This is a genomic window from Williamsia sp. 1138 (assembly GCF_002095435.2).
GTDB lineage: Bacteria > Actinomycetota > Actinomycetes > Mycobacteriales > Mycobacteriaceae > Williamsia.
In genome coordinates, this window is sequence record NZ_MJEJ02000049.1 from 170,703 (window position 1) to 228,185 (window position 57,483).

Below are 57,483 nucleotides of genomic sequence, written 5' to 3' on the forward strand. Positions count from 1 at the left end.
TTTCCGGCCAGTCGCTGTTTGTCGATGAACGTGTTGAATCCGCCTTCGGTGTCGTCCTGGATGGACGCCATCGAACCCGAGCGGTCGAGTAATATCGCGAGAAGCGTGCGGTCGGGATCGGTCATGAGGTGCTCCCTTCGTGCATGGCCAGCCACAATGGCTGCTGCCGAAGGTAGCGCCCGGTACCGACACGTCCTTCGGCTCAGCCGGATCGCAAGGGTCGCCCGATTCTGGGATTCGCACCCGCACGGGACATAATCCGATCTGAAAAAGATTGGGTAGAGGTGACTGGAATGTCTTCCACGGATTATGTGCACGAGAACCCGACGTCGCGAGCGCGCTGGGCAATCGGGGTCGGCGACCTGACGCAGGCGGCGGTGTTCGCCGCCCTGATAGCAGCGCTGGGACTGCCGGGCACGATCACCATCGGGCCGAGCGGGGTACCGATCACCCTGCAAACTCTCGGAGTGATGCTTGCCGGAGCCATCCTCGGGTGGCGTAAGGGCGGGCTCGCGGTGATCATTTTCTCGCTGCTGGCCATCGCCGGGCTCCCCATACTGGCCGGCGGGCGCACCGGACTGGTATCTCTGACGTCCCCCACCGCCGGCTTCTTCATCGGCTGGCTTCCGGCTGTCGTCGTGATCGGGATCCTGACGGCGACGATGATGCCGCGGTACCGGGTGCTGCCGGGCATCGTGATCAACATCGTCGGCGGCATGGGGGTCATCTACCTGTTCGGGACGATCGGTCTGTTGCTGCGCACCGACCTGAGTTGGTGGGGAGCGTTGTCGACCAACGGCATCTACGTGGCGGGGGACGTGGCGAAGGCGGTGATCACCGCATTGGTGGCACGCCAGGTCCACCGCGGTTACCCCGGATTGATCAGACCGCTGCGGATACGCCGCAACACCGGTGGTGCATGACTGCCGAGCGTTCACAGTCCGGGGTGGTCTTCGAGAATGTGGGCCACGCCTTCGGGGACAGAACTGTCGTTCGGGACGTGTCCCTGACCCTGACCGAGCGCAGGATCGGCATCGTCGGCTCCAACGGCAGCGGCAAGTCGACGCTGGCGCGGATGGTGAACGGTCTGGTGATTCCGGACCGAGGGTCGGTGTGGGTCAACGGTGTTCCGACCCGGCGCCGGGCACGCGAGGTCCGCAAGATGGTCGGCTTCGTGTTCACCGATCCCGACCGTCAGATCATCATGCCGACCGTCGCCGAGGACGTGGATCTGTCGCTCTCCCGCAGCGAACTGTCTCGCGAGGAACGGGAGCATCGAGTTGCACAGACGCTGAAACGGTTCGGCCTGCACGAGCACGCCGATCGTCCCGCTCATCGCTTGTCGGGCGGGCAGAAGCAACTGCTCGCCCTGGCTTCGGTACTGGTCACCGACCCTGCGGTGATCGTCGCCGACGAACCCACCACTTTGCTCGACCTGCGGAACACGAGCATGTTGCGCAACACCTTCGCGACGATCGACGAGCAACTGATCGTGGTATCCCATGACCTCGAGCTGCTGAGCGATTTCGACCGGGTCATCGTCATCGATGACGGCGCCGTCCACTGCGACGGTCCACCGGGGGTCGCCATCGCCGCCTACCGCGAGTTGATGTCGTGAGTGTCCTGGGGATCTACCGGCCCGGCCGATCCCTCGTTCACCGACTGCCCGCAGGCGTGAAACTCCTGCTACTCGCCGTGACCATCCTCGTGATGGCTCTCCTGGTCACCGGCCCGTTGCGCCTGGCCGTAGCCGCTCTCGCCGTGGCCGGCGTCTACGTACTGGCCGCGATCGGCCCGCGGGTGGCCCTGGAACAGCTGCGACCGCTGGTCTGGGTGGTCGGATTCGTCTTCGTGTTCCAGATCGTCTTCACGGACTGGGCCAGGGCCGTCGTCGTGTGTGGCGTACTCGTGTTGTCGGTTGCCCTTGCCGCCGTGGTGACCCTGACCACGAAGACGACTGCCATGCTCGCTGCACTGACCACAATGCTGAGCCCGCTGTCCCGTATCGGCATGAGGCCGAGTCAGATCGCGCTCGCCATGGCACTGGCCATCCGCGCGATTCCGCTGATGGTCGAGATCATCGCGCTGGTCGACGAGGCCCGCCGCGCGCGTGGACTGCGATTCTCACCTCGTGTCGTGGTGGCTCCCGCGGTGATCGCCACCCTGCACGCCGCGGACGGATTCGCCGAGTCGCTCACCGCGCGCGGGCTCGACTGATCCGGTCTCAGCCGACCGATCGATCACTGTCGCTCCAGTACTGCTTGCGCAGTGACTTCTTGTCCGGCTTACCCAGCGCGGTGAGCGGTAGGGACTCGGCGATGATGATCTGTTTCGGCGACTGCACCGACCCTTTGCGGTCCTTTACCGCGCTCTGGATCTCGGAGATCATCGTCGCGATCGAACCCTCGTCGGTGGGTGCGTCCGACCGCAGCACCACGATCGCCGTCACGGCTTCGCCCCACTTCTCGTCGGGCACCCCGATGACACCGACCTGGGCCACCGAAGGATGTTCGGCGACAACGTCCTCGACCTCCCGGGGGAAGACGTTGAAACCGCCGGTGACGATCATGTCCTTGGTCCGGTCGACGATGAACCAGTAGCCGTCCTCGTCCTCGCGTGCGACGTCACCGGTGCGCAGCCAGCCGTCTTTGAACGTCTCGGCGGTGGCCTCGGGCAGACCCCAGTACCCACCGGCCAGCAAGGGCCCGGCGACACAGATCTCGCCGGGCTCACCCACTGGCACCGGTGTGCCGTCGTCACCGATGAGCGCGGTACGCAAGAATGCCGACGGCCGTCCGCAGCTCGACAACCGCTTGGCATCGTGAGCGCCCTTGGGCAGATAGCTGATCACCATCGGCGCCTCGGACTGGCCGTAATACTGCGCAAAAATCGGCCCGAACCGCTCGATCGCTTCGGCCAGCCGCACGGGATTGATCGCAGACGCCCCGTAGTAGACGGTCTCGAGAGACGAGAGATCGCGAGTACGGGAATCGGGATGGTCCATCAGCGCGTACAGCATCGACGGCACCAGCATCGTCGCGGTGATCTTCTGTTCCTCGATGGTGCGCAGGACCTCCGCCGGGTCGAACTTGGACAGCACCACCATCGAGCCGCCCTTCATCAGGGTTGGCACGAAAAACGCTGCTCCGGCGTGGGAAAGCGGGGTGCACATGAGGAAGCGGGGGTGCTCGGGCCACTCCCACTCCGACAGCTGGATCTGGGTCATGGTCGACATCGCTCGAGCGGTACCGATGACGCCCTTGGGCTTTCCGGTGGTACCGCCGGTATAAGTGATCGACACGACGTGGTCGGGCGGGAGGTCCGCTGCCACCAGCGGCTTCGACTCATACCTGTTCGCCTCAGCGATGACATCGCGACCCACGTCGGCCAGTTCCGCAGGCACCGGCCCCAATGTGAGCACCTGCTTGAGACTGTCGACCCGTTCGAGCAGTGCCACTGCCCGCTCCACGAACATGGGGACGGGATCGATGACCAGTGTGCTGATCTCTGCGTCGGAGAGCACGTACGCGTGGTCGTCGAGCGAGCCCATCGGGTGCAAGGCGCTACGGCGCCAGCCCTGGGTCTGTCCCGCGCCGATCACCAGCAGGACTTCGGGCCGGTTCAGCGCGAGCAATCCGACCGCGCTTCCGGAACCGGCACCAAGCGACTCGAATGCCTGGATGTAACGACTGATCTGCTCGGCCATCTGGCCACCGGTGAGTGTGGTGTCACCGAGAAAGAGCACCGGGTCGTTGTGGTGCCGTTTGAGCGAGGCAACCATCAGGTGTCCGAGGTGGGTACCGCCGCGCAGATGATCGAATTCAGTGGTTGTGTCCGCAGAAACAGTCATGAGGTCAGACTAGAACGTGTTACAGATTTGCGGAAGCCTTCGAGCTCAACGCCCCTATACGAGCCGATGCGGCGGTGTTTGCGACGGTCGACCACGCCCTTGCTGCCTACCTCGAGTCCAAACGCACAGCAATTCAGTCCCCTGATCCGGTCGCCGACCTTCGCGCCGGCTGGGATGCGCACACGGGCTTTGCCCTCGCAAACCCCAACTCGTATCGGCTCATGTTCGGCCCGGGCCTGAAGAAGGAACCATTGGCTGTTCGCGAATCCCATGAATTGCCGGCATCAGTGGTCGACCGAGTGGCCCGAGTCGGGCGCCTTCGCGTCCCCAAGCAGGTTGCCGTCCGCACGATCATGTCGGCGAACACCGGCGTCGCGCTGGCCCTGATCACCCGGCCCGCCATGTACCCCGACGCCGCGATCTCCGCCGAGGTCCGCGACATCACATTCAGCGGAATCCTCACACCCCAGGAAACAACGGCCTCCGACAACGCCTGGCCAAGCGCACTCGCGACGATATCCGCCACCGTCGAAGCCGATCCGCCGAGCGACCTCACCGCAGCCGAACTCGGGCTGTCAATCGAATGGTTGCGCCGCCTCGCACCCAGGCTCTGATCCGTTTCGTCCACAGTTCGAAGGAGTATCAACATATCCGACAACAACATTCGAGAAGCACTCGTCACCGGCGGCTCCGGAGGTATCGGCCGCGTCGTCGCCGAACGCCTGGCCCGCGACGGCATGGCGGTTGCCGTGCACCACGCAGGTGGCGCGATCATCAACTTCTCCACGTCCGTCACAAAACTCGCGTTTCCGGGATATGCGCCCTATGCCGCGAGCAAAGGTGCAGTCGATGCCATCACCCTCGTCCTTGCCCGTGAACTTCGTGGCCGCGACATCACCGTCAATGCGGTGGCACCTGGTCCGACCGCGACCTCTCTATTCCTCGACGGTAAGGACTCCGACACCATCGCGACCCTGGAGAAGGCAACGCCTTTGGAACGTCTCGGACAGCCAGAGGACATCGCCGAATCTGTTGCGTTTCTGGCCGGCCCTGCCCGGTGGGCGAATGGACAGGTCATCTACGTCAACGGTGGCGCAATCTGATCGTTGTTCGGCTTTCCGGTTGACCCGGCCTCCTCCGACGCCGAAGCTGATGAGATGCAGTTCCGCCGCACCACCCGCGAGGATCTCCCACTCATCCAGACCTGGCTAGAGAATCTGCACGTCGCGAGGTTCTGGTTCCACGACACCTCGGACGAGGCCATCGAGCGCGATTTCGCCGGCAGCTTCGACGGAACGGAGGCGTCGGAAGACTTCATCGTCATACACCAGCCGGATCCGATCGGCTTCATCCAGCGATACCGGTTTTCCGACTATCCCGACGATCAGGCCGAAATGGAGACGCTCGTAGAAGTACCCGAAGGCACCCTGTCGATCGACTACTTCATCGGCGAGACGCGTTTCACGGGACACGGACTCGGTACCGCGATGATCAAAGAGATGGTGGACAAGTGCTGGGACGACTTCCCCTCATCCACCACTGTCATCGTCCCCGTCGCGGTGGCGAACCCAGCCTCGTGGCGTGCTCTTCTCGCCGCCGGCTTCACCCAGATCGCGACCGGTTACCTGAAGCCGGACAATCCGATCGATGACGGGCAGCATCACGTCTTCCGCATCGACCGGCCATCGGGACGCTGACCTGGCACGTCTAAACGGACATTTACCTGTGGCAGGCAACCCATTCGAAACACTCGACCCACACCGCTTTTCATCGTCACTGCGACGAAACAAATCGGTTACCGGCTATTCGTAGAGTTCGCAGGTCAGGGCTTGCAGGACAAGTGCAGGACCCACGCCTGAAGGGTAATGAGATAAATGAGTGGTAACAACATCCGACTCGCCGCCATCACCGCTGTCGAGGCGTACATCCCGCCACCCGTAAGCTTCGACATCACGGAGGCGCCGGGCGACGTGTTCGGCGAAAACGTCTTCAACAAGTCCGTGATGATGAAGCGGCTGCCGAAGAACGTCTTCAAATCGGTCATCACGACGATCGAGAAGGGCAGCAAGCTCGATCCCGCCGTCGCCGACGCTGTAGCGTCCGCGATGAAGGATTGGGCCCTGGAGAAGGGTGCCACCCACTACGCTCACGTCTTCTACCCTCTGACCGGCCTCACCGCCGAGAAGCACGACAGCTTCCTCGAACCGGCCAGTGACGGATCGACCATGGCCGAGTTCCAGGGTAAAACCCTGATCCAGGGCGAGCCCGACGCATCGAGTTTCCCCAATGGCGGCCTCCGCAACACTTTCGAGGCCCGCGGTTACACGGGCTGGGACGTGACCAGCCCCGCGTACATACTCGAGAACCCGAACGGCAACACCCTGTGCATCCCGACCGTCTTCGTCTCGATGACCGGCGAAGCACTCGACCACAAGACCCCGATGTTGCGCTCGCAGCAGGCGATGGGCAAGCACGCCGAGCGTGTTCTGAAATTGTTCGGCCACGACAACCCCGGCCACATCGTCGCGTTCTGTGGACCGGAGCAGGAGTACTTCTTGGTCGATCGCCATTTCTTCCTCGCGCGTCCCGACCTGCTCAACGCCGGACGCACCCTGTTCGGCACCAAACCGCCGAAGGGCCAAGAGTTCGACGACCACTACTTCGGTGCCGTCCCCGAGCGTGTGCTCGGGTTCATGATGGACACCGAGCGCGAGCTGTTCAAACTCGGTATTCCCGCGAAGACCCGCCACAACGAGGTCGCGCCAGGACAATTCGAGATCGCGCCGATGTTCGAGCGCGGCAACATCGCGGCCGACCACCAGCAACTCCTGATGACCACCTTCAAGACGGTCGCCAAGAAGCACGGCATGGAATGCCTCTTCCACGAAAAGCCTTTCGAAGGTGTCAACGGTTCCGGTAAGCACGTGAACTTCTCGTTCGGTAACGACAAGTTCGGCAGTTTGCTCGTCCCGGGTGACACCCCGCACGAGAATGCTCAGTTCTTGGTCTTCTGTGCCGCCGTCATCCGCGCAGTGCACCTGCATGCAGGTCTTCTGCGCGTCTCGGTCGCCTCCGCCACGAACGATCATCGGCTCGGCGCCAACGAGGCCCCGCCGGCCATCGTCTCGATCTTCCTCGGAGAGCAGCTCGCAGATGTCTTCGATCAGATCGCGAAAGGCGCTGCAACCTCGTCGAAGGGCAAGGGCACCATGATCATCGGTGTCGACACACTGCCGGTCCTGCCAACCGATCCCGGTGACCGCAACCGGACGAGCTCGTTCGCGTTCACCGGCAACCGCTTCGAGTTCCGCGCACCGGGTTCGATGCAGACCGTCAGCGAGCCGATGGTCGTCCTGAACACGATCATGGCCGACTCGCTGGACTACTGCGCCACTGTTCTCGAGCAAGCGGTCAAGGAGGGCGTCGAGTTCGACACCGCCGTGCAGCACCTTCTCACCGACATCATCACCGAGCACGGCGCGGTCGTGTTCAACGGCGACGGCTACTCCGACACCTGGCCCATCGAGGCCGAGTCCCGGGGCCTGCCCAACCTGAAGACGACGGTGGACGCCCTACCCGAACTCATCACCGAGAAATCGATCGAGCTGTTCTCCAAGTACGGTGTCTTCAACGATCGAGAGATGCACAGCCGCTACGAGATCGGTCTGGAACAGTACTACCTGACCATCGCCGTGGAGGCCAAGCTGACCCTGGAGATCGGGTCGACCCTCGTGATGCCGGCCGCAGTGCGCTATCAGACGGAGATCGCCACCAATGTCACAGCACTGAAGAGTGCCGGACTCGAGCCCGACACCACCCTGCTTGCGATGGTGAGCGAGCCGATGTCGGCGTTGACGAAGGCGTTGGCGACTCTGAAGTCCGCGCTCGGCGAGCACGTCGAAGGAGCCGCGGAGGAAGCACTTTTCGCCCGCGATACCCTCCTACCGGCCATGGCTGCCGTTCGAACTGCAGCAGACGAGCTCGAAGCAATTGTGGCCGACGACCTCTGGCCGCTCCCGACCTACCAGGAGATGCTGTACATCCTGTAGCCACCACCGATGACGATGAATGCCGCCAACGCCCTGCGCTGGCGGCATTCGCCGTTCACCACCCACCCATCTCAACCCGCCGGGGTCAGACAGCGGAATCCGGGCGCTGCCGGTAGGTCTCGAGCAACCGCACCGCCGTCTCCGCATCGTCGACCACAACGACCTCTCGGCCTCCACCGGCCCGATCGACGAGGATGCCTTCGCCCGAGCGCAGGATAAAACCCCTGGCTCCCTTGAGCTCGCCGCGAAATCCCAGCCGATAGCCGTAACCGCCGAAATCTCTCAATGCGCTGACCGTCACGACGCGTGCCGCGACGACATCGGAGACCGAAATGTGGACGCGAGGCCATCGCACCACACTCGTGATACGCAGTCCATCGGAGTCGACGGTGACCCGTATGCCCCGAAACACGAGGAAGACCCCGGCGATGAAGGCCGCCAGGCCAAACATCCACCACTGGGTGGTCAGCACTGCTACCAGCAAGACCCCGAGGGCGCAGATCACCGTCATGGCCAGAAAGAGCCCACCGGAAAGCACTGATCTCGTCCATACCACGCGTTCTGTGGCACCGATCGGCAATGGCGTGGCAAGCGAGGGTTGCGGCGACTGCGCGGCCACAGACCACCGGCGTGTCGCGAGATACGCCGCCACTGCGATCACCACGGCAAGTCCCGCCGCGATCGCAGCCCACCACCCCGGGAATCGAGAGTCCGGCGCATCGAGTCCGCGCTGCACCCCCACCGCGGCCAGGAGCAAGACGTACAGAAATGTGCTGATGCCCGCGGTCCCGGCGACCAGGTACGCGCCCGTGGCCGGCTCGTCCGTCATCCGGATCAGCACCACCGCCAACGCTATGAAGAGTGCGCCGATCGCGGGCACCGCACACAGGACCGCTGTACGCGAGGTGAATCCGTCGGCTTCGCCTCCTGCACCCCAGTGTGTGGCAAGCGGATCAGGCAGTTGCTGCCACCACGCGACGAACAACAACAACCCGGCGAACGTTGCCAGCAGAGGCACCGCGGCCGCGAGCACCACAAGGTGTGCGGTGGGCCGTTCGGATCGTTCCGGGGACTTTCGCATGTCAATATCCTTCCCGAATCATCGTCGCCAGGTCCTTGCCGTCGAGGCCGAGCTTGCGCGCCACCTTGTGTACCGCTGCGATCGCCGCCCTCAGGTCCGCCTCCTCCGGCACGACGGTGTTGGTGACCACAGCGCCACGGCCGCGACGCAACTCCACCAACCCTTGATCACGCAGTTCCTGGTAGCCGTGCAACACGGTGTGGACGTTCACACCGAGGGAGGCCGCCAATTCCCGTGCGCCCGGAAGCCTCTCCCCCGCAACGATTTCGCCGCGGACAATCGACCCACGGACCGCTGCGGCAAGTTGCTCGAACAACGGTTGCGGTAGCAGCGGATCAACTCGTATCAGCACGCCCTCTACGATATAGTTCTACTTGCTGTAGAACAAATATATCAATGTGCAGACTGCCGGGTCAGATCCCGAATGCATCCTCGAGACACGAAACAAGAACTCGTACCGCAGGATTCGATGACGAGGCCCACACGAGCAGCAACAGCGCCCGGTGCGTCACGTCGTCCAGTGGCAGCGCCACCAGAGTTTCCGAGAAGTCCGTGGACATCGACTCGCTCAGGACCGCGACACCCAGGCCGCGGGATGCGAGGTCCGCGACGGCCTCGGCGGACGTGGCCTGGAGCCCGATCGACGGAGTCACGTCAGCGGCGGAGCATGCCTCGTCGAGGGTCGCCCTGATGCCGGTACCGCGGGGCATCGTAATGATGGACTCGCCGTCGAGGTCAGCCACGCGAATCGACGACCTTGCCGACCACACGTGCCCGTGCGGCACCAGGACGCTCAACCCCTCGGCAAGGATGGTCAGCGACTCGAGGCCGACTGGCGCCGAGCCGGTGGCGCCGATCAGCGCGACATCGAGCGAACCGGCGCGGACCTGATCGACCATGTGATCGGACGAATCTTCCTGCAGTGACAGCGTGACACCGGAATGGCGGCGGTGGAACTTCTCCAGGCCTTCGAACAGCGGGGTGATCGTGCATCCGATGACCATGCCGACGGTCAGCCGGCCTCTGATCAGCCCGGCAACGTCGTCGACGGCATGGCCCAGGCAGGCCGCTGCGTCCAGCGCCGCACGAGCGGGACCGAGCGCAGCCTCTCCCGCCGCGGTCAACCGCGCCACCCGACTCGACCGGTCGAACAGCTCGCAGCCGAGTTCGCGCTCGAGCTGCCGAATCTGCGCGCTCACTCCGGATTGGCTGATACGCACCCGCTCTGCCGCGCGGGTGAAGTTTGCCTCTTCGGCGACGGCGATGAAGTACTCGAGCTGCCGGAGTTCCATAAGCAATGATTCTAGTATCTACGACAACAATCTGTTGGACTTCTGGAGGCGGCCGCGGAATGGTTGGGTTCACCCATTCAGACAGCGACAGGAGACACGATGAACAACCGCGAAACCGCCCAGCACCCCGAAGACCTGACCCGGCTGTTCGTCGAGCGCTCGAACGCGGGCGATGCAGAGGGAGTCGCCCTTCTCTACGCCGAAGACGCGGTCATGGCGTATCCCCCGGGGAAGCAGACTGTCGGCCGCGCGGCGATTGCGCAGCTCTGGGCGGAGGTGTTGGCGCACAAGCCACGGTTCGAGGCGGAACAACCGTTGCCGACGCTGATCAGCGGCGACCTCGCCTTGACCTCCACGCCACCCAGGGATGGCGCCGGCGCTCGCGCCCAGGTCGTCCGTCGCCAACCAGACGGAACATGGCTGAGGGTTCTTGATCAACCCGAGTTCGTGACGCCCGAGTAGACAGCAAGGTCCGCCGCCCCGGATGGGACGGCGGACCGTTTGCGATGGACGCAGAAGTGCTAGCTCGGGAAACTCTGCTTCGATTCACCCTTGACCGCGGCGTCGAGCAACGGCACCAGGTTTTCGATGATGTACATCTGGCTGAGCGGGGTGAGGAAGTAGATCGCACCGGACAGGGTCGCATCGGTGAACACAGCGCGCTTTTCTTTGACCGCGTTCAGGTTTGCCACTGTGCCGAACTTCATCAGTTCGTCGAAACCCTCCTGGGTCTCGGTTGCGAACAGGGCCACGTCGGCGTCGATGAGATCGGTGTTCTCGGCCGAGATCAGCGCTTGGCTGTCGGGTTCCGGTACGAACTTCTCGAGCCCCGGCTTCATGACGAACCCGAGGTCGGTGAAGAAGTCGGTGTTGAGGCCGGCCGGATAGGTGTAGAGCGAGCCGTCGTAGGGCGCGCCCTGGGTGAACGTCGACGTCTTGCCCTCGAAGTCCGGGTGCTCCTTGCGCGCCTGTGCGTAGGCGTTCTCCACATCGGTGACGGCCTTGTCGCCCGCGGCGGATCGACCGACCGCGTCGGCGATCAGCCGCGTCTGCGCCTGCCAGTTGGAGAAGTACGATGCCGCGCCCTTGACGCTCCCGACAGTGGGCGCGATCTGTTCGAGCTTGTCGTAATCCTCTTGCGTCATACCGGCATTCGTGCCGATGATCAGGTCGGGATCCAAGCCGGCGATCTTTTCGTACTCGAACCCGTCGGAGACCGAGAGGACCTCGGGCTTGTCGTCACCGAGGAGGTCATGCGCCCACGGCCACGTGGCGTCAGGCTGCTCTCCGTACCATTCGGTGACGGCGACCGGCTGGACCCCGAGCTGAAGCAGGATGTCCTGCTCGGTGTAACCGACGCTGACGACGCGCTTGGGCTCGGACTCGATTGTGGTGGAGCCGAACTCGTGTTCCACGGTGACCGGGAAAGAGTCGGTCGGGCCCGACGCCCCCGAACTCGACGTAGCGGACGAATCGGCGTCGTCAGACGAACACGCCGCCAACAACCCTGCCGACAGCGTCAGCGCGACAACCGCACTGAGCAATCGACCTCGCCGAGTACCGCGCCCGTAACGATTTCGGGACCTGATCATCTTCTCTCCTCTATTTGTGATGCCTTGAGCGCAGGGGCGTGGTGCCGCCCGATGGGGTAAACGACGGGACTGCCCGCGACCGGGTCCAAGCCGACCTGGACATCCATCCCGAACACTTGCGATATCACCTGCGGCGTGACGACGTCAGTGGGCGTTCCGACGGCGACTATCTCGCCCTGGCGCATCGCCACCAGCGTGTCCGCGTAGCGGGCAGCAAGATTGAGATCGTGCAACACCACCACGACGGTGGTGCCGATACTCCGATTCAGGTCGGTGACCAGATCGAGCACCTCGACCTGATGACTCATGTCGAGGAATGTCGTGGGCTCATCGAGCAGCAGGATGTCGGTTTCCTGGGCCAACGTCATCGCGATCCAGACCCGTTGGCGCTGCCCACCGGAGATCTCGTCGACATGCCGGTCCGCGAGGTCCAGTGTGCCCGTCGCAACGAGCGCCGCGGTGACCGCTTCCTCGTCGCGTGCCGTCCAGGTCCGGAACCAGCCCTGGTGCGGATACCGCCCTCTGGCAACAAGATCGGCGACCTTGATCTGGTCGGGCGCGATCGGCGATTGGGGAAGCAATCCGAGGATGGTCGCGACCTCTTTGGTGGGCATACTGTGCACGGCCTTGCCGTCGAGCACCACCTGTCCGAGGCGCGGTGAATGCAACCGAGCCATGGTCCGCAACAGGGTCGACTTCCCGCAGGCGTTCGCGCCGACAATTGCGGTGATCTGTCCCGGTCCGATCGCCAGCGCCAGATCTTTCACGACGTCCCCGGCGCCGTAAGAAATCGTCAACTCTTCGACCCTCAGATCGTGGTCTCTGGTCACCGGAAGTCCTTTCGGGTCACGGCAGTCAATTGGCACCGCCGATCCGGTTCATCCGGATCAACAGCCAGATCAGATACGGCGCGCCGATGATGCCGGTGATCACACCGACGGGCAACGACTGCGACAAGAGATGCTGACCGACCATGTCCGAGATGACCACCAGCAGGGCGCCCACCAACGCCGAAGAGATCAGTCCGCCGCCACTCTTGCCGGTCAGCAGACCGGCGACAGGGCCGGCCATCAGCGCCACGAAGGCGATCGGACCCGCAGCAGCGGTCGCCACCGATGCGAGGAGCACCGACGCCACCACCAGACTCAGACGTGCGGTCTCGACCCGAAGGCCCAGTTCGCGGGCGGACTCGTCGCCGAGTTGTAGCGGTCGGATCCAGCGCGACAGGAGCAGGGTGACGGGAATCAACACCACCAGGCACCAGCCGAGAACGTGCACCTGGGACTCCGATGCATCGCTGAGAGATCCGGTGAGCCACCTCAACGCGACGGAGGCCTCATAGAGTTTCGCCCGAGTGAGAAAATACGCGGTGAGACTGTCCCCCACCGCGGCGACTCCGATGCCGATCAGGATCATCCGGTACCCGGTCACGCCTTGGCTCCAGGCGAGTCCGTATACGAGAGCCGCAGCTCCGAGGCCGCCGACAAGTGCCCACACTGACAACACGAATCCGCTTGCCCCGAACACGAGAATGGCGACGACCGCGCTCGCGCTCGCGCCGTAGGTGACACCGATGATGTCCGGGCTCGCAAGGGGATTGCGTACGAGCTGCTGCAGGATCGTTCCCGCCATACCGAAGGCGAGACCGACCATCACGGCCATGGCCGCGCGGGGTAACCGCAGCTCTCCGACGATGAAAGGTGCCGGCGGGTCTGCACTCAGCCCCAACGCGACCCGCGCCACGTCCGGAAGGGGTATCCACAGATCGCCCAGCGACAGTGACAGGCAGAACGCCGCGGCGAGCAGGACCAGCAGAACCGCCACGGTGCCGTACTCGCGACGTCGTCCCCGGCGGCGAACGAGTCGGACCTCGCGCAACTGACCCTCGCCGAGTTCGACCAACCCGCCCAGGGCCGCGGATGTCCGCGCTTTGTCGGTGGTTGTCACAGTTGCGCCATCCGACTGCGGCGCACCAGGAATATGAACACCGGGGCGCCGACCAGGGCCGTGATGATTCCCACCTCGATCTCACCGGGCCGCGCGATGACACGACCGATGGTGTCCGCAGCGAGGATCAAGATCGCCCCGAGCACAGCGGAATAGGGCAGGATCCATCGATGATCGGCTCCGACGAAGATCCTGGCGACGTGCGGCACAGTCAGTCCCACGAAGCTGATCGGGCCTGCCACTGCGGTCGCCCCGCCACAAAGCAGCACGATGACGAGCGCACCCAGACCCCGAGCGGCGCCGACCCGCTGGCCCAGTCCTCGGGCGACGTCGTCACCGAGGGCCAGGGCATTGAGGAAGCGACCCATCGCCATCGCGAGAATCAACCCGACCACCAAGAAGGGCAGCACCGCGAGCAGCGAGGACATGTCGCGGCCACTCAACGAGCCGACGACCCAGAAGCGGTAGTTGTCGAAGGTCTTGGGGTCGAGCAACAGCAACGCTGTCACCACCGAGGTGAAGGCGGCCGACAATGCGGCACCGGCCAGCGCCAACTTCACCGGCGTGACCCCTTCCCGACCGGACGCCCCGATCGCGTACACGGCGAGCGAAGCCACCGCTGCGCCGAACAGAGCGAACCAGACGTACTGCCCCGCGGCGACCGCACCGAGGTATCCGATCCCGAGCACCACGAACAGGGAGGCACCGCCGTCGACGCCGAGCAGGCCGGGATCTGCAAGTGGATTGCGGGTCAGGCCTTGCATCACTGCGCCACCCGCCCCGAGCGAGACGCCGACCATCAAGCCGATGAGCGTCCGTGGCACCCGCTGATCTCGGACGACGAGGTGATCATTGTTGGTGGGGTCCATGTCGGTGAACGCGTGCCAGACCTCACTGAGAGGTACGGCACGCGAACCCAACGCGATGCTTGCCAGCATGACGATCGCCAGCACCAGTACCAAGATCACGAGGATTGCGGTGTTGCGGCCTATGCGCGCAGAGGGCGGCGCATCGGATGCGCGCGGCGACAACGCGGACAGAACGGACACAAGTGCGCAGCCTAACCTAACTAGCGGCCACGAGGTGCACAGTCCCGATCAAACCGTCGCTCCGGTCAGGCCGATGCCACGATGGCCCCCGCCTGAACGGTGAACCATTGCCGCCAACGATCAGCAGTCCACCCGCGATCGCGAACCAGCATCAGCCAGATCCGCCTCGACGTCAGCGTCCACATACCGTCGACGACATCGTCTGCCGGTTCACTCCCGAGAATGAGCGATGTCGCCCACCGCACTTCTGCCCATCGCGTGTTCTCCCGGACCGCCAACCTCGCGGCCGCCTCCACATCGGTGACGGCGGCCTGGTCGAGGACGTTCTGGATCACGGCGGACCGCTCGTGCGCGGAACAGAGCCAGCGCGCGCCTGCATCGATCCGAATGCGCGTGTCCCCCACCCCCATCTGCTGGTATTCGGGCATGTCCCGCACAGGTATCGCCCTGCCGTCCGACAGCGCATTGTCGATACACGCGTCGAGTAACGACAACTTGGAATCGAACTGCTGATAGACCGTTTGGCGGGTCAGCCCGGAGGCCTCGGCGACCTTCGCCATCGTGGTCGCCGTCCAGCCCTCGTCGATGAACATGCGCTGCGCGGTGTCCACGACGGTTTGCCGGTTTGCCTGTGCTCGGGCTGTCCGCAGTTCGGATGAATACGGGCGGGACATCGCATCACCCTATCCACATTTGGACTTACACGGTGTAAGTTCAAATCTACCGCCGACAGAAAGTGACCGCCATGACCACCACCGACAGGGCCCTACGTATCCCGACCTCCCTCGGCACTCTCCATGTTCGAGTGGTCGGCAGCGGACCCCCAGCCGTTCTGTGGCACAGCATGTTCGTCGACTCGACGAGCTGGGACCGTGTTGCCGGCGAATTGGCCCACCACCGCACCCTGTATCTGGTCGACGCACCATCGGCGGGACGCAGCGACGCACTCGCCCGGGCCACCGACATCGCCGGTTGCGCCGCCGCGGCCACCGATCTGCTCGCCGCCCTCGACGTACCGAGCGTGGACTGGGTCGGCAATGCCTGGGGTGGCCACGTGGGAATGCGGCTCGCGGCAACACCGGACACCGCGATCCGAAGTCTGGTCGCCATCAGCGCGCCGACACATCCCATCGACTCCGGACTGCGCCGCAAGGTTCGAACCCTGGTCCCGCTGTATCGCCTGTTCGGCCCCCGGGGTCTACCTCGCAGGGCGATCGAAGACACCTTGTTCACCGATCACACTCGAGCCAACGATCCGGAAGCGCTTGGTCTGCTGACAGATTCCATGCGCCGGACGTCGAGTGCCGCCATGGTCCGGGCCATCGAGACCGCCATCCTCAATCGAACCGACCTCACGTGGGCGGCGCAGCAGATCACCTGCCCCACGCTCTTCGTGACCACCGACGACCGCGGAGAGTGGACACCGGACCAAGCGCGGGCCGTCGCCGAACGGATGGTCGACGCCCGCGAGGTGACGATCGCGGGCGCGCGGGTCATCCCGGCCATCGAGCAGCCGGTCGAGACCGCCGCGGCCATCACCGCATTCTGGACTGCGCCGGGAGTCCGGACCGACACGGTGTGACCCGTCGTCGACGGCGTCGGCCGTGGCGGTAGCGTTGGTGTTCATGTTGAGCAGCACCATCGAAATCGAGGCCGGTCACGGTGTCGCGGAAGCGTATGTAACCCGCCCGGATGACAGCGCTCGTCCCGGTGTCCTGTTCTACATGGATGCGTTGGGTTTGCGACCGCGCCTGTTCGAGATGGCCGACCGGATCGCCGGGTGGGGATTCGTCGTCATGGTCCCCAATGCGTTCTACAGGCACGGCAGCGCTGAGGAATTGGCCCCACAGGGCGACCTGAGCGACCCCGAGTACCGCGAGCAGTTCATGGGCGGGGCGATGGACCGGATCCGTTCACTCGGATCTGGTCTCGCGACTGCGGATGTCCACCAGTACGTGGATCGTCTCCTCGAACTCCCCGACGTGACCGGCAACGGTATCGGTGTCACCGGCTATTGCATGGGCGCCGGCCTGGCACTGCGCACTGCAGGTTCGCGACCGGATGATGTGAAGGCAGCAGCAGGGTTTCACGGCGGCAATCTGGTCACCGACTCCCCCGACAGCCCGCACGTCGTCGCGACACGCGCCCGCGCTCGCCTCTATCTGGGGCACGCCGACAACGACCGGTCGATGCCGCCGGACAAGATCGAGATCCTCGAGCAGACATTCGACACCGCAGGACTGCTGTACACCTCCGAGGTGTATCCCGGAGCGCCGCATGGGTACACCATGGCCGACACCGCGAGCTATCGGCCCGACGCCGCCGAACGACATTTCGAAACGCTGGAAGGACTGTTCCGCGAGAGCCTGACACCGTGAGAAAACGGATCGCCACGCGCGGAGGTCGCTGACCACTTAGGATTTCGTTTGATCGCGGTCGACCGCGATGTCCGCAAACGATCCCCCGGTGGTGCCAGTGACTGCGTCAGCCCCTACTGTCCCGTCGCGGGGTATCGTCGCGATCCTCCTGATGGTGGTGCCGCTCAGCCAGATTCCGCTCGACATCTATACACCCGCTCTGCCCGACATGGTCGTCGACCTGGATTCGTCGAACGCCATGATGCAGAACACCGTCACCGCGTACATGCTCGGCATGAGCCTCGCCCTCATACCCGTCGGTGTCATCGCGGACGCGTTCGGGCGCAAGAAGGTGCTGCTCAGCTGCCTGGCGATCGTCGTCGTGACGAGTCTCGGATGCGCGCTCGCGGGCAGTGTCCCGGTTCTCCTCGGACTCAGATTCTTGCAGGGTATCGGTGCGTGCGCATGCATGGTGCTTTCGTATGCCGTTGCCGCCGACTGCTTTCGGGGCGGTCGATTGACGTCGATATCCGGTCTGCTCGGCGCCGCGTGGGGTCTGGCTCCTGTTCTCGCGCCCGCCCTCGGCGGGGTTCTGGTGCAGTACATGTCGTGGCGTGCGATCTTCGGGCTGATCGCGGCACTCGCCGGGGTAGTCGGACTGGTGGTCGCTGTGGCGCTGCCTGAGACGCTTGCCATCGAGAACCGCACCCGCATCGACCCGAAAGCGACCGGGTCCGTTCTGGCCGGAGCGCTGCGTAACCGGGTCTTTGTCAGCCTCATCGTGGTGTTCGGGCTGATGGCCGCCGCCCAACTGGTCTTCGGCGTTGTCGGGCCCTTCCTTTATCAGGAGCAATTGAACTTCTCCCCGGCCGCGTACGGACTCGTCGCACTGATCGTCGGTGGCGCAAACCTGGCCGGCGAGCTCGCGTGCAGTGCCCTGGCGACCCGAGTCACCCCACGACGTCTCGCACTCAGCGCGTGGGCGGTGTTCATCGCGGGTGCGCTGGTCCTGGTTGTCTCGGCGGCGACGATCGGACCGAGTACGTGGGCGATCACCCTCGGTGCCTGCCTCGCACTCGCCGGGTGTGGTGTCCTGTGCCCGCAGATGTACGGCCTCGGTCTCGGCCTGTTCTCGCGGAACCTGGGGCTGATCGGCGGAATCGTCAGCGCGGGGTGCTATCTCATCGTCAGTGTCGCGATGGCCACGGCGGGCTTTCTGCCGGAGAACTCGCAGGCACCCCTGGGTTGGCTGTACGTCTGCCTGGGCCTCGGGGCAGGCGTCCTGTTGATGTGGACCGTGTCCGCCCGAAGGTTGGCTGCGGCGGCAGCGTGAAACGTGGGCAGAATGGTTCGCATGCCCACACTCCTGCACATCGACTCATCCGCCGACTCGACATCGTCGACCTCGCGTGACCTCACCGGCCTGTTCGCTCAGACATGGCTGGCCGCCGGCACCGATCGCTCGGTGGTCTACCGCGACCTGCATCGCGATCCTGTGCCTCACCTGTCCGATGCGGGTCTGCACTACGCGCCCCGGCTCCGGACACCCGCCGAGACGCCCAGCCCCGAGGCCGAGGCCCGGCAGCACGAACTCATCGCCGAGGTCGCCGCCGCCGACGTGCTGGTGATCGGAGCACCCATGTACAACTGGTCGATCCCCTCATCCCTCAAGGCGTGGATCGATCACCTCCACGTACTCGGAACGACGGCACCATTCGACACCCCGGACCAGCCGTTCGCGGGCAAGCCGGTGGTCATCGTCTCGTCGCGGGGCCTCACCTACGGGCCGGGTGCGAAAGACGAGGGACTCGACCATACGGTCCCGCCCTTGGTTCAGGTCTTCGGAAAAGCGTTGGGTATGACGGTCGAGGTCGTCACCGCCGATCTCACCCTGGTGGGGCGAATCGCTCCCCTCGCCCCGTTCACCGAGCAGGCCGCCGCCGGTGCCGAGATGACCCGAGCACGTGTGATCGAGCTGGCTCGCTCAGTGAAGTAGTTCGCGGACGGCATCGAGCGTGTCCGCCTCAGCCGGGGTCTTATCGGGCCGATACCTCAGGACCCGTGCGAAGCGCAGCGCCACCTTGCCCGGGTAGCGAGTGCTGACCTGCGCTCCGTCCAGTTCGATCTCGACGACGAGCGACGGGTTCAGGTACACGGTGTGATCATCTCGGTTGCGCTCGTGCTTCGGGAATTCCTCGGTCTGCCAGCGGAGCAGCTCGTCGGTGAGGCCCTTGAAGGTCTTGCCCACCATGATCGGTTCGCCACCGTCGGGGTCGCGGGCACCGAGATGGAGGTTGGACAGATACCCGGTGCGTCTGCCATAGCCCCATTCAGCGCCGAGCACGATCAGATCAAGTGTGTGCTCGGGTTTGACCTTCTGCCAGGCCTTTCCGCGCCGGCCGGCCGCGTAGACCGAGTCGAGTGCCTTGATCATGATCCCCTCGTGTCCGCCTGCCAAGGCGTCATCGAGGTGCATCTCCGTCGCTGCCAGATCCGGCCGCAGCAACGAGGGAATGCGGTGGTCAGGCGCCACCCGGTCCAGCGCCACCAGCCGTTGCGAGAGCGGCTCGTCGAGCAAGTCGACACCGTCGAAGTGAATGCAGTCGAAGAAGTACGGCTGCAGGAGGAGCTCACGCTCCGAGCTCGCGCCGAAGCGACTCATCGTCTCCTGAAAAGGGCGAGGCTTGCCTGAATCGGTCAACGCCAGGGTCTCGCCGTCCAAGACAACGGAATCGCACGGCAGCGCTCGGACGAGCTGGACCAACTCGGGAACGCGTTCGGTGATGTCATTCAGCGTCCTTGTGTAGATGGAGACATCGTCGCCATTGCGGTGCACCTGGATTCGCGCGCCGTCGAGTTTGAACTCGACGCTGACATCCCCTCCGAGCGCGGCGTGGGCGTCGGCGAGTGACGTCGCCGGCGACGCCAGCATCGGACGGACCGGGCGTCCGACTTCGAGCCGGAAGTCCGCCAAGGCGTCGGCTCCGCCGACGATCGCGGCGGAGGCCGTGGCCGGGAGCCGCCCGGACAACATGAAAGCGCGACGGACCACGTCGAGGGGCAGACCGGCGGCCTTGGCTATCGCATCCGTCATCACACCTTCGAGCGCACCATGCCGGATCTCGCCGGTGAGCAACCGGATCAAGAATTCCTGCTCGTCGACGGTGGCCTTCGACATCAGGTCTGCCAGCAACTGTTTGCGCCGCGCCATCGACCCCGCACCCGACGTTTCTGCCAGTGCTGAAAGGATCTGGTCGACCTCGGCGATCGTCCATGCCGGTTCGGCGGCAGCGATGGCCTTGGCACCGGCCAGGGTTCGCCATCCGATCCCGAGTCGACCCTGCAACGTCTCCCCCGCGAGCCACGCCACGACCGGCTCTATATCGGCCGGTTTGGCACCACGGATGAGATCGGCGATGGCTTCTGTCTTCGACTTTCGCGAACGCGTCGCCCCGACGGCCGAACTCGTGATCACGACATCTGCAAGGAGCACCCGTTCACGGTATCGGCCGGGACCGACACCGAGACGATTCCGCCACAATCTCCGCACAAACGGACATCATCGGGCGGTCGTCGTTGCGCGGCACCTAGGGTGGAAACATGGACACCATCGCGGACACGATCGTCGACATCATCCACGCCTCAGGCGTCAAACGGGTCTACGGCCTGCCTGGCGACTCACTCAACGGATTCACGGATGCCCTTCGGCGGGCGGGCACCGTCACGTGGGAACACGTCCGGCACGAGGAGGCCGCGGCGTTCGCAGCGGCAGCCGACGCCGCGCTGACCGGAGAGCTGGCCGTCTGTGCGGGTAGTTGCGGTCCGGGCAACCTGCACCTCATCAACGGCCTGTTCGATGCCAACCGCAGTCGGGTGCCGGTCCTGGCCATCGCCGCGCAGATACCGGCGTCCGAGATCGGGAGCACCTACTTCCAGGAAACCCACCCCGAACACCTTTTTGACGAATGCAGCGTCTACAACGAACTCGTCAGTGTGCCAGAGCAATTACCGCGAGTTCTTGAGATCGCGATGCGCACCGCCATCGAGAAGCGCGGCGTCGCCGTCGTGGTCATACCCGGCGAGATCTTCTTGCAGAAGAGTTCAGGCCGGCGCCCCTCGGCACCGATCCGGCGCATACCCCGCATCACCCGGCCGACGGACGAAGGGCTTCGCGAAGCGGCTGCCGTTCTCAACTCGGCGGAGAAGGTGACCATCCTGGCCGGCGCCGGGGTCGAGGATGCCCACGCGCAGCTGCTGGCCGTCGCCGACACGCTGCAGGCACCGGTTGTCCATGCGTTGCGGGGCAAGGAGTTCATCGAATACGACAATCCCTTCGACGTGGGAATGACGGGCCTACTCGGATTCTCATCGGGCTACCGAGCCATGGAGAAGTGCGACACCCTCCTGATGCTGGGCACGGACTTCCCGTACCAGCAGTTCCTCCCCAGCAAGGCGAAGATTATCCAGGTCGACATCCGGGGCGAGCAGCTCGGGCGGCGTACGCCGATCGACGTCGGGTTGGTCGGCAGCGTCAAGGACACCATCGATGCGTTGCTGCCGCTGCTGACGAGACACTCGGATTCGAGTCATCTGCATAGCTCGGTGGCGCACTATCGCAAGGCCCGGACCGAGCTTGACGGCCTCGCCACCAACGACGGCAACAAACGGCCGATCCATCCCCAATACCTCGCCCGGCTTGTCGACGAAAATGCTTCGGACGACGCTATTTTCATCCCTGACGTGGGTTCACCCGTCGTCTGGGCCGCCCGATACCTGACGATGAACGGACGCCGACGGCTGATCGGGTCGTTCGCACACGGCACGATGGCAAACGCGGTGCCGCACGCCATCGGCGCGCAGACCGCGTTCCCCGATCGGCAGGTCGTCGCGTTCTCCGGTGACGGTGGACTGGCCATGCTGCTCGGCGAGCTGCTGACGATCCGACAGAACAAGTTGCCCGTCAAGATCGTGGTGTTCAACAACTCGTCGCTGAACTTCGTCGAACTCGAGATGAAAGCCGCAGGCATCGTCAACTTCGGCACCGAATTGGACAACCCCGACTTCTCGAAGGTCGCGCAGGCGCTGGGCATCCATGCCGTCCGGGTCGAAGAGCCCGACCAGCTCGAGTCCGCGATCAAGGACGTCCTGGGCCACGACGGTCCGGCCCTCATCGACGTCGTCACCGCTCGTCAGGAGCTGTCGATCCCGCCGACGGTGACCGCCGCTCAGGCAAAGGGATTCACGCTCTACGCATTGCGGACGATCATGTCGGGACGCGGCGACGAACTGATGGATCTGGCCGACACCAACGTCTTTCGCCGACTCTTTGACTGAGCCCCGAAAACCCACAAGTCGCAGCGGGTTCAACCCTGCCAGGGCGGCGCCACACCCCAGCCCCACCGGGGCACCGGGGCGTGCGGGACGGGTGTCGCCCCGGGTTGTGAGTTCTCCATCGCCAGGCGGGTGCCCCACTCGAGATAGCTCACGAAAGCGGCCCGGAATTCCGCGTCGTCCGGCAGCCCGACCTCGTCTGCCGCATCGATCAACAGGGTCACCCACCGCCGGCGCTGTTGCGGCGTGATGGACTTGTCGATGTGGTGGCCGAGCATGTTCTCGTAGCCGCCCCGGTGATCGGTGTAGTCCGTCGGGCCACCGAAGACCTCGCCGAGCCACATCGCGACATGCTGGGCGTGATGCGGATCCATCCCGGCGAACAGAGGTCCGAGCAGATCGTCGGCGGGGACGATCTCGTAGAACCGTACGAACAGTTTTTCCAGAGCCGCCTCACCGCCGGCCCATTCGTAGAGTGTGGGTGGTGCGCTGGTGCCCGCTCCCGCACCGACGACGCTCGTCGGCTCGTAGTGCGACATCTCCTCGATCACGTCGACATACGTCCGGATCTCGGAGAAGAATTCCCGAAACTCAGGGCTCGATCGAAATCCGTCGATGTGACCCTCGAGGGAGTCCCAGCGAATCCTCAAGATGTATCGGTCGGACTCCTCCACGCCACGTGACAGCTCGAAGTCGACACAGTGTGATGAGCTGGCAAGCCACTCCTGGGCGCGGTGGTACGCGTCTTCGAAAGCTGTTGCGGCGGAATCGGGAATGCGATATCGGATGTACTCGACAATCATGGGCAGCGCCTCCTGCACCGAGGATACTGTCCCGAGTCAGTGAGCGGACGCGGATGAGGTGGTCACGTCGACCCCGCTGACCCGGCCCTGCGGCCGCCAGCCCGGCGGGCCGAAGATGAAGCCGAGCTTGTCCTTCAGCGATCGTGATCTGCGGACGTCTGCAGCGATCGCCACATATTCGCGCGTCTCGAGTCGCCAGATGTTGAACGTGTCGACGGGCTTTGTCAGGCCATAGGTCGGGCGCTGCAGCTCCTTCTGGAATGATCCGAAGATTCGATCCCAGATGATCAGGATCCCGCCGTAGTTCTTGTCGAGATAGTCCTGGTCGCGGCCGTGGTGGACCCGGTGATGCGACGGTGTGTTGAAGACGAACTCGAAGGGCCGAGGGAGACGCCCGATGCGTTCGGTGTGAATCCAGAACTGGTAGACGAGGCTGAGCGAGAACGCGAAGAACACCATCCACGGCGGAACTCCGAGCAGCGGCAACGGTAGCCACATGAGGATCTCGCCGCTGTTGTTCCACTTCTGCCGCAGAGCAGTGGAGAAGTTGAAGTATTCGCTGGAGTGATGGGCCTGATGGGTTGCCCAGATCAATCGGACCCGGTGTGCTGTGCGGTGATAGACGTAGAACAACACATCCACCCCGACCAAGGCGATGACCCAGGTGTACCACCGGTCGGCAGGCAACTGCCAGGGCGCCACATAGGCGAACAGCGCTGCGTAGCCGAGCAACGCAAGGCCTTTCCACACCGCCATCGTGGCGATGGAGACCAGTCCCATGGAGATACTGGCCCGGGCATCCGCAGCGCGATAGGCACCCGGCCGTGGTCGCACGGGGTCGCCACCCGGGTCTGCGTTCTCCCGGTGTTCGAGAACCCTGGCGGCCACCGACTCGATGACGAAAAGCAGGACGAAGAAAGGAATGGCCAGCGCGACGGGATCCCGCAGAGGCTGCGGCAATGCGTCGAAAAGCGCCACGACACCGTCCACGCCAACTCCTTCTCGCAGGTCAGCCCCGACCCGCCTTGACTACGTTACACCGTGATCACTTCTGTAACCCAGCGTTGGTACGAGAGCGTACCACCATCGGCCGCCACGCCTTGGCACCATGGACGACGTGAACATTCGCCTGGTTGCCACAGACCTCGACGGGACCCTCCTCAACTCCGCCCGCGCGGTCAGTCCCCGATCGGCTGCTTCCATGGCCGCGGCCGCCGACGCAGGGATCATCGTGGTCTGGGCGACCGCCCGAGCGAAACATTCGGTGCACGCCCTGGCCACCACCTGCGGGTTCCGCGGGATCGCTGTCGCCGCCAACGGCGCGGTTCTCATCGACCTTGCCGACGGCACGCCCAATATCGTTGACATACAAGCACTCACGGCCGACGTCGCCCGGGCCGCGACCGAACGAGTGCGCGAACTCGTCCCCGGCACGGTGTTCGCCACCGTCGGCCCGACGAGGTTCGTCGCCGACCACGGGTATGCCGCCCTGTGTGTGTTCACCGATCACCATCGCGACCCGGCGACGATGGAGCGTTCCGATGCGGCATCGCTCGACGACGAGCCAATCGTGAAGATCGTCGCCAGGCATCCCGACATCGCGAGCGAGGTCCTGTTCCGCCGCGTTCAGGCGGCGGGCATGCCGGAGGTGACGCCGACCCACTCGGGCGCGCCCTATCTCGAGATGGCGGCGCTCGGCGTCTCCAAGGCAACTGCTCTGGCCCGACTGTGTGCTCGCTGGGACATAGACCGCTCCGAGGTCGCGGCGTGCGGCGACGCAATCAACGACCTGCCGATGCTCTCCTGGGCTGGGCAGGCCCTGTGTCCGGCCAACGCCAGTGTCGACGCACTCGCCGTCGCCGACCACGTCTTGCCCAGCAACGACGACGACGGTGTCGCCACGTACCTCGAGTCACTGATCGCAGCCACCGCCGAGGTGGAGCGGCCGGCGGGTCACACCCGATAGTTCCGGGCACCGATCATCGGACATCGGGACCGCCGGATCTCTTAGCGTGATGCGCATGGAACGTTGGAACCGTGCAATGGACGCCATCGAGGACAATCTCGACGGCTCGATCGACGTGCCAGAGCTCGCCCGCCTGGCACTGACGTCGGAGTATCACTTCAGACGGGTGTTCTCAGCGCTCGCCGGTATGTCGTTGTCGGACTACATCCGCAGGCGGCGGCTGACCGTGGCGGCCGCAGCTGTGATCGCCGGCGAGGAACACCTCATCGACATCGCCACCCGTTACGACTACACCTCGGCCGACGCCTTCACCCGGGCCTTCAAGCGCATGCACGGTGTCGGCCCGGCCGAAGCACGACGACCGGGCGCGCGTCTGCGCTCGCAGCCCCGCCTTTCATTTCACCTCACCATCGAAGGGAGCAACGACATGCACTACCGCCTTGTCCAGAAGGACGCCTTCCGCCTGGTCGGCTCGCGAATCCGGGTGCCGCTGGTGTTCACCGGCCCCAACCCGGCGATCATCGACTTCGAGCGCAACTTCCCCGCCGATGTCGATCACCTCCTCGCCGAGCTGAGCGATCAGGACCCCGCCGGAACACTCGCCGTGTGCACTGACTTCGATGAAACACGGGCCGAGGGCACGGAAATCGACTACTACCACGCGGTGGCCACCTCGCGGCCTGTCCCTGAGGGCCTCGACTCCCTCCAGGTCGCCGCCGGACTGTGGGTGGTCTTCGAATCGTCAGGCCCTCTGCCGGAGTCGCTTCAGCAGCTCTGGCCGGCGGCGTACTCGGAGTGGCTTCCGGCCAACCCTTTTCGACTCGTCGAAGGCCCGGAGATCGTTCGTGTCCAGTTGTCGGACGACAACCAGACCGGTGTCGGCGAACTGTGGTTGCCGATCGAGCCGGCTGACGACCGCAGTCCGGCGGCGATCAGCTGAGGAACGCGCGGCCACCGAGCGCGGCGGCGAGTTCGGTTGCCTCGCCGACCCCGACGTCGACCACGTAGTAGGCCTTCTCCCCCGATGCCGTGGTCGCCGTGACGGTCGCCAGGCCGAGCCTGCGCTGAAAGATCGACTGCTGCACGGACGCCCCGCTGACCCCGCGCAGCTGAACGGCGTCGAACCGGCGGAGGAAGTATCCTCGCCGACTGAACAGGTAACCGTCTTCGATCCGATGCCCCAGGCCGCTATAGTTGCCGAGCGCCGCCGGGATCATAAGCACAGCTGCCAGGACCGGGATCGCCAGCAGGGCGATCGGCAAGTGCCAGAACCACACTGCGGCCCCGAGCCCCGCTGCCCCGAGCACCACCGCAGACTCGTAGTGGAACAGGATGCGCCGCAGGGCCGCCGCGGGATGCCGGTGCAGCCAGCCTGTTCGGAGCCTGTCCGCGGAGAGTACGGTCTCGCCCAGCAGTGTGTTCGCCAGGGACACCGGAATGTCGCGGGTGGTCGTCGGCACCAGCACCCCCGATTCCTTGTTCTGCTGATCGGCGCTGACGCCGGTGAGAATGGGCAGCAACCGCGCACCGCGCAACACCCTGGTGGTCAGGGCCTCCGCTATGGTCACGCCCCGCAGCCGGGATTGATCGACGGTGAAGGAACGAGTTGTGAACAGACCCCGCGTCGCGACGAACCGACCGCGCTGCTCATGCACAAGGGTGTAGCTCCACCAGGATTCGACGAACACCGCTGCCGCGCCGACGATGCCGACCAGGACGAAGCAACCGACCGTGGTGAGCAGCCACAGCCCCCAGGAGACGCGGTCCAGATACTCGGAGAAGTACCACCCGACGTACGTATCGGGGCTGCGGCCGAGAAACTGCATGCCCTGATAGACGAACCCGAAGATCGCTGTGGGTGCAACCACCGACCACACTCCGACGATCGCATAGAGCATCCAGGCCCATCGGATCCGGAGTACCGCGGGCGGCGACAACACCTCCAGCCCACTCTGGGGTAGGTCTCGTGAGTCCTCGACCGACCCGGTGTCGCGATGGCTTCCGGCTGCGGCAAGCAGTTCGGCCCGCAGCGAAGCGGCAACCGGCTTGCGCACCGCATCGAGCTGCAGACCCGAGTCACCGGCCCCCACCTGCTGTCCGGTGCCGATGGTCACGATCGCCAGGGAAAAGAGCCGCAGAATCGGTTTCGCGGTGATGTCGACCGTCCTGATCCGGTGCAGCGGGACCCTACGGACGCGTCGGACGAACAGCCCTGAGGTGATCTGCAGTTCGGTTCCGGTGATCCGGTACCGAAACCTGACGTATTGCAGGATGTAGAAGCACGGTACGGCGATGGCCACCACCGTCAATGCGACGAGAGTTCCCGACACCGACGAATCCCGCTGTCCCAGAAAGACCCATGCAAAAGCCACCGGACCGACCATGACCAGCATCCGGGTCAGCGCGGCGCCGATCATCCGGCTGTCGAGCCGCTGCCACGGAACGCCTGAGGGCAGGTTGTCCAGGGAAACGAGCGACCCCGCGGAGGGATCGTCGCTCACGTCGCGTCCCCGACTGTGCTCTCCGTCGCCACGGTCAGTTCGGCCACGAGGTCGTCGGCAACCGCCTGGTCCAGGCCTTGGATGACGATCTCGCCGTGTGCTGATGCCGTGGTGACCGAGACCTGCGCCAAACCCAGCATTTGGTGCAGCGGATTTCGTTTGGCTTCGACGGACTGGATGCGTGAGAGCGGCGCCACCTTCCACTCTCGGGACAACCATCCGGTCTTCGCATACACGGCGGTACCACTGGCTTCCCACCGATGGACCCGATAACGCAGGAACGGCATGGTCACCGTCCACCCGAGCAGAGTCAGACCGGCGATCGCGGCGGCGATCAGAAAACCCGAGCGGACACCCGACCAGATGATGGCCGGAGCGACCAGCGCGGCCACCGTGATCGTCAACACGAACAGACACTCGAGGAGCCAATACCAGCGTGACCGCGGGTCGATCCGATTTCGTGGTGGCCTGGGTTCTGTGGCGCGCAACGCAGAATCAGCAGACGTCAAAGGAACACTGTCCTCTCGGTGTCGAAGTCGATGAACGCTTCGAGGTCGCCCCAACCCGCTCGAGTGTGTGCGGGCACACCGAACCCGTCGGAGCGTAGTTCGCCCGTGCAGACGGCAGAGAAGCGATGAAGCCCGAACCCGGTCTGGTCCGGATCGCCCCACCGCAGTAACTCGATCGAGTCAAGCGTTCCAGAGGCGGCGACATGAATGGTCACGTCGTGGATCGTGCCGTCGACCTCCACCGCGGCCATCGCGCTGTCCTCGTCCACTGCAGTCCAGTTGACCCCGGGCGACAACGCGGCGGCCGGTGTCAGAATCAACTCACTGGCCAGTCTGCCCGCGGCACTGCGCGACACATCATCACCTGTTGCAGTGACAACAGGGATCAGACCCCCTAGACGCCAACGCATTTCACCACTCCATCACTGTAGCGATCGAACCCACGAACGGGCAGCGGGCCGAATCGAGCAACGGCGGCCCAGACATATCCACGGCGGGCGGCGATGATCTGCCTCGCCTCGAAAGCTCTCCACGCGCCGATTCTGATCTGTCCGCTCATGGTCACGATCACTGACGTTCGCAGCGCAGCACCCACGTCGATCGAGCGCAACAGCCACCGTGCCACCGGTTCAGGCAGTCCCGAGACCATGTCCACGGAGAAGTTGGCGAGCGTGGTCGTGTCGGTGGCCAGATCAGTCCAGACGTCCGCCACCCGCCTCGCTGACCGTGGTGCCGCGGTGTTGAGGTCGGCAGCGGCGTGGGGCATGTGGCCCAGCATAGGTGCTGAGCTACAGGAAATTCAGGACGTCGTCGCCCCACGCCTCACGCAGATCTCGGTCGAGATCGTCGATCACCGAGTCCTGACGATCGATCACGAGGGTCGCTCGTTGTTCGCGCTCGTAGGGGAACCATTCCGGATCCCCGGGCAGGCCGCGTGGATGTCCGTCGACCGCAAAGGAAACCCAGCGGTTCTGTACCCGCGCCGACAGTGCCTTGCCCACCTTCAATCCACCGAGCTTGAACGTGATGTCCTTGCGACCCATCACGAGATTGCCCCACACGTAGGGCAATTCGGTCGCATGAGTCGCTCCGACGCGGAGCGCACGCAACATCGGTGTCGCCCAATCGAATCGGTAGAGGTATACCGGCGCCACCGCGCTGTGGGCCTCGGCCAGCCAGATCGTCGGCATGCGGAAGCCGATGTCCCGGGCGACGGCGAGGCCGGCCGCCTTGAGCTTCATACCCGAATAGGCCGAGCCGATCTCGGCTTCGCTGGGAAGTCTGAGTTCTGGCTGTTCCGCGACGATCTCGGTGAACATGGCTCTGATGGCATCCGGCGTGATGGGCATCAACGGCGACTTCATCCACTTGAACAGTGCGGCCTCGTCCTTGTTCGTCCCGATGATGAGCGGCACCGGGTGCGACTGTCCGGCCCTGAATGCTGCCAGCGGGTAGTCGGGAAGCAGGTCGCGATCGACGGTAGGCGCGAACGCGAGCGTTCCGGGGGCCGTGGCCGGGACGTCGCTGAACAACGCCAGACCCGCAGCGACGATCTTGTCGACGGGTAGATCCTGAAGAGCCCCGACGTCGCCTTCATCGATGCCGAGGATTCCCAGGAATGTAGTGGCCACCCGTTTGGCACGCGCACTGTCATACACCGAAGTCGCGGGTGCACTCTGGGCTATCGCGCGAGCGAACAGGCCGCGTGCTGCGGGAACGGTCAGCATGGTCGTGACAATCGACCCACCGGCCGACTCACCGAACAAGGTCACACGGTCAGGATCCCCTCCAAACCTTGCGATGTTGTCCCGGACCCACTCCAGAGCCAGGATGAGGTCGCGTAGCGCCAGGTTCGTGTCGAAACGGTGTTCGCCGGTGCTGAACCCCGACAGGTCGAGGAATCCCAACGCGCCGAGCCGGTAGTTGACGGTGACCACGATGACGTCGCCGTCGGACACCAGCGCCCGGGGATCGTACAGCGGCTGGCTGGACGACCCGAAAATGTACGCGCCGCCGTGAACCCACACCATCACCGGTCTGGCGTCCCCGGCCACCACGCCGGACGCCGCCGATACGTTGAGGCTCAGGCAGTCCTCGTCCTGCACGATGCCGTCCCCGAGCCTGATCACCGGGTTGCTCGGCTGCGGTGCGACCGGACCGAAGTCGCCGGCGTCAGCCACCTCGGTCCAGGGTTCGGGGGGCACAGGGGCGCGCCACCGCAGCTCCCCCACCGGCGCCGCTGCATAGCGAATCCCCCGCCACGACTTCGTGATCCCGTCGTCGAGGCCGCGGACCGGTCCGTTGGTGGTCTCCACCACGCCGCCATCGTCTGCCATCTCGAAGTTCTCCTGCCGCCGAAGTGCGCTCTGTTGCCACACTAACGAAAGTCGCCGGGAATGCTGTGAGACGACCAATGCGTTGATCAGGACTGTGTGCCGTCGGCGGGCGGCACAATCCACCTGCGAAAGGCTATCGACAATGAGCGACAAGGTCTGGTTCATCACCGGGACTTCCCGTGGATTCGGCCGAGAATGGACGATCGCAGCCCTCGAACGCGGAGACAAGGTGGCGGCGACCGCGCGCGACACCGCCTCACTGGCCGACCTCGTCGACCAGTACGGCGATTCGATCTTGCCGATCGAACTCGATGTGACCGACCGCGACGCGGATTTCGCGGCGGTGGCACGTGCGAATGAGTACTTCGGCCGCCTCGACATCGTGGTCAACAACGCCGGGTATGGCCAGTTCGGCTTCATCGAAGAACTCAGTGAACAGGAGGCCCGCGACCAGATCGAGACCAACGTGTTCGGTGCCCTGTGGATCACTCAGGCGGCACTACCGTTTCTGCGGGCGCAGCGCAGCGGACACATCATCCAGGTCTCGTCGATCGGCGGGATCAGCGCATTCCAGAACGTCGGCATCTACCACGCCTCGAAGTGGGCCCTCGAGGGCTTCTCACAAGCGTTGTCCTTGGAGGTCGAGTCGTTCGGGGTTCACGTCACCCTGATCGAACCCGGCGGCTTCGACACCGACTGGGGTGGCTCGTCTGCCAAGCACGCGACGCCACTCGACGACTACGCAGACGCGCACCAGGCGGCAGCGGAAGCTCGCAAGAAGCGCACGTCCGCGCCGGGCGATCCGCAGGCGTCGGCGCGCGCGATCCTCAAGGTCGTGGACGCCGAGAAACCGCCGCTGCGGGTGTTCTTCGGTGCTGCGCCGCTCGATATCGCGAAGGCCGATTACGCGAGCCGGTTGCAGACGTGGGAACAGTGGCAGCCGGTCGCTGTCGAAGCACAGGGCTGACCGAGCCGAACCCCGCGCGCTGACGCACAATGATCGGCGTGGCTAGTGATGATCGCGGACCGGCAGCGAACTCGGCCGGTCCTGGGCTGTCGATCGGCCCGGGGCCGACCACCCGGCTGACATCGTCGAGAACCTCGGTGTCGCCGCGGGCACTGCAGTTCCTCTCCAAGGAGTCGGGCAGCGCCGGACTGTTGCTGACCGCGACCGTCCTGGCCTTGGTGTGGGCGAATGTGCCTGGCGCCGGGTATGACTCGTTCTGGCACACCGATGTGGTGCTCCAGATCGGCTCGTGGTCGACGGCACTGGATTTCCAGCACATCGTCAACGACGCGGCGATGGCCATCTTCTTCCTGGTGGTCGGCTTGGAGATCAGCCGCGAGGTCACGGTCGGTGAGCTCACCGATCGCCGCACCGTGATCATCCCCGTGCTCGGTGCCATCGGCGGTCTGGTCCTGCCCGCCCTGATTTACCTGGCCTTCCAGCCCACGGGCCCCGCCGCGGCGGGCTGGGGTATCCCGATCTCCACCGACACCGCCTTTCTGCTCGGCATCTTGGCGCTGTTCGGGCCACGGTGCCCCGATCAGATCCGGTTGTTCCTGCTGACCCTTGCGATCGTCGACGACATCGGCGCGATCACCGTCATGGCAATTTTCTACACCGACGACGTGTCACTGCCGGCCCTCGGTGTGGTCGCCGCACTGGTCGCGATTCTGGTGTTCATGCGCTGGGCGCGTATGTGGAAACTGCGGCCCTACATCCTGGTGGGCATCGCGTTGTGGTGCGCGGTCTTCGAATCGGGACTCCATCCCACGCTGGCCGGCGTCATTCTGGGCGTGATCATCCCGACCGCAGCGGTCGAACCCGAACAGCGCGAACGAGTTCGTGCCTATGGCCGCCTCGCCATACAGCGTGCGGACGCCACCCGGGCGAGGTTGGCGTCGGCAGCGGTGCGGGCAACGGTTCCCGCGAACGAGCGTCTCCAGGACGCACTGCACCCCGTGAGCGCGCTGGTGGTGGTCCCCCTGTTCGGTCTGGCCAACGCCGGCGTGGTGCTGAACGCGGATGCTCTGAGCGCGGCATCGAGCTCGTCGGTGACCATCGGGATCATCGTGGCGCTGGTCGTCGGCAACGGTGTGGGGATCTCGATCGCCGCGGGACTCGCCCTCAAGTTCGGGCTCGGGTACCTCCCTGGCCAGGTCCGCTACGGGCACCTGATCGGCGGTGCGGTGCTCGCCGGCATCGGGTTCACGATCTCGCTGTTCATCACCGACCTCGCCTTCGACGACCCGACGCTGCAGCAGGACGCGAAGATCGGCGTGCTCGTCGGTTCAGCCATCGCGGCCATCCTGGGGTCGGTGTTGTTGCGCTATCTCGGTGAGCGACTTCCGTTGTGCAGTCTGGCCGACGCCGACAATCCACCGAGCCTGCCAGTCGGGCCGTGGATCGACCCCACCCTCCGCTGATACCCCCCGCGCTGACGCCTAAGCAGAGCCGGTGGCCTCGCGTAGGGCTTCGAGCTCCATCTCTCCCGCGTACCGGACACCGTCGATGAACAGGCTCGGGGTCCCACGGACACCCTCGCCGACTCCCCTGTTGTAGTCCGCCTCGACCGCTGCCTTGTAGGGCTGTGCCGCCAGGCCGATCACCGAGTCGATCACCCCGGCCCGGTACGCGTATTCCGCGAGGTGTGAGTCGTCGAGATGGTTCTGGTGGGCGAACAGCTCGTCGTGCATGTCCCAGAACCGTTTTCCCGACGCCTCGGCCGCCAATGCCGCAGTGAGCGCGAACGGGTGCACTTCGAACAGTGGGAAGTGTCGGAAGATCAGACACGTCCGGCCGTTCGACTCGTCCACCACTCTTTTGAGGATCGGAGCGGCCGCCTGACAGTACGGGCATTCGAAATCGCCGTATTCGACGATGCGGACGAGTGCGTCGGGGTTCCCGTAGAGATGCCGATCGGGATCGATGTCGCTCACCCGGACATTGTCACAGATCTCGGGGAGGTCCTCTTTCGAGGAGTCGGCATCAGGCAGCCGGAGGTCGACCCGGGTGGCTCTCACCGCCCATAGACTGGCGGGATGACAGTACCCGGGTCGGACGCAGCGGAGATCCAGCGACTACGCGAGGCGCTTGCTGCGGCCGAGGCAGCTCTGGACGGTCTCATCGCTGGACTCGCCGCCGATGACACCGCCTCCCCTGATGCGGATGCGCAGTCAGAGGAGGCAGCGACGCAACGAACGGAAGAGCGCGCGGCCGCCCTTGCCGACGACATCGCCCGGCTTCGCAGGCAGGTCGAGCAGTTCCGGGATCAGGCCTGACCCGGGACCCGTGCGCCGCCGAGTCCCTCAGCGCAGTGCGGGCACCACTTCATTCTCGAACAGTTCGATGCCCGACAGGTCGTAGGCGGCCTCGGGGAAATAGAAAATGCCGTACGACATCCCCTTCTCCTTGAGCACCGACAGTTTTTCGATGATCTGTTGCGGAGTACCGACGCCGGGCAGGTTCCGGAACGCCCCCAACGCCGCCTCGGCCTTCTCCGCGCCGACGTGCGGGGTCAGACGCTCCACCAAGGTCGCCAGCCGCTGCTCTACCTCGGCCTCCGTCGACCCGATGGCCACGTTGTAGTTGGCAGAGCGGACGATGGCGCCGAAATCGGTACCGACAGTCTCACAGTGCGCACGCAGGATCTCCGACTTCTGGGTGAAGCCCTCGGGGGTGCCGTCGAAATTGGTGTACTGCGCGTACTTTGCCGCGATCTTCAAAGTCACCTTTTCTCCACCACCGGCGACCCAGATCGGAATACCGCCGTCCTGCAACGGAAGTGGTCGGCAGATGGCGCCGTCGACCTGGTAGTGCTTGCCGTCAAGCGTGGCCGAACCAGTGGTCCAGGCCTGCTTCATGATCTGCACACCTTCGTCGAGGCGCCCCAAACGCTCTCCAGCCGAGGGGAATCCGTAGCCGTACGCTCGCCACTCATGCTCGTACCACCCGCCGCCGATACCCATCTCGACCCGCCCGCCGGAGATCAGGTCTGTGGTCGCTGCCACTTTGGCGAGGTATGCCGGGTTGCGGTAGCTCATCGCCGTGCACATCTGACCGAGGCGAATCCGTGAGGTCGATGCAGCAAGAGCCGACATGAGGGTCCAGGCCTCGTGCGTTGCCTCCTCGGTCGGCGCCGGGACAGTATGGAAATGGTCGTAGACCCACAGCGAGTCCCACGATCCCTGATCCGCCCGGACCGAGAAATCGCGCATCACCGCCCACTGATCTGCGGGGTCGATACCGACCAGGTCCAAACGCCAGCCCTGAGGAACGAACAATCCGAATCGCATGGACTCGATCCTAGACTCGGGCCATCTGCGCGTCCGGCTGCAGCAGCGCCGGCGGCAGCTCAGGCCTCGGCGAGTTGGGCCAGTTGCCGAGTGACAGTCCCCCACCCGTCCTGGAAGCCCAGTTGGTCGTGGGTGTTTCGATCAGTGATGTCTTTGTGCATCGCGGTGGCGGTGTATTCGGTGCCTTCCGGGTGATCGGCAAACGTGATGGTGGCCGTCATGAAGGGGTTCGGGGCAGGACGCCATCCACCGACCAACGCAGTGGTGAACACGATGCGTTCGAGGTGGTCTACCGCGAGGAAGCAACCATCGATATGCGGAGAGAAATCACCACCGCGCTCGCGTATCTCGGTTCTGAAGGCGCCGCCGGGGTGCAGGTCGAAACCCGCCACCCTGCATTCGGCCGGGGCGGGAACCCACCATTGCTCGAACTTTGCGGGCTCGGTCCAGGCGGACCAGACGGTCGCCCGCGGCGCTCGGATGATGCGTGAGACCACCAGGTCGCGCTCGGTATCGATGGACTTGGTCATTGGTTGTACTCCTCTGATGCGGTGACAAATGCTTCGAGCCGGTCGGTCCGGCCCTCCCAGATCGCGCGCTGCTCCGCAAGCCACGACTCGGCGACCTCGAATCGCTGCTTCTCGATCACGCACGTGCGAACCCGCCCGGCCTTTTCCGTGCGAATCCAGCCGCTGGCCTCCAGCTGCCGTATGTGCTTCATGAAGGACGGCAGCGCCATGTCGAACGGCGCGGCGAGTTCGCTGATGCTCGCCGGCCCCTGACCGAGCCTGCCCAATACCGCACGTCGGGTGGGGTCCGCCAGCGCCTGGAAAACGCCGTTCAACTCCTGCTGATACTGAGCCATAAGGAAAAGTATCAAGTGGCGACACTTAGCGCAAGGGCTAAGCGTCAGTGATCACCGGCGGGATGGTTCGCCGGTGCCTGTCACCGTGGTGAGGATGAATACAGAGTCCTCTGACGCCGCGACACTGTGCCGATGGTTGCTGAGACCGCGCAGCTCCCCCGATCGGAGGGTCACCTCGTCATCGCCCGCGATCACGGTGACCGTTCCGGACAGCACAAGCACGCTCGCCGCCGGTGGCGAATTGTGCTCGCCCAATTCCGAACCCGCGACCATCGCGATCAGGGTCTGCCTCAGCGGGCCATCGTGGACGAGGATGTCGGCGCTCCGGCCGTGCGGGTCATCGTGCGCGAGCCGCAGATGTTTCACCGCCAGATCGTCGAGGTTGGAATCGGTGTCGACCATTACCGGCGTTCCCTTTCCGTCGGTTCCCGCGATACGTCAACGCTAACGCCTTTCCGCGTCCCAGGGTCGTGCTCGGCGACAATGGACAGATGACAGCAGACGGTCTACACCCGGTGGTGATCATCGACGCAGCCAACGTCGTCGGTTCCCGGCCAGATGGCTGGTGGCGCGATCGTCGAGGAGCGAACGAGCGTCTGCGGGACGCGCTCGAGTCGCTGTCCGAGCACGGCTTCGGTGGTGTCGACCCACCGATTCGCGTCCTTCTGGTGGTCGAGGGCCAAGCGACCGGAATCACCTCGACTCCCACGGTAGAGGTGAAAAGCGCCCCGGGTTCGGGCGACGACCACATCGTCGAACTGGTCGCCGCGCACACCCACTGCGCGACCTGGGTGGTCACCGCCGACCGGGAACTGCGCGCACGTGTGCAGTCCCTCGGTGCACAGGTGACGGGACCAGGGGCATTGCGCGACGACAAAGATCGCTAGCCCCGCCGGGAATTGATAGCACCCGACTCATGTTGATTGAGTCGTACGCACTCAACTCTTCACAGGAGGCTTTCCCGAATGGCAGCATTCTTCGGGCCCGACGGCCCGCGGCGCATCGACATCAGTCGTCTGATGAGCAAGTCCACGCAGGACCTCATCGCCCAGGCGGCGCAGTTCGCCGCCGGTCGCGGTGACGCGGAGCTCGATGCACTCCATGTTCTGCACGTCATGGCCGAGCACGACCCGACACGCGGGTTGATGCAGCGAGCCGGAGCGGACCCCGCGGCCGTGGCTGCGGCCGTCGAGCAACGTCTGCCCGGCGGAAGCCCGTCCGCGGGGATGGGCACCACGACATTGAGCGCCGCGGTCCGCACTGCGGTCTTCGAAGCACATCAGCTCGCGCAGGCGCTGGGCTCGACCTACATCGATCCCGAGCACCTGTTCGTCGCCCTGGCGGGCGATCGGGACAGGTCGGCAGGCCGCCTGCTGGCCGCTGCCGGACTGACGCCCGAGCGTCTGCAGACCGCACTGCAGGGTGGTTCGGAAGAGGAGGTCTCATCCAGCGAGACCCCGAACCTGGACAAGTACGGTTTCGACCTCACCGAACGCGCTCGTGCCGGTGGAGTCGACCCTGTAATCGGCCGTGCCGATGAAATCGCGCAGACCATTGAAATCCTCTCCCGACGGACCAAGAACAACCCGGTCCTGGTGGGAGAAGCGGGTGTCGGCAAGACCGCCATCGTCGAGGACCTCGCCCAGCGGATAGTCGACGGGGACGTTCCGGAACGTCTGTCGGGCAAGCGAATCGTGCAACTCGACCTGTCGAGCATGGTGTCGGGAACCCGCTATCGCGGTGATTTCGAGGAACGCCTCAACAGCGTCATCGATGAGATCGTCGCGCACTCGGATGAACTCATCGTCTTCATCGACGAGGTGCACACCATCGCGGGGGCAGGCGCCGGTGCCGAGGGGTCCATGGACGCCTCGAACATCCTCAAACCGAAACTCGCTCGGGGTGAACTGCACATCGTCGGCGCGACCACGCTCGACGAATACCGCAAGAACATCGAGAAGGACCCAGCTCTCGAGCGGCGATTCCAGCCGGTGACGGTCCCCGAGCCGAGCATCGCCGACGCGATCGCAATCCTGACCGGCCTGCGCGGCAGTTACGAGGAGCACCACGGCGTCCGATACTCCGACGAGGCGATCACCGCAGCCGTCGAGTTGTCGTCGCGCTACATCGGCGACCGGTTCTTGCCGGACAAGGCGATCGACCTCATCGACCAGGCGGGTGCACGCATGCAACTGGCGTCGCCCGGAACCGACATCGAGGCCTTGCGCAAGAAGTTGACTGCACTCGAGGCCGCCAAGGAAGAGGCTGTCGCTCAAGAGAACTACGAGAAGGCATCGGCGTTGCGCGACGAGACCGCTGCGGTTCAGGCCCGTCTCGACGGGAGTCCGGACGCGCCGGTGTCCACATCCGAGGTCACTGCCGATCACATCGCTGACGTCGTCTCCCGTGCAACCGGGATACCCGCCAGCCAGATGACCCAACAGGAAATGGAACGGCTGCGCCGTTTGGAAGACGAATTGCACCAGCGGGTCGTCGGTCAGGATGATGCGGTCAAGGCCATCGCCCGCGCGGTGCGCCGGAGCCGTACCGGTATGAGCGATCCGGATCGTCCGGTCGGCAGCTTCCTGTTTCTCGGACCCACCGGTGTGGGAAAGACCGAACTGGCCAAGGCTTTGGCGACGTCGCTGTTCGGCGACGAGAAGAAGCTGCTGCGACTGGATATGAGCGAGTTCGGCGAACGGCATACGGTGAGCCGTCTCATCGGGGCGCCTCCCGGTTACGTCGGCTACGGCGAAGCAGGTCAGCTCACCGAACAGGTTCGGCGTAATCCGTACTCGGTCATCTTGCTGGACGAGATCGAGAAGGCCCACCCGGATGTGTTCAACACGTTGCTCCAGGTTCTCGACGACGGCCGTCTGACAGATGGACAGGGTCGAACGGTCGACTTCAAGAACACCGTGCTGATCATGACCAGCAACCTGGGGTCGGACATCATCTCGAGCAAGTCGGGTGGCCTCGGTTTCAACTCGGGTGACACCGGGGCGGCCGAGAAGCCGATGCGCGAGAAGGTGATGGGGCGGCTGCGCGAGTCGATGCGGCCCGAGTTCTTGAACCGCATCGACGAGATCGTGATCTTCCGCAAGCTCGACGCCGTCCAGCTGCACGAGATCACCGATCTACTCTTGGCCGACAGCCGCAAGCGGCTCGGCGCCAAGGGTATCGAGATCGAGTTCAGTTCTGCTGCGGTGGACTGGATTGCTGAACACGGACACCAGCCCGAGTTCGGCGCCCGGCCGTTGCGGCGGTCGATCCAGCGCGTGGTCGACGATCGCATCGCCGACCTGTTGCTCGACGAGGTCTTGACCGAGGGCGGCAAGGTGTCGGTGAGCGTCACCGATGACGAGCTCGACCTGATCGTCGCCTGACGAGATGCACTCCAGATCCCCGGCTCGGGGTTTCCGAGCCGGGGATCTCGGCGTCCGGGGTGCCGTCGCGGGTTCGAATGATTTCCGACAATTGTCGAGAGATTTGCCTACGGTTGTATCTACCTGGACGTCGGATGCGGACAATAGTTTCGAAGGGGTCATCCGAACACCACCGATATGCGCTGAGGTGAACTGCAGAACATGCCTTACATCACTACTTCTGACGGAACAGAGATCTACTACACCGAGCAGGGCTCAGGACAGCCCGTCCTCCTGAGCCACGGTTGGCCACTGTCGTCCGACGCCTGGCAGACCGAACTCAAGATCCTCGCCGACGCAGGCTACCGGGCAATCGCTCACGATCGTCGCGGACATGGCCGCTCGTCGAAGACGTACGACGGCAACAACATGGACACGTACGCCAAGGATCTCTCCGAACTGGTCGAGGCGCTGGATCTGAAAGACCTTGTGGTGATCGGACACTCGACCGGCGGCGGCGAGGTCGTACGATATGCCGCGCAGTACGGCAAGGGCCGCGTCGTCAAAGTCATCACCGCCGGCGCAGTGCCACCGGTGATGGTGAAGTCGGAGGCCAACCCCGAAGGCACCCCGATCGAAGCATTCGACGGCATCAGGGCGGGTGTGCTCGGCGACCGCTCGCAGTTCTACCAAGACCTGACGGAGCCGTTCTTCGGTGCCAACCGCGAAGGCTCACAGGTCTCGCAGGGCGCGAAGGACGACTTCTGGCGTCAGGGCATGCTGGTCAACTTGGCAGCGGCTTACGACTGTGTGAAGGCGTTCTCCGAGACCGACTTCACCGAAGACCTCAAGGCGCTCGACGTTCCGATCTTCATCGCTCACGGCGACCACGACCAGATCGTTCCGATCGACGCGGCCGCGAAGAAGTCGATCGACCTCGTCAAGGACGGCACGCTCAAGGTCTATGCCGGAGCGCCCCACGGCATCTTCGGCGCGTACCAGCAAGAACTCGACAAAGACATCCTCGAGTTCATCAAGAAGTGACCCACGTCCTCCGGGTCCGGCTGCGCTCGCGCCGGGCCCGGATGACGCGTACGTCCCTCCGCGATCGTGGAGTTTCAGGCCGGGGTCGGTCGGTCAGGCTGTGGTTCGTTCGCGATGGCCTCTAGGGCAACGTCGGGGTTGTCGACTGTCGTCCGGCGCCGCGGAAGTGCACGACCTGCGACTGCCGCGCCGATGATTGCGATGGCCGCAAACGTGAAGAGAAGCAATTGCGCCGACCGCAGCGCTGACGGTTCGCCGATGTTGACCAGCACGCCGGCGAGGGCAGCGCCGAATGCGTTGGCGATGAGTTGCACGGTATTGATCGCTGCGGAGGCCCTCGGTCCTTCCCCTGGTTCGGCGACCGAGCTCATCGCGGCGACTGCCAGATGCGGCCAGGCAACACCGATTCCGACGCCGGCGACAAGCAAGCCGATCGTCCATGCAATGAGGACGCCGAATCCGGCGTGATCGGTGACGAACGCCGCCATGATGCCCAGGCCGACGGCAACGAGAATCGGTCCGCAGACAACGATGCGCCGCACCACACCACGGGCGGTGGCGGACGCGCTCGGCACTTCACCCAGAGTCCATCCCAAAGCCAGTGCCGCACCAAGGAATCCAGCGGCTATGGGTGAAAGGCCGGCGAGTCGCTGACCGAACAGGGGTATGAACATCTCTGCCGTTGAGGCGACAGCAAGGACGACGATGGTCAGATACACCCATTTGAGCGATGAACCGCTGAACGTCGACGGCGGGAGGATGCCGTGAGCGGCGCGGCGGTCTGCTGCGACGAAGGCTACAAGAATCACGACTGCAGCGCCCACCATCGCCGCGGTGACCATGAGGTTCGACAGAATTCCGGCAATGCTCACCATCGCCGCTGCCGCAGTCAACAATGCCAGCGAGAGAGCCGGGACCGGGGTCTTGGTGGCGACGCCGACAGTCTGGGGCGGGAGTGCGCCGGGGACTAGGACGGCGACGGCGATCGTCGCAATGATCAGAACGCCAAAGGCCCAGCGCCAGATGCTCAGTTGGGCGAATACTCCGCCGATCGCGGGGCCGGCGAAGGTGCCGACACCCCACATCGCCGACACCAGCGCCGCGCCGCGCGTCCAAAGGTGTTTCGGGAGGGCGGCGTTGATGACGGCATAACCGAGCCCTGCCAAGAGGCCGCCTCCCAACCCCTGGATCATTCGACCGACCAGGAAGAGTTCCATCGTCGGGCTGACCGAACACGCTGCCGTGCCGACTGCGAAGACTGCGAGGCCGATCAGGTAAGCCCGTCGTGGTCCGCGACCGGTCAGGATATTGCTGACCAACATCGACGAGATCACCGACGCGACGAGGAAGACCGTCGTCGTCCAGGCGTAGTACCGCTGACCGCCGATCTCTTCGATGGCGGTGGGAAGCAGACTTGTCGTGAGGTAGACGTTGGTCGCGTACAGCGCGACGCCCCCGGCGAGGACTGCGGCGGTGCCGAGGTATGGGCCCCTCAGCAGTTGTCGCCAGGTACCGGATGGAGAGTCGTTGGGAAGGTGCATGGTGACGACTGTAAGATCTCAAGTGCACTCTAGATCAATATTGCACACCCATTGGAAGGCAGAATGATCCGGAAAAGCGACGAACTCTTGTCGATCGGGCAGGTGGCGGCGCGAACCGGCGTTGCCGTCTCCGCGGTCCGCTACTACGAAACCCTCGGACTCATTCCCGCTGTGCGTACTGCGGGAAACATGCGGAAGTTTCCACGACACACGATCCGACGGGTGTCGTTGATCCAGCTGGCGGTCAGGTTCGGCATACCTCTGGCCGAGGTCGCGGAGGTGTTCGCGTCGCTGCCCGACGGTCGAACTCCGAACAAGAAGGACTGGCAGAAGATCTCGCACGGGTGGAATGAACGCCTGGAGGAGCGCAAACAAGCAATCGGGCGAATGCAGAACGAACTGACTGGATGCATCGGCTGTGGGTGTCTGTCGCTGAAGACCTGCAATCTCCTCAACCCGGGTGACGAGCGCGGCCGAGAGGGCCCTGGCGCCCGACGTATCTGAGCTACAAGGGAGTCCGGCAATCCGATGCAGTTAACCGACCGCAGCCTGCAATCCTGCCGACACCGCGGGCGCGGGAAAGAGATTCTTGCCGTCGACGCTGAAGGTGTTGTCGCTGTTGGTCAGCACGATGATCGTGGTGTCCGAGTCATAGTCGTGGAACAGCACACTGTTATAACCCGGGATGTCCCCGTCGTGACCCCACCACCCATTTCGGTCGCCGATTCCGAAGCCGTAACCCATCGTGGCGGTGTTCGGCGGGATATCGCGGACGATCGAATCACGGCGCAGTTGTTGCGTTTGCGCATCAAGGACGCCCTCGCCGGTGAACAACGCGTGTCCCCACTTCTTCAGATCGTCGAGGGTGGAGATGACCGCACCGGCCGTGAATGCGAACGACGGATTCCAGTGCGTTGAGTCGACATTCTGGCCGGGCGGCTGATTCTGGTTGGTCAGGCCGTCCATGTGCGGATCACCGATCTCGATGGATCCACCCGCGAACGTGGTGTCCGACATACCGAGTGGCTCGAACAACCGCTCCTCGAAGACATCTGCGACCGGCTGTTTCAGCACCTGTGCGATCACCATTCCCAGCAGGACGTAGTTGGTGTTCGAGTAACTCCACCCCTGCCCCGGTGCAAAATCGGCAGGAAGCGGTTTGACGGCGTCGACGAGTTCTTGCGGTGGCCAGTCATATTCGGGGTCCGCGAAGTATTTGGTCACTACTGCGTCCGACTCCGTGTAACTCGGAATCCCGCTGGTCATGTCCGCCAGCTGCGCCAACGTTGCCAGATCGCCGTTGGGTAGACCGGGGACGTACTCACCGATCGGGGTGTCGAGCGACAGCTTGCCCTCTTGAACCAGCTGCAGCAGCACGGTCGCCGTCATGGTCTTGGTCAACGAACCGATGCGGGTCTTGTCGCTGACGGTCGGCGGTTCGGTCTTGCCTTCTCCGACGACTCCTGACGTTCCGGTCCACGTTCCCTCCGGCGAGGCAACCTGCGCGATCACACCGGGAAAACCGGCCTTGGACCGGGTGTCGTCGAGGACCTGTTGAAACTGCGCGGCCTTGTCCGCAGCCACGGCCGGGGCGGCGGACGACGATGAGGCGGCCGCGTCGTCGTTCGATGACGAACACCCGCTCGCCACCAGGGATGCGGTTATCACGGCAGCGATAGCCGCGAGAGCTCGATTCTTGACCTTCATACCTACCTCTATGACTTGTTCTGATGTTGGTCGGCCGATCCAATTGATCAACCGCTTCTGCGACCCCGTTGGACGCACGTCATGCAGCGTAGGATTCCGCGACGCGGTCTCACGGTGATCTAACGGGAGGCCACACGGCTGCACGCTCATGACCTACTTCCGAATCTCCAGTTCGAGGTCCGAGACGATCTGCAGTGGATCGAGTTGTGCCAGACGCACACCGCTGTTCCAGTGGTCTGCGAACTCGACACCGAGTTCGGCGCGGACGAAGTCGAGTTGCGCATCGGTCCCCGGGTGCCATGGCCAGTCCCGGCTCTGCCGCCTGCTCAGGGCGTAGGACAAACCCAGATTGCGTGCGGCCTCGTCGAGTTGCCCGGCGTTGACGAAGTGGTTTCCCCTGGTCTCGAAACTCTCCGAGAAACTGTGCGTGCCCAGCAGCTTCTGCGTCCGGAGCACCTCGTCGCAGTAGCGCAGACCACGTGCGCCGTCGCCCGCGAACTTGGCCGCGATCGAATGAGTGATGTTGGCGAACAATGCAGCCATGTTGTTACCTACAGCGGCATTGTCGGCGAGGACCGCATCGGCCTGGGCCAACGCTGCTGCGCCGTCACCGTCGACCAGAGCGCTCGCGGCGAGAATACTGCGCGCACCCAACACCGTGTGGTCGTCTTCGGGCCCGTCTGCGAGATCCGGGATCGCGACCGCCGCTCGCAGCGCCCACTCGAAGACGTCCCCTGTCCAGGCGCACACCGACACGACGAAGAGGATGCGCATCGCTTCGGATCTACGCTCCACCGGAGGGTTGACGAGTATCGGGATCGCCTGTGCCAACGCCTTCTCCGCCGCAACCCCGTTGTGGCCAAGCGCCTGAGCGCACCCACTGATAGCCCAACCGACCCCGATGTCGAAGGCTCCCGGCGTCATCAGCGCCAGCGCTGCCTCCGCCAACTCTGACCAACGGATGAATTCGACGGTCGCTTCCCGGTCGTGCCAGAAAAAGATCAACCGCCATACCATCGCAAGCCCGTCGATCGTCGGCTTCTCGATCAGCGTCGAGCGCAACACCGCGCGCACCGAGGCCCGGTTGTCTTCGAGCCACTCGTAGTACTCCAGCTGTTCGGTGCGGCCCGGATCGGGGGCTGCGGTGATTCGCCCGATCACCCAGCGATCGCGTACCGATTCTGCGTGCCGGCGCTCGGTCGCAGTCAACTCGCCGGCTGCGTGCGCCCGGATGGGCACGAGCTGAGAGAATCTGGTATTTCGCGACGCAGTCGGTGAACGCTCGGATACCAGCATGGAGCGGTGCACGAGACCGCCGACGAGATCGAGGGCGTCACTCTCGCTCAGTGGGGCGATCGTGCTCAACTGTGCTGCGGCTTCCAGGGTGAACTGGCCCGGCAGGACCGCGAGACGGCGGTGCAGAATCTGCTCGTCGGTGCCGGCCAGGCGATATCCCCAGTCGACGGTAGCCAGCAGGTTCGAGTGGCGCCCGGTACCCCGTCCGCTGCGGGAGAGGTGTGCCGGCGCTCTGTCGAGGCTGTCTGCGATTTCTGAGAGGTCAAACGTGCGGGCACGTGCTGCCGCGAGTTCGATGCCCAGCGGCAAACCACCTACTGCTGCACAGATCCGGGCAATGGCCACCCCGTCGTGACCGTCTAGGTCCAGATCGCGACCGTCATCCGCTCGTTCGAGAAAGAGCCGGACCGAGGCAGAAGCACCGATGTCAGCAGCCGAATCCTTCAGGGATGGAACGGCCAAGGGCGCAAGTCGGTACCGACGCTCGTCGACGACCTCGAGCGGTTCGCGGCTCGTCGCGAGCACGCTGGACCTCTCGCTCGAGTCGAGCAGGTCATCGACAAACGCTGCGACGTCAGGCAACACGTGTTCGCAGTTGTCCAGCACGATGAGCAGTCGCCTCGAGGACACATGAGCGCGAACCAAACGGTCGATCTGAGTATCCGCCGCCGGACGCAGACCCAGCACGTTGGCGACGAGGGCGGGTACCGAGTCCGCCTGTGCGATGGACGCAAGGTCAACGAACCAGATCCCGTCCCCGAAGTGCTCACGCACTGTGAAGGCGACCTCGGTTGCCAGACGCGTCTTTCCGACACCGCCGGGGCCGATGACCGTGACCAATCGTGAGTTGTCGAGAGACTGCACCAAGTCGTTCAACTCGTCGGTGCGCCCGACAATTCGCGACCGACGACTGGGGAGCTGAACCTCGACCGGCCGACTCTGAGACGCCGGAACGGCACGGGGGCGCAATCGTTCATCATGATCGAGTATCTGCCGGTGCAACTGCTTCAGTTCCGGCCCGGGATCGACGCCCAGCTCTTCAGCGAGAATCCGGCGGACAGTGCTGAACGCGTCCAACGCGGCGGCCTGCCTCCCCGACTGATAGAGGCCGAGGATCCGGTGCATCCACAGTCGTTCACGCAGTGGATTCTCTTCGAGAACCTCAGAGATCTCATTGACGGCCCGTTCGGGTTGCCCTACCTGCATCAGCGCCGAGGCTCGCGCTTCGACCAGGTCGAGCCTCAGGTCGGACAGTCGCGTGCGCAGAGGTTCCAGCGAGCCGGTATCGACCACGTCAGCACAGAAATCCCCCCGCCAGCGCGACAGCGCGCCGTCACTGATTGCCAGCGTCTGGTCGAAATTGTTGTCGGTCAACGACTGTCGGACCTCCGACACGGACCGCATCAAGACCTGGGAGTCGACGCGTTCCGTGGGGACAGCGAGTCGGTAGCCGGCCTGATCGGTGATCAGCACGGTCGGCGCCGCACCGGGACCTCGACCGGGTTCGAGCATCCTGCGCAGCCGCCAGATGTGGGATTCGAGCACTTTGACACTGCGTTCCGGCGGATCGTCGCCCCAGATCGCGGTGATCAGTGCCGAAGTCGGTACAGCATCTCCCACCCGGGCCAGCAGCACCGCCAGAACAGTCGACAGGCGCGCACCGCCCGGAGGCCTGGACAACCCGTCTGACTCGACCAGCAGCGGTCCCAGATCCCTGAACTCCACATCAGCACACTATCGGCGATGTCCGATTCCGTCTCACCGATGGCGGGACGAGTGACAGTCCGTGTCGCCATCGGCGCCTGCACCAAGATTTGACCGCGGTGAGACCGCCGGCCGAAATGATCGGTTCCGAGACATCAGACCTGAACTCAGGCAGTGGAGACAACGGGAGAACACCATGACAGACACCTCGCCGGCAGTGGACTTGCGCGCGATAGCTTTCGCAGAGCCCGAGTTCGACGGTCAGTTCCTGCGGGCACTCGACGCCGTGCTCAGCGGTGGAGCCGATATCGGTGAGTGTTTTGTGACGGCGAGAAGGATCGCCGCCGGCGATCACGACAGTTGGCACCGCGAGTGGAAGGCGACTGCCGACCGCATCTACGCAGCCGCGGAAGCGAGCCTTGCTGCGGGTCACCGAGTCAGCGCGCACGACGCGTTCCTGCGCGCCGTCACGTATTACCGCACCAGTGGCGTGTTCTTTTATCGCCCACCCCTCGATCCCCGCTTCGTCGACTCCTACCGACGGCAGCGCGAAGCGTTCTGCAGGGCCGCAGCGCTGTCGGAGTGGAACATCGAACAGGTGTCCGTGCCCTACGAGACAACCGAGCTCGCCGCCTATTTCGCGACGCCCGGCGGCGCAGGCCCCTTTCCGACGATCATCATCATCGGTGGTTACGACGGCACGAAAGAGGAGTCGTACTTTGCTGGGGGCGAAGCAGCGCTCCGCCGCGGTTACGCGGTTCTCATGATCGACGGGCCAGGTCAGGGCGGCGCACTCATCGAACAGGGGCTGGTGTTCAGACCCGACTGGGAGACCGTGGTCACACCGCAGATCGACTGGCTACGTGCGCGCGCCGACGTCGACGACGAACGGATTGTTCTCCTCGGCCGCAGCTGGGGCGGTTATCTGGCGCCACGGGCCGCGGCCGGCGATCATCGCGTCGCTGCACTCATCGCCGACGCACCACAATTCGCTCCCGGAGAAGGGGCGGTGTTCATGTTGCCGCCCGAGTATCGCGATCAGCTCGATACGGGCGATACCGATCTGCTCAATGCGGTTCTCGCAGAATCGATGTCGAAAAATCCTGTCCTAGACTTCGGCCTCAATCGGGGCATGTTGACGCACGGATTCGCTCATCCCCTCGACTATCTGCGCGACGCAAAGCGCTACACGTTGCGTGCGTACGCGGAGAAGATCAGCTGCCCGACCTTGCTGTGTTCAGGCGAGAACGACTCCAGGGGCGGCGGGGCGAAGCCGTTGTTCGACGCCCTGACCACCACCAAGAAGCACATTGCGTTCACCAACGCCGAAGGCGCGGGGGAACACGACGAGGCAGGTGCCGCAGGACTTTTCGAGCAGCGTGTCTTCGACTGGCTCGACGACACCCTCGCGGGAAAGGTACCGGCGTGAGCAGACGTTCGATTGCTGCGGTGAACGCTGCCATGGCAGTCACCCTCGTTCTCGGCGGCTGCGCCGGCGGCGATGACCCCGGACCGGCACCGACGAACACCGCGGCGTTCGACGACGTCGTAGTGCCGGAAGCGTTCACGAGCGTGACCATGACCCAGATCGGGGACCCGACCTTCCCATTCCTCGGGACCGACGGCAAGTACCACGTCGCGTATGACCTGCAGCTGACCAATGCATCTCCGGTGCCCGCGACCATCGACCGGGTTGATGTGGTGGACGGAACCGAGCCCGAGAAGGTCGTCGCCACTTTTGGCGGCACGGCGCTGGTCGACCCGAACTGTACGTACGGCAACTGTAACCGGCTGCAGAACGTGCCCAACGGCCTCCTCGACACCGCGGTCATACCACCTCGTGAAAGCCGAGTTCTGTTCCTCGACTATGTCTTCGACAACCAGGACGATGTGCCCAAGGCAGTTCTGCACCATCTTCATGGCACCGGGGCCAACTCCCCCGGGTCGCGGGCGCCCGCCCCGATCGACTACTTGATCACCCCGGTCGACCTCTCTGCGGGCACACCCCGGATCATCTCGCCGCCCGTGCGAGGAAACAACTGGATCGCACTGAACGGCTGTTGCGAACCCGGATTCCCGCATCGCGGTTCGACTCTGCCGGTCGACGGAAAGCTGAACAACAGCGAGCGTTTTGCCATCGACTGGAAACGCACTGACGAAGCCGGAGAGTTCTACGTCGGCGACAAGACCCAGAACACGAGCTACGTCGACTACGGAACCGAGATCCACGCGGTTGCCGATGCGACCGTGGTGTCGGTCCTCGACAACGTGGCGGCGAACGCGCCGGGCATCCTGCCCGCTCAGGATCCGGTCTTGGCGGCAAAACTCACGGCACTCAACGTCGACGGCAATCACATCGTCTTGGATCTCGGCGACGGCGTGTACGCCATGTACGCCCACCTCATCGAGGGCTCACTGCTGGTCAAACCCGGGGACAAGGTCAAGGACGGGCAGGTCATCGCGAAGCTCGGGAACACGGGCAATGCCAACGCCTCTCACCTACACTTCCAGCTCATGAACGGCCCCACCCTGCTCGGGGCCGATGGACTCCCCTACGTCTTCGACGAGTTCGACTACGCCGGTCAGGTCCCGCTAGAAACGATCATGGCTGCCGACGACTACTTGAGCGGGGACTTTCTGCAGGAGAAACTCCCCGAGCCCGCGGCCCGGACCGATCAGCTCCCCCTGAACCTCGCGATCGTCAACTTTCCAGAGAACTGAGAGGTCCGAGAGATGTCCACCGGAACCATCCACGAGATCGCGGACGACCTCTTCCTGATCGAGGGGCACCATCCCCACACGCTGTGGGATGACCCCGATCTTCCCACCATCGCCATCTATCGGCGCGGCCCACGGCTGTACCTACTCGACAGCGGCGTCGGTGACGATCAGTACCGCGCGATCCTCGAGGTCGTACGAGGCTTCGACGGGATCGAAGAGGTGTTGTTGCTCAACAGTCACGGGCACGTCGACCATTTGGGTAACAATCACGTGCTGCAAGCGATCAGCGCCACGCGCAGACGGCACTACATCCCGCGGGCGGCTCGTTCGGCGCTTGACTACGAAGCCTTCTTCGCGAAGATGTACAGGTCGGGTATCGGCTACTTCGACTACCTTGCCGGACTCGATCTCGACCCCGAACGGATCGCGAGCCTGCTGCGAACTCTGGGGGCGTCGTCGGCTCTGACCTCCGACGACGTCGCGGTCCTGGGCCATCAGCTCAATTCTCTCGGCATTACGCCGGCGCTCGGCGGTTTCATCCCCTCTCTGGTCGTGGAAATCATCCTCCAGACGTACCCCGAAGTGTTCCTGAGCGTCGACACCATGACGGACTACGAGGATCTCGGCCCCGCCCAAGCCATCTCGATCGGAAGTGCCGAGTGGACCGGGTGGTCGTTCACCGACGACTTGGGTGCCCTCGAGGTCCAGGTGCTGCAATCGGGAGGTCACTCGGCCGGTGGGGTGGTGTTCTTCCTGCCGGAGCACGGTTTTCTGATGCTGGCAGACGAGACATCTGCACTACCGATCTGGACCGACTCGGATCCGCGCAAGATCGCCGCGACCGCAACCCGGGCGTTGTCGATGATCGACGAAGGGCATCTGCGTCAGCTGTGCGCCGGCCACAAGCCGATGCTGCCCGTCGTCGCAGACGCGGCGCGCACCCAGCTTCAGCAGATCCTCGACGTGGGCGCCGAATTCGCTGCCACGGTTGATGCTGTCCTCGAGCGCAACGCTGACGGCCTGTCTGTCGACGAACTCTACGATGTCCTCGTCGCCGAGGCCACACCGAACTCCGTCATCACGATATCCTCCAGCTTGCAATTCCCCGTCTTTGCCACCTTCTTGAAACTGACCCTGCTGAATCACTGTCGTTTGAACCATTATCCCGTCGGCACAAATACCTCCGGTCGGCCGACGTTCCGCCTTCGCTGAGCGGCCCGATGCAACTGCACACCGATCCCGCGTTCGATCGACTCCTACTGCGCTCGCTGTCCGTGACCGCTGTCGGCGCCGCGAACGCCACCGCCATCGCCGGTGTCGGCACCCAGGTCGCGCCCGGCGAAGTGGTGTCGTGGGAACGCTATTGGCGCCGCGAAGGTGATCGCGCCCTCGAACGCGCGGACGATCGCCTGGCCGCAGACGACGTTTCCGGCGCGGGCAGGCAGCTGCTGAGCGCGTCGTGGTCATACGGACAAGCAGCGCATTTCTACCGAAGTGACCCCGCCTCCGAGATGTGGCAGACCAACCGCCTCTCTCAGATCTCTGCCTTCCAGGCGGCGATACCGTTGCTGCCGAACCGGTGTGAACCGATCGTGATGTCAACCAGGGTGGGCAATTGCCATGGGTATCTGATCGGTGAGGAACAGAACGCAGGCGCCTATGTCCTGATCCCCGTCGGTGTCGAGATGTCGGCGGAAGATTCCTACGCCCTGTTCGCTTCGACGGCCGAAGCGGTGGGCGCGCGATGCCTCGTGATCGACCTCTGCATGAGCGATGGAACCCGTGCCGCGGACGCCGACGTGATGGGTACCGCCCTGACGTGGTTGACAGGCCGGTCATCGAAGGTGTTCGTTCTGGGCTGGGGGGCATTGGCCTCCCGCACTGTCGCCGCCATCGGGGACCACAGCGGACTCGCAGCCGTACTGTGCTGTCCGGACGCCGCCGAGGCGGACGCGGTGTGCCGACTGCTTCCGGCTCTGGAGTGCCCATCTGTGCTGCTGCCTCCGGATTCGGAGGTGGCAGCGGGCTTGCGCTGGCTTCCGTCGAACGTTCCGTGACAGTCAGATGCGAAGTGCGAGGTCGACGACGACCGGTGAGTGGTCGCTGGCCGGTACCGCGCCTTTGGAAGTGTCGAGCTTCTGAGGATTCTCGGCGACGAAGTGCTCGGACATGTACACGCGATCACTGTTCGGTGGTGCGCCTGCTGTTGCCTCCACAAACCCTGCCGCGGCGAAAACCTCGTGTTCCCTCTCGAATTCGGCTGACCCGTCGCGCACGTTGAAGTCGGCACCGAAGATCGTCGGGCCCATCCACGTCTCCAGGGTCGCGACGATCGGGTCCACTTGGCGACGCGGCTCGTCGATGCCGTGATGCGGTGGACTGAAATGTCCCGACAACACCCTGATCGAGTTGTGGCCCGCAGTGCGGATCATCACGTCGGTAGCGACCCGAGGCTGGTATTCGATGACTCCACCGAAGGGCAGTTTGCTGTCACCGAGTTTGGACGTGACCACCCCGGCCCACGCGTCGACGGTCGCCCGCAGTCGCCGGGCCGAGTCGTCACCGAGCGCGTCACCGATTCGCAGACTTCGCGCGTCGGTGATCAGGTTCCCGTTGAAGGTCAAGATCCCGGTCCCCTCTCGGCGACCGGTGCCCTTGTCGATCGCCGGAGACATCACGGCGCCGTCGGCGTGCAGACGTTTCGCGAGTTGATGGAGAGTGTCGGTGTAATTCGACCGGGTGGCGAAGTGGTCGAGCTCCTGGAGCAGCACGATGTCCGGGTGCTGTTGTCTGATCGTGTCGGCCAGGTGAGCCAACGTCGTCGGGGTGGCGAAAAACTTTCCAGGCCCGCCCATTCCGCCATGGACGTTGAACTCCATGACGCGCAGCCGCTCATCGGCAACCGGTCGTGACACCGTGGACGTCGGCACAACAGGGTCGGCTCCGATGCGACTTCGCAGGTAGCCGCCCGCCAGACCCGCGGCAGCACCCACCACGGCACCGGATCGCCCACCGACACGGGTGAGACCACCGACGGCAATACCCACCGCAGTACCGGCAACGACGGGCGCTGCATAGGTTCGCACGAAGGTCCCGACCTGATCGATTGCCGCGGGCTGATGAGTCGGCGCGTCCAACGCCGGCAGTCGCGGCCCGTTGGCAATGGGCGCACGCGATACCGTGTGGACGTTGCTGTCGACCGAGATTCCCATCGATTGCTCCTAGTCGTCGCGGTCTCGCCACCCGGCGAGCACTGCGTGCACCTGTTCCGCCCCGTACACGCGATTCGGTGGCGCGGGTACATCGTCAGGGTAGAGCAGAAATGGCGTGCTCTGGGGTCCACCCATACCGCCGTGCGACCCGACTTGCTCTTCGAACGCAGCCACCTCGCCCGTCTCCGGCCAGTACGCACCGCCGACCATGATATCGGCGACATTGTCGAATGAGTTTGTCCTGCGTATCTTTTCGAGAGCATCTGGCCCTAAGGACGCGAGTGGGTCGACACCGTCGACCACACCTGTGTCGACGTCTACGGAACCGTCGGCACCGAGAACCACCGATCCACCGTCGGTGCGGGCGAGCAACAAGAATCCGATTCCCGGATGTACCCGTAGGGCGTCGATCAACCCTGGATACTCGGCGGCGACGGTTTCGACGGTCGCGCGACCCGGTAGACGCGGAAAGCTGATCAGTCCGAGGTTTCCCGACCCCAGGACAACCGGAACTCCCTCAGGCGTTGCCGGTTCCTCGTCCACTTTCGGCGGGCGCACGCTTGCCGCCGCGTACTCGATCCCTTCGGCCCCCGGTCGAGAATCCGCAGTCGGCGCGAGGTCGCCGGCACCGGACAATCGCAGCACGAGTTGTTCCAAGCTCTCGCCGTAGCGCTGGAGGAACGTCGCACCCTGACTCTGGCCGTGGTCAGAGAGCACCACCACACGGTAGGAACGGTCGGCCTGTTCGATCACCTTCAGCAGCATCTCGATGACCTCGTCGATCTTGGTCAGCACCGACAGCGTCTCCGGTCGGGCGATTCCCGAGTGATGCGAGACCTCGTCGTAGCCGATCAGGTCGACGTAGATGATGCTGCGGCCCTGAATGAGGTCGCGGACAACCGCCGCCGCCGTGACGTCGGTCGCCAGTACGTTCGCGAATGCCCGCACCAGCGGGTACGAACCGCCGCGCGGCACCCTCGGCCGGAGGTCGGCCCGGCGCTGTCGCCACGCCTGCCTCAGTTCCCGCTGCACTTCGGCGATCATCCGGATCAGGGTGCGCAACGTACTCGATGGATCGGCAAAGTAAGACGAATACCCCGCACCGCCGCCGAGCCGCGCGCCACGCATCCGGCTCACGACGAGCACATTGTCCTCGGCGCCACCGGTGAACAGATTTCCCCGACTCGCGCCATCAGTGGACAACAGTCCGGGGATCTCGGCACGTTCGATTTCCCGGTCCTCGTTGTCGCGCGGGTTGCTGAACACCGCTATCTTCCCGGATGTCTTGTCGTACCACCGAAATGCGGGAACGTTGTGGTTCGAGCCGTGCAGGATGCCCAGCTGGCTGGCGCCCGTCTGACTACTCCAGTCGGTATGCCACGGCATCAACGAGTGGGTGCTGCGAGCCATCGCAGCGAGACCGGGGGTGACTCCGTCGGCGATCGCACGGCGCAGGACGTCGTGACCGAGGCCATCGATCTGTATGCACAGCAATCCCGGTGTCGCTGCCGAACCACCGGGATGGCGGCGGAATCGGAGCCGTTGCCTGCGCACCTGCATCAGACGGTAGGAGGTGTCAGAACGCGACGCGATGGCGCCTCCGACGAACGAACTGAACAGCGACAGCAGCGCTGCCATCACCACGGCGTCCCAGGGTTTGTCGACCGACGCCATCGGGACGATGTGCAGCGTCAACCACATGATTGCGCCGCTCGCGAAGAAGACCAGCAAGAAGAGCACAGCCGGACCCACCCACGACATCAGCCGCACGATCACCGGCCACAACACCGCGCTGAGTACACCGAAAACCAGAGCGACCACCAGCGCCGACGGCAAGGTCGACAGCCGTGGGATCCCGATGTTGATCGAGTCGAGAGAAATTCCGTCGAACACTGCGTCGAGCACGAGGATCGCCACAGCGGAAGAGAGCCACAACACCACGAACTCGATGAGCAGCCGAACGACTTTGGTTGTGGTGCGCATCGCACCCCTTTCGCTGATCTCTGGAATCGTAGTGCCCATGGCCGCCATATCCAGGGACAACGACGCAGACAGCATCCCTGCGCGGCCCGCGGTTCGCTGGCTCGGACACGCGAGTGTTCTGATCAGAGATCGTGGAACCGTAGTGCTCACCGACCCGGTCCTCACCTCGCGGGTTGCGCATCTACGGCGTCGACGTGGGCCGAACCCGTCAGGCGCAGAAGTACACACACCCGACGCAGTGGTGCTGTCGCATCTGCACGCCGACCACACGCATCTGCGGTCGCTGCGTCTGCTGTCCCAGGACGTGCCGATCGTGGTGCCGGCCGGAGCTCCCGACGCACTCCCGTCACTGCGCGGAGTCGGTGACCGGCTGATCGAGGTGCGCGCCGGCGATGAGGTCCCCATCGGGGCCGTAACCATCCGAGCGGTGCCCGCAGACCACGACGGCCGTCGGTGGCGGCGTGGCCCTGCCACCACCTCTGCTTTGGGCTACGTGATCACCGGCGACCAGCGCACCTACTTCGCCGGCGACACCGACCTCTACCCTGCTTTGCGCGACTGGGTCTCCGATGTCGATCTGGCCTTGCTACCTGTAGGCGGGTGGGGGCCCACTCTCGGTGTCGGACATATGGATCCGGCGCGGGCCGTGCGTGCAGCGCAAGAGGTGTCCGCGCGGCATGTGGTGCCGATCCACTTCGGAACACTGTGGCCGATCGGGCTCGGCCTGATCAAGCCCGATCGATTTTTCGGGCCCGGCGGGGAGTTCGTCGCCGTTGCCCGCCGGGCCGGAGTGCGCGCCACCGAGATCGCACCCGGTGACGCGCTCGACATGTGAGCTACTTGCCGAATCCCGCGTCGCGCAGCGCCTGTGCGAGTGAGCCGTTCGCAGCGGGTGCAGCGGACGGTTTACGTCCGGAGTTGTTGTCCCGCCGGGGTTGAATGCGCTGGTTCGGTTGGTTGCGGCCTTCGGGGCGTTTACCTGGACGCTGGCCTGAATTGTTCGGCCTCTGTTCCGGTTTGGCCTTGCCCACACCGGGTTCGTCATCGAGCCGCAGCGACAGACCGATTCGCTGCCGATCGACGTCGACCTCCATGACCTTGACCCGGACGACCTGCCCTGACTTCACGACCTCATGTGGGTCGGACACGAATTTGTTCGCCATGGCAGAGACGTGCACCAGTCCGTCCTGGTGGACGCCGACATCGACAAATGCGCCGAAAGCGGCGACGTTGGTGACCACACCTTCGAGCACCATGCCGGCCTTGAGGTCGGCGACCTTCTCGACACCCGCGGCGAAGGTGGCAGTGGCAAACGCCGGTCGCGGGTCGCGGCCCGGCTTCTCCAGTTCGGCGAGGATGTCGGTGACTGTCGGAACGCCGAAGCGATCATCGGCGAACTCGGCCGGCCGCAGCGTCCGCAGTGTCCGCTCGTTGCCGATGAGTTCGGCCAGCGATACCCCCGAGCGGTCGAGGATCTTCCGAACTACCGGATAGGCCTCCGGGTGTACGCCAGAGGCGTCCAGCGGGTCGTCGCCCTCTCGGATGCGCAGAAAGCCTGCGCACTGCTCGAAGGCCTTGGGCCCCAGACGCGGAACCTTCAAGAGGGCTTTGCGGCTCGTGAAGGGTCCGGTGCTGTCGCGATGCGCCACGATGGCCTCGGCCAGCGTCGTGGTCACCCCGGAGACCCGGGCCAGCAACGGCACGGAGGCGGTGTTGAGGTCGACGCCCACCGCGTTCACGGCATCTTCGACGACCGCGTCCAGGCTGCGGGCGAGCACACCCGGCGTCACGTCGTGCTGATACTGACCGACACCGATCGACTTCGGTTCGATCTTGACCAGCTCAGCCAGGGGGTCCTGGAGGCGACGGGCGATGGAGACCGCGCCGCGTAGTGAGACGTCCATGTCCGGGAACTCGCGGGAGGCATACTCCGAGGCCGAGTACACCGACGCGCCTGCCTCGCTGACCATGGCCTTGGTGAGGGTGCCGCCGGACTTCTGGACGTCGGCGATCAACTCTGTGGCGAGGGCATCGGTCTCCCGGGAGGCTGTCCCGTTCCCGACGGCGATCAGCTCGATCCCGTGGCGGGCGACGAGCGCGCCCAGGGTCGCACGTGCGGCGTCCCACTGCTTCTGTGGCTGGTGGGGGTAGATCACCGCGGTGTCGAGGACCTTGCCCGTGCCATCGACCACCGCAACCTTCACACCTGTGCGGAAACCCGGGTCGAGGCCGAGGGTGGTGCGGGCCCCGGCGGGAGCGGCCAGCAGCAGGTCGCCGAGGTTCTCGGCGAACACGGCGACCGCATCGTCTTCGGCGCGTTTGCGCAGACGCACTCGGGCGTCCAGCGTTGCGGTGATCATCAGTTTCGCTCGCCATGCCAACCGGGCGGTGCCCAGCAACCAGGGGGTGGCCGGGCCGGCCTGCGTGGTGTCGACACCGAGGGTCTGCGCCACCATCGCCTGGTAGGCCTCGTCCTCGCCGCCGTCGAGGCTCAGTGACAGCACTTCTTCTTTCTCACCGCGCATCACGGCCAGCACGCGATGGGACGGCATCTTCTCGAGTGGTTCCGAGAAGTCGAAGTAGTCGCGGAACTTCTGCGCTGCAGCGCTTTTCCCTACTTCTTCGGTGCGTGGTTGCGTCCGCAGTGCGCCCTCCGCCCAGAACTTCTCGCGTACGGCACCGACCAGTTCGGCATCTTCCGAGACCCGCTCGATCAGGATGTGGCGCGCGCCCTCGAGTGCCTTGTCGGCATCCGGGACCTCACCGGCGACGTATTCGGCCGCCACTTCCTCAGGAATCAGCGACGGGTCTGCGAGGAGCCGGTCTGCGAGCGGCTCGAGGCCGTTCTCCCGGGCGATCTGCGCCTTGGTCCGGCGCTTGGGCTTGTACGGCAGGTAGATGTCCTCGACCCGAGACTTGGTCTCCGCAGCGTTCAGCGCGGCCTTCAGCTCATCGGTCAGCTTGCCTTGTTCCTCGATGGACGCCAGGACCGCAGTGCGACGCTCGTCGAGTTCGCGCAGATAGCGCAGGCGCTCATCGAGCAACCGCAGCTGAGCGTCGTCGAGGCTGCCGGTGACCTCCTT

56 protein-coding genes (2 of these 56 running past the window's edge) are annotated in these 57,483 nt (G+C 64.6%); 27 read left to right on the forward strand and 29 right to left on the reverse strand.

The window, feature by feature from the left end:
- Positions 1-125: the 5' portion of a vWA domain-containing protein gene (locus BH683_RS20500; protein ID WP_084838112.1), read on the reverse strand. The gene continues 517 nt to the left of window position 1, outside the view; only the first 125 of its 642 coding nucleotides appear in the window; its start codon is at positions 123-125; the stop codon falls past the left edge of the window.
- Positions 126-293: 168 nt separating this feature from the next.
- Between BH683_RS20500 and BH683_RS20505 the strand changes: the two genes are divergently transcribed.
- The 3 genes from BH683_RS20505 to BH683_RS20515 are packed head-to-tail and all read left to right on the forward strand — an operon-like array spanning position 294 to position 2,217.
- Positions 294-923 (forward strand): biotin transporter BioY, encoded by a 630-nt coding sequence (locus BH683_RS20505; protein WP_084838113.1) that lies wholly within the window; start codon positions 294-296, stop codon positions 921-923.
- Entirely contained in the window at positions 920-1,618 is a 699-nt protein-coding gene (locus tag BH683_RS20510; protein ID WP_084838114.1) for an ABC transporter ATP-binding protein, read from the forward strand. Before BH683_RS20505 ends, BH683_RS20510 begins: the two co-directional genes overlap by 4 nt.
- Positions 1,615-2,217, forward strand: a complete 603-nt coding sequence (locus BH683_RS20515) for an energy-coupling factor transporter transmembrane protein EcfT (protein WP_084838115.1) — start codon at positions 1,615-1,617, stop codon at positions 2,215-2,217. The genes BH683_RS20510 and BH683_RS20515 overlap by 4 nt, the downstream gene beginning before the upstream one ends.
- A gap of 7 nt (positions 2,218-2,224) precedes the next feature.
- Here BH683_RS20515 and fadD8 read toward each other — a convergent pair whose 3' ends face one another.
- A complete protein-coding gene (gene fadD8, locus BH683_RS20520; protein ID WP_084838116.1) occupies positions 2,225-3,850 on the reverse strand; it encodes a fatty-acid--CoA ligase FadD8 in 1,626 nt (541 codons plus the stop codon).
- 74 nt (positions 3,851-3,924) lie between these two features.
- Between fadD8 and BH683_RS20525 the strand changes: the two genes are divergently transcribed.
- The 4 genes from BH683_RS20525 to BH683_RS20540 all read left to right on the forward strand — a co-directional run bounded on the left by BH683_RS20525 (position 3,925) and on the right by BH683_RS20540 (position 7,899).
- Positions 3,925-4,464, forward strand: a complete 540-nt coding sequence (locus tag BH683_RS20525) for a WHG domain-containing protein (protein WP_084838117.1) — start codon at positions 3,925-3,927, stop codon at positions 4,462-4,464.
- 33 nt (positions 4,465-4,497) lie between these two features.
- Complete coding sequence (locus BH683_RS20530; protein WP_084838118.1) at positions 4,498-4,953, forward strand: SDR family oxidoreductase; 456 nt, start codon at positions 4,498-4,500, stop codon at positions 4,951-4,953.
- A gap of 54 nt (positions 4,954-5,007) precedes the next feature.
- Positions 5,008-5,547: a GNAT family N-acetyltransferase gene (locus BH683_RS20535; RefSeq protein ID WP_084838217.1), complete on the forward strand. Its 540-nt coding sequence runs from the start codon at positions 5,008-5,010 to the stop codon at positions 5,545-5,547.
- A gap of 177 nt (positions 5,548-5,724) precedes the next feature.
- Positions 5,725-7,899: a glutamine synthetase III gene (locus tag BH683_RS20540; RefSeq protein WP_084838119.1), complete on the forward strand. Its 2,175-nt coding sequence runs from the start codon at positions 5,725-5,727 to the stop codon at positions 7,897-7,899.
- 85 nt (positions 7,900-7,984) lie between these two features.
- Here the strand turns inward: BH683_RS20540 and BH683_RS20545 are convergent, their stop codons facing one another.
- The 3 genes from BH683_RS20545 to BH683_RS20555 all read right to left on the reverse strand — a co-directional run bounded on the left by BH683_RS20545 (position 7,985) and on the right by BH683_RS20555 (position 10,272).
- The gene (locus tag BH683_RS20545) at positions 7,985-8,980 is read right to left on the reverse strand and encodes a DUF1648 domain-containing protein (RefSeq protein WP_084838120.1); all 996 of its coding nucleotides are present in this window, start codon (positions 8,978-8,980) and stop codon (positions 7,985-7,987) included.
- A 1-nt stretch (position 8,981) separates the two neighbouring features.
- A complete protein-coding gene (locus BH683_RS20550) occupies positions 8,982-9,332 on the reverse strand; it encodes a GntR family transcriptional regulator (RefSeq protein ID WP_084838121.1) in 351 nt (116 codons plus the stop codon).
- A 61-nt stretch (positions 9,333-9,393) separates the two neighbouring features.
- The gene (locus BH683_RS20555; RefSeq protein WP_084838122.1) at positions 9,394-10,272 is read right to left on the reverse strand and encodes a LysR substrate-binding domain-containing protein; all 879 of its coding nucleotides are present in this window, start codon (positions 10,270-10,272) and stop codon (positions 9,394-9,396) included.
- A gap of 99 nt (positions 10,273-10,371) precedes the next feature.
- On the opposite strand from BH683_RS20555, the gene BH683_RS20560 reads away from it, so the two are divergent.
- On the forward strand, positions 10,372-10,734 hold the full coding sequence (locus tag BH683_RS20560) for a nuclear transport factor 2 family protein (RefSeq protein WP_084838123.1): 363 nt from the start codon (positions 10,372-10,374) through the stop codon (positions 10,732-10,734).
- Between the two features lie 59 nt (positions 10,735-10,793).
- On the opposite strand, the gene BH683_RS20565 is transcribed toward BH683_RS20560, so the two are convergent.
- From BH683_RS20565 to BH683_RS20585, 5 genes are all read right to left on the reverse strand, one after another.
- Positions 10,794-11,864 carry an ABC transporter substrate-binding protein gene (locus BH683_RS20565; protein WP_084838124.1) on the reverse strand — a complete coding sequence of 357 codons (1,071 nt, stop codon included), beginning with the start codon at positions 11,862-11,864 and terminating at the stop codon, positions 10,794-10,796.
- Positions 11,861-12,694: an ABC transporter ATP-binding protein gene (locus BH683_RS20570; protein ID WP_084838125.1), complete on the reverse strand. Its 834-nt coding sequence runs from the start codon at positions 12,692-12,694 to the stop codon at positions 11,861-11,863. The genes BH683_RS20565 and BH683_RS20570 overlap by 4 nt, the downstream gene beginning before the upstream one ends.
- A gap of 25 nt (positions 12,695-12,719) precedes the next feature.
- On the reverse strand, positions 12,720-13,811 hold the full coding sequence (locus tag BH683_RS20575) for an iron chelate uptake ABC transporter family permease subunit (protein WP_246833495.1): 1,092 nt from the start codon (positions 13,809-13,811) through the stop codon (positions 12,720-12,722).
- Positions 13,808-14,860 carry an iron chelate uptake ABC transporter family permease subunit gene (locus BH683_RS20580; protein WP_246833496.1) on the reverse strand — a complete coding sequence of 351 codons (1,053 nt, stop codon included), beginning with the start codon at positions 14,858-14,860 and terminating at the stop codon, positions 13,808-13,810. Before BH683_RS20580 ends, BH683_RS20575 begins: the two co-directional genes overlap by 4 nt.
- Before the next feature lie 65 nt (positions 14,861-14,925).
- Entirely contained in the window at positions 14,926-15,534 is a 609-nt protein-coding gene (locus tag BH683_RS20585) for a TetR/AcrR family transcriptional regulator (RefSeq protein ID WP_084838126.1), read from the reverse strand.
- Between the two features lie 71 nt (positions 15,535-15,605).
- Between BH683_RS20585 and BH683_RS20590 the strand changes: the two genes are divergently transcribed.
- The 4 genes from BH683_RS20590 (at position 15,606) to BH683_RS20605 (ending at position 19,213) form a co-directional block, all read left to right on the forward strand.
- Positions 15,606-16,442 (forward strand): alpha/beta hydrolase, encoded by an 837-nt coding sequence (locus tag BH683_RS20590; RefSeq protein WP_246833497.1) that lies wholly within the window; start codon positions 15,606-15,608, stop codon positions 16,440-16,442.
- Positions 16,443-16,485: 43 nt separating this feature from the next.
- Positions 16,486-17,238 carry a dienelactone hydrolase family protein gene (locus BH683_RS20595; RefSeq protein ID WP_084838221.1) on the forward strand — a complete coding sequence of 251 codons (753 nt, stop codon included), beginning with the start codon at positions 16,486-16,488 and terminating at the stop codon, positions 17,236-17,238.
- A 97-nt stretch (positions 17,239-17,335) separates the two neighbouring features.
- The gene (locus BH683_RS20600) at positions 17,336-18,550 is read left to right on the forward strand and encodes a multidrug effflux MFS transporter (RefSeq protein ID WP_246833498.1); all 1,215 of its coding nucleotides are present in this window, start codon (positions 17,336-17,338) and stop codon (positions 18,548-18,550) included.
- Positions 18,551-18,571: 21 nt separating this feature from the next.
- Positions 18,572-19,213, forward strand: coding sequence for an NAD(P)H-dependent oxidoreductase (locus BH683_RS20605; protein ID WP_084838223.1), 642 nt, complete (start codon positions 18,572-18,574; stop codon positions 19,211-19,213).
- Here the strand turns inward: BH683_RS20605 and BH683_RS20610 are convergent.
- Entirely contained in the window at positions 19,202-20,710 is a 1,509-nt protein-coding gene (locus tag BH683_RS20610) for an ATP-dependent DNA ligase (protein WP_084838222.1), read from the reverse strand. The genes BH683_RS20605 and BH683_RS20610 overlap by 12 nt on opposite strands.
- Before the next feature lie 107 nt (positions 20,711-20,817).
- On the opposite strand from BH683_RS20610, the gene poxB reads away from it, so the two are divergent.
- Positions 20,818-22,551: a ubiquinone-dependent pyruvate dehydrogenase gene (gene poxB / locus BH683_RS20615; protein ID WP_084838128.1), complete on the forward strand. Its 1,734-nt coding sequence runs from the start codon at positions 20,818-20,820 to the stop codon at positions 22,549-22,551.
- Between the two features lie 29 nt (positions 22,552-22,580).
- Here poxB and BH683_RS20620 read toward each other — a convergent pair whose 3' ends face one another.
- Both BH683_RS20620 and BH683_RS20625 read right to left on the reverse strand, forming a co-directional pair.
- A complete protein-coding gene (locus tag BH683_RS20620) occupies positions 22,581-23,351 on the reverse strand; it encodes an antibiotic biosynthesis monooxygenase (protein WP_084838224.1) in 771 nt (256 codons plus the stop codon).
- A 36-nt stretch (positions 23,352-23,387) separates the two neighbouring features.
- A complete protein-coding gene (locus BH683_RS20625; protein ID WP_084838129.1) occupies positions 23,388-24,341 on the reverse strand; it encodes a sterol desaturase family protein in 954 nt (317 codons plus the stop codon).
- A 127-nt stretch (positions 24,342-24,468) separates the two neighbouring features.
- Here BH683_RS20625 and BH683_RS20630 point away from each other — a divergent pair, with 127 nt between their 5' ends.
- Together BH683_RS20630 and BH683_RS20635 are read left to right on the forward strand one after the other, a co-directional pair.
- Positions 24,469-25,317, forward strand: coding sequence for an HAD family hydrolase (locus tag BH683_RS20630; protein WP_246833499.1), 849 nt, complete (start codon positions 24,469-24,471; stop codon positions 25,315-25,317).
- A 55-nt stretch (positions 25,318-25,372) separates the two neighbouring features.
- Positions 25,373-26,257 (forward strand): AraC family transcriptional regulator, encoded by an 885-nt coding sequence (locus tag BH683_RS20635; protein WP_084838225.1) that lies wholly within the window; start codon positions 25,373-25,375, stop codon positions 26,255-26,257.
- Here the strand turns inward: BH683_RS20635 and BH683_RS20640 are convergent.
- The 5 genes from BH683_RS20640 to BH683_RS20660 all read right to left on the reverse strand — a co-directional run bounded on the left by BH683_RS20640 (position 26,250) and on the right by BH683_RS20660 (position 30,663).
- Entirely contained in the window at positions 26,250-27,818 is a 1,569-nt protein-coding gene (locus BH683_RS20640; RefSeq protein ID WP_084838131.1) for a PH domain-containing protein, read from the reverse strand. The genes BH683_RS20635 and BH683_RS20640 overlap by 8 nt on opposite strands.
- Positions 27,815-28,225 carry a PH domain-containing protein gene (locus BH683_RS20645; RefSeq protein WP_210405246.1) on the reverse strand — a complete coding sequence of 137 codons (411 nt, stop codon included), beginning with the start codon at positions 28,223-28,225 and terminating at the stop codon, positions 27,815-27,817. Before BH683_RS20645 ends, BH683_RS20640 begins: the two co-directional genes overlap by 4 nt.
- A 98-nt stretch (positions 28,226-28,323) precedes the next feature.
- The gene (locus tag BH683_RS20650) at positions 28,324-28,683 is read right to left on the reverse strand and encodes a DUF6544 family protein (RefSeq protein WP_084838133.1); all 360 of its coding nucleotides are present in this window, start codon (positions 28,681-28,683) and stop codon (positions 28,324-28,326) included.
- 38 nt (positions 28,684-28,721) lie between these two features.
- The gene (locus BH683_RS20655; RefSeq protein ID WP_143696101.1) at positions 28,722-29,093 is read right to left on the reverse strand and encodes a DUF6544 family protein; all 372 of its coding nucleotides are present in this window, start codon (positions 29,091-29,093) and stop codon (positions 28,722-28,724) included.
- A 22-nt stretch (positions 29,094-29,115) separates the two neighbouring features.
- Complete coding sequence (locus BH683_RS20660) at positions 29,116-30,663, reverse strand: carboxylesterase/lipase family protein (protein ID WP_084838226.1); 1,548 nt, start codon at positions 30,661-30,663, stop codon at positions 29,116-29,118.
- A 142-nt stretch (positions 30,664-30,805) separates the two neighbouring features.
- On the opposite strand from BH683_RS20660, the gene BH683_RS20665 reads away from it, so the two are divergent.
- Both BH683_RS20665 and nhaA read left to right on the forward strand, forming a co-directional pair.
- Complete coding sequence (locus tag BH683_RS20665) at positions 30,806-31,630, forward strand: SDR family oxidoreductase (protein ID WP_084838135.1); 825 nt, start codon at positions 30,806-30,808, stop codon at positions 31,628-31,630.
- A gap of 38 nt (positions 31,631-31,668) precedes the next feature.
- Positions 31,669-33,093 carry a Na+/H+ antiporter NhaA gene (gene nhaA, locus BH683_RS20670; protein WP_246833500.1) on the forward strand — a complete coding sequence of 475 codons (1,425 nt, stop codon included), beginning with the start codon at positions 31,669-31,671 and terminating at the stop codon, positions 33,091-33,093.
- 18 nt (positions 33,094-33,111) lie between these two features.
- Here nhaA and BH683_RS20675 read toward each other — a convergent pair whose 3' ends face one another.
- A complete protein-coding gene (locus BH683_RS20675; protein ID WP_246833501.1) occupies positions 33,112-33,690 on the reverse strand; it encodes a DsbA family protein in 579 nt (192 codons plus the stop codon).
- An 18-nt stretch (positions 33,691-33,708) separates the two neighbouring features.
- Here BH683_RS20675 and BH683_RS20680 point away from each other — a divergent pair, with 18 nt between their 5' ends.
- Positions 33,709-33,948, forward strand: coding sequence for a hypothetical protein (locus BH683_RS20680; protein WP_084838137.1), 240 nt, complete (start codon positions 33,709-33,711; stop codon positions 33,946-33,948).
- Between the two features lie 27 nt (positions 33,949-33,975).
- On the opposite strand, the gene BH683_RS20685 is transcribed toward BH683_RS20680, so the two are convergent.
- Genes BH683_RS20685 through BH683_RS20700 form a run of 4 tightly spaced genes read right to left on the reverse strand, consistent with a single transcriptional unit; the run spans position 33,976 to position 36,229 of the window.
- On the reverse strand, positions 33,976-34,962 hold the full coding sequence (locus BH683_RS20685) for an LLM class F420-dependent oxidoreductase (protein ID WP_084838138.1): 987 nt from the start codon (positions 34,960-34,962) through the stop codon (positions 33,976-33,978).
- 59 nt (positions 34,963-35,021) lie between these two features.
- A complete protein-coding gene (locus BH683_RS20690; RefSeq protein ID WP_084838139.1) occupies positions 35,022-35,492 on the reverse strand; it encodes an SRPBCC family protein in 471 nt (156 codons plus the stop codon).
- A complete protein-coding gene (locus BH683_RS20695) occupies positions 35,489-35,827 on the reverse strand; it encodes a metalloregulator ArsR/SmtB family transcription factor (RefSeq protein WP_084838140.1) in 339 nt (112 codons plus the stop codon). Before BH683_RS20695 ends, BH683_RS20690 begins: the two co-directional genes overlap by 4 nt.
- 51 nt (positions 35,828-35,878) lie before the next feature.
- Positions 35,879-36,229: a cupin gene (locus BH683_RS20700; RefSeq protein WP_084838141.1), complete on the reverse strand. Its 351-nt coding sequence runs from the start codon at positions 36,227-36,229 to the stop codon at positions 35,879-35,881.
- Positions 36,230-36,318: 89 nt separating this feature from the next.
- Between BH683_RS20700 and BH683_RS20705 the strand changes: the two genes are divergently transcribed.
- The 3 genes from BH683_RS20705 to BH683_RS20715 all read left to right on the forward strand — a co-directional run bounded on the left by BH683_RS20705 (position 36,319) and on the right by BH683_RS20715 (position 40,236).
- The gene (locus tag BH683_RS20705; protein WP_084838228.1) at positions 36,319-36,714 is read left to right on the forward strand and encodes an NTP pyrophosphohydrolase; all 396 of its coding nucleotides are present in this window, start codon (positions 36,319-36,321) and stop codon (positions 36,712-36,714) included.
- Between the two features lie 78 nt (positions 36,715-36,792).
- Positions 36,793-39,213: an ATP-dependent Clp protease ATP-binding subunit gene (locus tag BH683_RS20710; protein WP_084838142.1), complete on the forward strand. Its 2,421-nt coding sequence runs from the start codon at positions 36,793-36,795 to the stop codon at positions 39,211-39,213.
- Between the two features lie 201 nt (positions 39,214-39,414).
- Positions 39,415-40,236: an alpha/beta hydrolase gene (locus BH683_RS20715; protein ID WP_084838143.1), complete on the forward strand. Its 822-nt coding sequence runs from the start codon at positions 39,415-39,417 to the stop codon at positions 40,234-40,236.
- 74 nt (positions 40,237-40,310) lie between these two features.
- Here BH683_RS20715 and BH683_RS20720 read toward each other — a convergent pair whose 3' ends face one another.
- A complete protein-coding gene (locus BH683_RS20720) occupies positions 40,311-41,777 on the reverse strand; it encodes an MFS transporter (protein ID WP_084838144.1) in 1,467 nt (488 codons plus the stop codon).
- A gap of 63 nt (positions 41,778-41,840) precedes the next feature.
- Here BH683_RS20720 and soxR point away from each other — a divergent pair, with 63 nt between their 5' ends.
- Positions 41,841-42,281 (forward strand): redox-sensitive transcriptional activator SoxR, encoded by a 441-nt coding sequence (gene soxR, locus BH683_RS20725; protein WP_084838145.1) that lies wholly within the window; start codon positions 41,841-41,843, stop codon positions 42,279-42,281.
- 30 nt (positions 42,282-42,311) lie between these two features.
- Here the strand turns inward: soxR and BH683_RS20730 are convergent, their stop codons facing one another.
- Together BH683_RS20730 and BH683_RS20735 are read right to left on the reverse strand one after the other, a co-directional pair.
- Positions 42,312-43,484: a serine hydrolase domain-containing protein gene (locus tag BH683_RS20730; protein ID WP_084838146.1), complete on the reverse strand. Its 1,173-nt coding sequence runs from the start codon at positions 43,482-43,484 to the stop codon at positions 42,312-42,314.
- A 153-nt stretch (positions 43,485-43,637) separates the two neighbouring features.
- On the reverse strand, positions 43,638-46,505 hold the full coding sequence (locus tag BH683_RS20735; RefSeq protein WP_084838147.1) for a BTAD domain-containing putative transcriptional regulator: 2,868 nt from the start codon (positions 46,503-46,505) through the stop codon (positions 43,638-43,640).
- Positions 46,506-46,680: 175 nt separating this feature from the next.
- On the opposite strand from BH683_RS20735, the gene BH683_RS20740 reads away from it, so the two are divergent.
- From BH683_RS20740 to BH683_RS20755, 4 genes are read left to right on the forward strand one after another with little or no spacing between them, the layout of a single operon-like run.
- On the forward strand, positions 46,681-47,913 hold the full coding sequence (locus tag BH683_RS20740) for an alpha/beta fold hydrolase (protein ID WP_084838148.1): 1,233 nt from the start codon (positions 46,681-46,683) through the stop codon (positions 47,911-47,913).
- Complete coding sequence (locus BH683_RS20745; RefSeq protein ID WP_246833502.1) at positions 47,910-49,205, forward strand: M23 family metallopeptidase; 1,296 nt, start codon at positions 47,910-47,912, stop codon at positions 49,203-49,205. Before BH683_RS20740 ends, BH683_RS20745 begins: the two co-directional genes overlap by 4 nt.
- Positions 49,206-49,217: 12 nt before the next feature.
- Positions 49,218-50,417: an MBL fold metallo-hydrolase gene (locus BH683_RS20750; RefSeq protein WP_084838149.1), complete on the forward strand. Its 1,200-nt coding sequence runs from the start codon at positions 49,218-49,220 to the stop codon at positions 50,415-50,417.
- Positions 50,418-50,425: 8 nt separating this feature from the next.
- Complete coding sequence (locus BH683_RS20755) at positions 50,426-51,262, forward strand: hypothetical protein (RefSeq protein WP_084838150.1); 837 nt, start codon at positions 50,426-50,428, stop codon at positions 51,260-51,262.
- Between the two features lie 3 nt (positions 51,263-51,265).
- Here BH683_RS20755 and BH683_RS20760 read toward each other — a convergent pair whose 3' ends face one another.
- Together BH683_RS20760 and BH683_RS20765 are read right to left on the reverse strand one after the other, a co-directional pair.
- Positions 51,266-52,417: an endonuclease/exonuclease/phosphatase family protein gene (locus BH683_RS20760; protein WP_084838151.1), complete on the reverse strand. Its 1,152-nt coding sequence runs from the start codon at positions 52,415-52,417 to the stop codon at positions 51,266-51,268.
- A 9-nt stretch (positions 52,418-52,426) separates the two neighbouring features.
- A complete protein-coding gene (locus BH683_RS20765) occupies positions 52,427-54,400 on the reverse strand; it encodes a phage holin family protein (RefSeq protein ID WP_084838230.1) in 1,974 nt (657 codons plus the stop codon).
- A 37-nt stretch (positions 54,401-54,437) separates the two neighbouring features.
- Between BH683_RS20765 and BH683_RS20770 the strand changes: the two genes are divergently transcribed.
- Entirely contained in the window at positions 54,438-55,235 is a 798-nt protein-coding gene (locus BH683_RS20770; RefSeq protein ID WP_084838152.1) for an MBL fold metallo-hydrolase, read from the forward strand.
- Between the two features lies 1 nt (position 55,236).
- Here BH683_RS20770 and BH683_RS20775 read toward each other — a convergent pair whose 3' ends face one another.
- Positions 55,237-57,483, reverse strand: partial view of a Tex family protein gene (locus tag BH683_RS20775; RefSeq protein WP_084838153.1) — the 3' portion only. It continues 135 nt past the right edge of the window; the window shows 2,247 of its 2,382 coding nt (coding positions 136-2,382); its start codon lies off the right edge, out of view; it ends in the stop codon at positions 55,237-55,239.

Excerpts from the sequence above, each read along its gene's own strand:
- BH683_RS20700 (WP_084838141.1), bottom strand. The coding sequence starts at position 36,229 with ATGGTCGACACCGATTCCAACCTCGACGATCTGGCGGTGAAACATCTG.
- BH683_RS20565 (WP_084838124.1), bottom strand. The coding sequence starts at position 11,864 with ATGATCAGGTCCCGAAATCGTTACGGGCGCGGTACTCGGCGAGGTCGA.
- BH683_RS20665 (WP_084838135.1), top strand. The coding sequence starts at position 30,806 with ATGAGCGACAAGGTCTGGTTCATCACCGGGACTTCCCGTGGATTCGGC.
- BH683_RS20510 (WP_084838114.1), top strand. The coding sequence starts at position 920 with ATGACTGCCGAGCGTTCACAGTCCGGGGTGGTCTTCGAGAATGTGGGC.
- BH683_RS20755 (WP_084838150.1), top strand. The coding sequence starts at position 50,426 with ATGCAACTGCACACCGATCCCGCGTTCGATCGACTCCTACTGCGCTCG.
- BH683_RS20585 (WP_084838126.1), bottom strand. The coding sequence starts at position 15,534 with ATGTCCCGCCCGTATTCATCCGAACTGCGGACAGCCCGAGCACAGGCA.
- BH683_RS20680 (WP_084838137.1), top strand. The coding sequence starts at position 33,709 with ATGACAGTACCCGGGTCGGACGCAGCGGAGATCCAGCGACTACGCGAG.
- BH683_RS20535 (WP_084838217.1), top strand. The coding sequence starts at position 5,008 with ATGCAGTTCCGCCGCACCACCCGCGAGGATCTCCCACTCATCCAGACC.
- BH683_RS20505 (WP_084838113.1), top strand. The coding sequence starts at position 294 with ATGTCTTCCACGGATTATGTGCACGAGAACCCGACGTCGCGAGCGCGC.
- BH683_RS20705 (WP_084838228.1), top strand. The coding sequence starts at position 36,319 with ATGACAGCAGACGGTCTACACCCGGTGGTGATCATCGACGCAGCCAAC.
- BH683_RS20730 (WP_084838146.1), bottom strand. The coding sequence starts at position 43,484 with ATGAAGGTCAAGAATCGAGCTCTCGCGGCTATCGCTGCCGTGATAACC.
- BH683_RS20560 (WP_084838123.1), top strand. The coding sequence starts at position 10,372 with ATGAACAACCGCGAAACCGCCCAGCACCCCGAAGACCTGACCCGGCTG.
- fadD8 (WP_084838116.1), bottom strand. The coding sequence starts at position 3,850 with ATGACTGTTTCTGCGGACACAACCACTGAATTCGATCATCTGCGCGGC.
- BH683_RS20710 (WP_084838142.1), top strand. The coding sequence starts at position 36,793 with ATGGCAGCATTCTTCGGGCCCGACGGCCCGCGGCGCATCGACATCAGT.
- BH683_RS20765 (WP_084838230.1), bottom strand. The coding sequence starts at position 54,400 with ATGCGCACCACAACCAAAGTCGTTCGGCTGCTCATCGAGTTCGTGGTG.
- BH683_RS20690 (WP_084838139.1), bottom strand. The coding sequence starts at position 35,492 with ATGACCAAGTCCATCGATACCGAGCGCGACCTGGTGGTCTCACGCATC.
- BH683_RS20605 (WP_084838223.1), top strand. The coding sequence starts at position 18,572 with ATGCCCACACTCCTGCACATCGACTCATCCGCCGACTCGACATCGTCG.
- BH683_RS20545 (WP_084838120.1), bottom strand. The coding sequence starts at position 8,980 with ATGCGAAAGTCCCCGGAACGATCCGAACGGCCCACCGCACACCTTGTG.
- BH683_RS20750 (WP_084838149.1), top strand. The coding sequence starts at position 49,218 with ATGTCCACCGGAACCATCCACGAGATCGCGGACGACCTCTTCCTGATC.
- BH683_RS20695 (WP_084838140.1), bottom strand. The coding sequence starts at position 35,827 with ATGGCTCAGTATCAGCAGGAGTTGAACGGCGTTTTCCAGGCGCTGGCG.
- BH683_RS20540 (WP_084838119.1), top strand. The coding sequence starts at position 5,725 with ATGAGTGGTAACAACATCCGACTCGCCGCCATCACCGCTGTCGAGGCG.
- soxR (WP_084838145.1), top strand. The coding sequence starts at position 41,841 with ATGATCCGGAAAAGCGACGAACTCTTGTCGATCGGGCAGGTGGCGGCG.
- BH683_RS20655 (WP_143696101.1), bottom strand. The coding sequence starts at position 29,093 with ATGCCCCACGCCGCTGCCGACCTCAACACCGCGGCACCACGGTCAGCG.
- poxB (WP_084838128.1), top strand. The coding sequence starts at position 20,818 with ATGGACACCATCGCGGACACGATCGTCGACATCATCCACGCCTCAGGC.
- BH683_RS20660 (WP_084838226.1), bottom strand. The coding sequence starts at position 30,663 with ATGGCAGACGATGGCGGCGTGGTGGAGACCACCAACGGACCGGTCCGC.
- BH683_RS20595 (WP_084838221.1), top strand. The coding sequence starts at position 16,486 with ATGTTGAGCAGCACCATCGAAATCGAGGCCGGTCACGGTGTCGCGGAA.
- BH683_RS20740 (WP_084838148.1), top strand. The coding sequence starts at position 46,681 with ATGACAGACACCTCGCCGGCAGTGGACTTGCGCGCGATAGCTTTCGCA.
- BH683_RS20620 (WP_084838224.1), bottom strand. The coding sequence starts at position 23,351 with ATGATTGTCGAGTACATCCGATATCGCATTCCCGATTCCGCCGCAACA.
- BH683_RS20720 (WP_084838144.1), bottom strand. The coding sequence starts at position 41,777 with ATGCACCTTCCCAACGACTCTCCATCCGGTACCTGGCGACAACTGCTG.
- BH683_RS20590 (WP_246833497.1), top strand. The coding sequence starts at position 15,606 with ATGACCACCACCGACAGGGCCCTACGTATCCCGACCTCCCTCGGCACT.
- BH683_RS20555 (WP_084838122.1), bottom strand. The coding sequence starts at position 10,272 with ATGGAACTCCGGCAGCTCGAGTACTTCATCGCCGTCGCCGAAGAGGCA.
- BH683_RS20635 (WP_084838225.1), top strand. The coding sequence starts at position 25,373 with ATGGAACGTTGGAACCGTGCAATGGACGCCATCGAGGACAATCTCGAC.
- BH683_RS20760 (WP_084838151.1), bottom strand. The coding sequence starts at position 52,417 with ATGGGAATCTCGGTCGACAGCAACGTCCACACGGTATCGCGTGCGCCC.
- BH683_RS20770 (WP_084838152.1), top strand. The coding sequence starts at position 54,438 with ATGGCCGCCATATCCAGGGACAACGACGCAGACAGCATCCCTGCGCGG.
- BH683_RS20685 (WP_084838138.1), bottom strand. The coding sequence starts at position 34,962 with ATGCGATTCGGATTGTTCGTTCCTCAGGGCTGGCGTTTGGACCTGGTC.
- BH683_RS20715 (WP_084838143.1), top strand. The coding sequence starts at position 39,415 with ATGCCTTACATCACTACTTCTGACGGAACAGAGATCTACTACACCGAG.